The organism is uncultured Maribacter sp. (assembly GCF_963975365.1).
Lineage (GTDB): Bacteria > Bacteroidota > Bacteroidia > Flavobacteriales > Flavobacteriaceae > Maribacter.
Map to the genome: position 1 here is coordinate 115,343 of NZ_CAXBGF010000004.1, position 57,671 is coordinate 173,013.

At 35.6% G+C, this 57,671-nt stretch carries 54 protein-coding genes (1 of these 54 cut by a window edge); 30 read left to right on the top strand and 24 right to left on the bottom strand.

The features are described 5' to 3' along the window. From atpH to AACZ49_RS06705, 10 genes are all read left to right on the top strand, one after another. Positions 1 to 235 carry the final stretch of an ATP synthase F1 subunit delta gene (atpH, locus tag AACZ49_RS06660; RefSeq protein ID WP_339652831.1) on the top strand. The gene continues 305 nt to the left of window position 1, outside the view, so 235 of the gene's 540 nt are visible here — the last part of the coding sequence; its start codon lies beyond the left edge, outside the window; the stop codon is at positions 233 to 235. Between the two features lie 61 nt (positions 236 to 296). Beyond that, positions 297 to 1,877, top strand: a complete 1,581-nt coding sequence (gene atpA, locus AACZ49_RS06665; protein ID WP_339652833.1) for a F0F1 ATP synthase subunit alpha — start codon at positions 297 to 299, stop codon at positions 1,875 to 1,877. Positions 1,878 to 1,958: 81 nt separating this feature from the next. After that, the gene (gene atpG, locus AACZ49_RS06670; RefSeq protein WP_339652835.1) at positions 1,959 to 2,819 is read left to right on the top strand and encodes an ATP synthase F1 subunit gamma; all 861 of its coding nucleotides are present in this window, start codon (positions 1,959 to 1,961) and stop codon (positions 2,817 to 2,819) included. A gap of 121 nt (positions 2,820 to 2,940) precedes the next feature. Next, positions 2,941 to 4,161, top strand: coding sequence for a TCR/Tet family MFS transporter (locus AACZ49_RS06675; RefSeq protein ID WP_339652837.1), 1,221 nt, complete (start codon positions 2,941 to 2,943; stop codon positions 4,159 to 4,161). 146 nt (positions 4,162 to 4,307) lie between these two features. Further along, on the top strand, positions 4,308 to 5,768 hold the full coding sequence (locus AACZ49_RS06680; protein WP_339652839.1) for an oligosaccharide flippase family protein: 1,461 nt from the start codon (positions 4,308 to 4,310) through the stop codon (positions 5,766 to 5,768). Further along, positions 5,765 to 6,199: a dUTP diphosphatase gene (dut, locus tag AACZ49_RS06685; RefSeq protein WP_339652840.1), complete on the top strand. Its 435-nt coding sequence runs from the start codon at positions 5,765 to 5,767 to the stop codon at positions 6,197 to 6,199. The genes AACZ49_RS06680 and dut overlap by 4 nt, the downstream gene beginning before the upstream one ends. Before the next feature lie 35 nt (positions 6,200 to 6,234). Continuing rightward, positions 6,235 to 7,176, top strand: coding sequence for a hypothetical protein (locus AACZ49_RS06690; protein ID WP_339652841.1), 942 nt, complete (start codon positions 6,235 to 6,237; stop codon positions 7,174 to 7,176). Then, positions 7,177 to 7,962, top strand: a complete 786-nt coding sequence (locus tag AACZ49_RS06695; protein ID WP_339652843.1) for a DUF4292 domain-containing protein — start codon at positions 7,177 to 7,179, stop codon at positions 7,960 to 7,962. A gap of 4 nt (positions 7,963 to 7,966) precedes the next feature. After that, a complete protein-coding gene (locus AACZ49_RS06700) occupies positions 7,967 to 9,190 on the top strand; it encodes a peptidoglycan DD-metalloendopeptidase family protein (RefSeq protein WP_339652845.1) in 1,224 nt (407 codons plus the stop codon). Between the two features lie 12 nt (positions 9,191 to 9,202). Continuing rightward, complete coding sequence (locus tag AACZ49_RS06705; protein WP_339652847.1) at positions 9,203 to 10,048, top strand: aldo/keto reductase; 846 nt, start codon at positions 9,203 to 9,205, stop codon at positions 10,046 to 10,048. On the opposite strand, the gene AACZ49_RS06710 is transcribed toward AACZ49_RS06705, so the two are convergent. Both AACZ49_RS06710 and AACZ49_RS06715 read right to left on the bottom strand, forming a co-directional pair. Further along, the gene (locus AACZ49_RS06710) at positions 10,038 to 10,553 is read right to left on the bottom strand and encodes an acyl-CoA thioesterase (RefSeq protein ID WP_339652849.1); all 516 of its coding nucleotides are present in this window, start codon (positions 10,551 to 10,553) and stop codon (positions 10,038 to 10,040) included. The two genes, AACZ49_RS06705 and AACZ49_RS06710, sit on opposite strands and share 11 nt — an antisense overlap. Before the next feature lie 58 nt (positions 10,554 to 10,611). Then, positions 10,612 to 11,574, bottom strand: coding sequence for an SPOR domain-containing protein (locus AACZ49_RS06715; protein ID WP_339652850.1), 963 nt, complete (start codon positions 11,572 to 11,574; stop codon positions 10,612 to 10,614). 92 nt (positions 11,575 to 11,666) lie between these two features. Between AACZ49_RS06715 and dprA the strand changes: the two genes are divergently transcribed. Next, a complete protein-coding gene (gene dprA, locus AACZ49_RS06720; RefSeq protein WP_339652852.1) occupies positions 11,667 to 12,785 on the top strand; it encodes a DNA-processing protein DprA in 1,119 nt (372 codons plus the stop codon). 191 nt (positions 12,786 to 12,976) lie between these two features. On the opposite strand, the gene trpS is transcribed toward dprA, so the two are convergent. Next, positions 12,977 to 13,945 (bottom strand): tryptophan--tRNA ligase, encoded by a 969-nt coding sequence (gene trpS, locus AACZ49_RS06725; protein ID WP_339652853.1) that lies wholly within the window; start codon positions 13,943 to 13,945, stop codon positions 12,977 to 12,979. Between the two features lie 70 nt (positions 13,946 to 14,015). Here trpS and AACZ49_RS06730 point away from each other — a divergent pair, with 70 nt between their 5' ends. Then, positions 14,016 to 14,756 (top strand): lysophospholipid acyltransferase family protein, encoded by a 741-nt coding sequence (locus AACZ49_RS06730; RefSeq protein ID WP_339652854.1) that lies wholly within the window; start codon positions 14,016 to 14,018, stop codon positions 14,754 to 14,756. Between the two features lie 262 nt (positions 14,757 to 15,018). Here AACZ49_RS06730 and AACZ49_RS06735 read toward each other — a convergent pair whose 3' ends face one another. From AACZ49_RS06735 to recA, 4 genes are all read right to left on the bottom strand, one after another. Continuing rightward, the gene (locus AACZ49_RS06735; protein WP_339652856.1) at positions 15,019 to 16,524 is read right to left on the bottom strand and encodes an outer membrane beta-barrel protein; all 1,506 of its coding nucleotides are present in this window, start codon (positions 16,522 to 16,524) and stop codon (positions 15,019 to 15,021) included. 31 nt (positions 16,525 to 16,555) lie between these two features. Further along, positions 16,556 to 17,122: a sigma-70 family RNA polymerase sigma factor gene (locus tag AACZ49_RS06740; protein WP_339652858.1), complete on the bottom strand. Its 567-nt coding sequence runs from the start codon at positions 17,120 to 17,122 to the stop codon at positions 16,556 to 16,558. Positions 17,123 to 17,137: 15 nt separating this feature from the next. After that, positions 17,138 to 17,560, bottom strand: a complete 423-nt coding sequence (locus AACZ49_RS06745; protein ID WP_339652860.1) for a hypothetical protein — start codon at positions 17,558 to 17,560, stop codon at positions 17,138 to 17,140. Between the two features lie 77 nt (positions 17,561 to 17,637). Next, positions 17,638 to 18,648, bottom strand: coding sequence for a recombinase RecA (recA, locus tag AACZ49_RS06750; RefSeq protein WP_339626312.1), 1,011 nt, complete (start codon positions 18,646 to 18,648; stop codon positions 17,638 to 17,640). 354 nt (positions 18,649 to 19,002) lie between these two features. Between recA and AACZ49_RS06755 the strand changes: the two genes are divergently transcribed. The 9 genes from AACZ49_RS06755 (at position 19,003) to AACZ49_RS06795 (ending at position 28,513) form a co-directional block, all read left to right on the top strand. Next, complete coding sequence (locus tag AACZ49_RS06755; protein ID WP_339652862.1) at positions 19,003 to 20,034, top strand: rhodanese-related sulfurtransferase; 1,032 nt, start codon at positions 19,003 to 19,005, stop codon at positions 20,032 to 20,034. Between the two features lie 241 nt (positions 20,035 to 20,275). After that, positions 20,276 to 21,463 carry a regulatory iron-sulfur-containing complex subunit RicT gene (ricT, locus tag AACZ49_RS06760; RefSeq protein WP_339652864.1) on the top strand — a complete coding sequence of 396 codons (1,188 nt, stop codon included), beginning with the start codon at positions 20,276 to 20,278 and terminating at the stop codon, positions 21,461 to 21,463. Beyond that, positions 21,456 to 21,941, top strand: coding sequence for a gliding motility lipoprotein GldH (locus AACZ49_RS06765; RefSeq protein WP_339652865.1), 486 nt, complete (start codon positions 21,456 to 21,458; stop codon positions 21,939 to 21,941). The genes ricT and AACZ49_RS06765 overlap by 8 nt, the downstream gene beginning before the upstream one ends. A 3-nt stretch (positions 21,942 to 21,944) precedes the next feature. Continuing rightward, positions 21,945 to 24,290: a transglycosylase domain-containing protein gene (locus AACZ49_RS06770; RefSeq protein ID WP_339652867.1), complete on the top strand. Its 2,346-nt coding sequence runs from the start codon at positions 21,945 to 21,947 to the stop codon at positions 24,288 to 24,290. A gap of 103 nt (positions 24,291 to 24,393) precedes the next feature. Continuing rightward, complete coding sequence (locus AACZ49_RS06775; RefSeq protein WP_339652868.1) at positions 24,394 to 25,092, top strand: CoA transferase subunit A; 699 nt, start codon at positions 24,394 to 24,396, stop codon at positions 25,090 to 25,092. Positions 25,093 to 25,096: 4 nt separating this feature from the next. After that, on the top strand, positions 25,097 to 25,753 hold the full coding sequence (locus AACZ49_RS06780; protein WP_339652869.1) for a CoA transferase subunit B: 657 nt from the start codon (positions 25,097 to 25,099) through the stop codon (positions 25,751 to 25,753). 557 nt (positions 25,754 to 26,310) lie between these two features. Further along, on the top strand, positions 26,311 to 26,676 hold the full coding sequence (locus AACZ49_RS06785) for a hypothetical protein (RefSeq protein ID WP_339652871.1): 366 nt from the start codon (positions 26,311 to 26,313) through the stop codon (positions 26,674 to 26,676). A 147-nt stretch (positions 26,677 to 26,823) separates the two neighbouring features. Next, positions 26,824 to 27,348, top strand: a complete 525-nt coding sequence (locus AACZ49_RS06790) for a GNAT family N-acetyltransferase (protein ID WP_339652872.1) — start codon at positions 26,824 to 26,826, stop codon at positions 27,346 to 27,348. 16 nt (positions 27,349 to 27,364) lie between these two features. Continuing rightward, entirely contained in the window at positions 27,365 to 28,513 is a 1,149-nt protein-coding gene (locus tag AACZ49_RS06795; RefSeq protein ID WP_339652873.1) for a serine hydrolase, read from the top strand. A gap of 9 nt (positions 28,514 to 28,522) precedes the next feature. On the opposite strand, the gene AACZ49_RS06800 is transcribed toward AACZ49_RS06795, so the two are convergent. From AACZ49_RS06800 to AACZ49_RS06860, 13 genes are all read right to left on the bottom strand, one after another. Continuing rightward, positions 28,523 to 29,683, bottom strand: a complete 1,161-nt coding sequence (locus AACZ49_RS06800) for a methionine aminotransferase (RefSeq protein ID WP_339652874.1) — start codon at positions 29,681 to 29,683, stop codon at positions 28,523 to 28,525. Positions 29,684 to 29,777: 94 nt separating this feature from the next. Then, positions 29,778 to 30,710, bottom strand: a complete 933-nt coding sequence (locus tag AACZ49_RS06805; RefSeq protein WP_339652876.1) for a DUF3078 domain-containing protein — start codon at positions 30,708 to 30,710, stop codon at positions 29,778 to 29,780. Positions 30,711 to 30,780: 70 nt separating this feature from the next. Beyond that, positions 30,781 to 31,287: a DUF2480 family protein gene (locus AACZ49_RS06810; protein ID WP_339652877.1), complete on the bottom strand. Its 507-nt coding sequence runs from the start codon at positions 31,285 to 31,287 to the stop codon at positions 30,781 to 30,783. A gap of 40 nt (positions 31,288 to 31,327) precedes the next feature. After that, complete coding sequence (locus AACZ49_RS06815; protein WP_339652879.1) at positions 31,328 to 31,660, bottom strand: SUF system Fe-S cluster assembly protein; 333 nt, start codon at positions 31,658 to 31,660, stop codon at positions 31,328 to 31,330. 8 nt (positions 31,661 to 31,668) lie between these two features. After that, a complete protein-coding gene (locus tag AACZ49_RS06820; RefSeq protein WP_339652881.1) occupies positions 31,669 to 32,094 on the bottom strand; it encodes a SufE family protein in 426 nt (141 codons plus the stop codon). A 73-nt stretch (positions 32,095 to 32,167) separates the two neighbouring features. Further along, positions 32,168 to 33,382 carry a cysteine desulfurase gene (locus AACZ49_RS06825; protein ID WP_339652882.1) on the bottom strand — a complete coding sequence of 405 codons (1,215 nt, stop codon included), beginning with the start codon at positions 33,380 to 33,382 and terminating at the stop codon, positions 32,168 to 32,170. 143 nt (positions 33,383 to 33,525) lie between these two features. Further along, entirely contained in the window at positions 33,526 to 34,842 is a 1,317-nt protein-coding gene (gene sufD, locus AACZ49_RS06830; protein ID WP_339652883.1) for a Fe-S cluster assembly protein SufD, read from the bottom strand. A gap of 70 nt (positions 34,843 to 34,912) precedes the next feature. Continuing rightward, positions 34,913 to 35,665, bottom strand: coding sequence for a Fe-S cluster assembly ATPase SufC (gene sufC, locus AACZ49_RS06835; protein ID WP_339652885.1), 753 nt, complete (start codon positions 35,663 to 35,665; stop codon positions 34,913 to 34,915). Between the two features lie 6 nt (positions 35,666 to 35,671). After that, positions 35,672 to 36,544 carry an N-acyl homoserine lactonase family protein gene (locus tag AACZ49_RS06840; protein ID WP_339652886.1) on the bottom strand — a complete coding sequence of 291 codons (873 nt, stop codon included), beginning with the start codon at positions 36,542 to 36,544 and terminating at the stop codon, positions 35,672 to 35,674. Between the two features lie 25 nt (positions 36,545 to 36,569). Continuing rightward, complete coding sequence (sufB, locus tag AACZ49_RS06845; protein WP_339652888.1) at positions 36,570 to 38,015, bottom strand: Fe-S cluster assembly protein SufB; 1,446 nt, start codon at positions 38,013 to 38,015, stop codon at positions 36,570 to 36,572. Between the two features lie 46 nt (positions 38,016 to 38,061). Then, the gene (locus AACZ49_RS06850; RefSeq protein ID WP_068480363.1) at positions 38,062 to 38,391 is read right to left on the bottom strand and encodes an iron-sulfur cluster assembly accessory protein; all 330 of its coding nucleotides are present in this window, start codon (positions 38,389 to 38,391) and stop codon (positions 38,062 to 38,064) included. A gap of 126 nt (positions 38,392 to 38,517) precedes the next feature. Continuing rightward, entirely contained in the window at positions 38,518 to 39,861 is a 1,344-nt protein-coding gene (locus AACZ49_RS06855; RefSeq protein ID WP_339652890.1) for a hypothetical protein, read from the bottom strand. 2 nt (positions 39,862 to 39,863) lie between these two features. Next, positions 39,864 to 41,120, bottom strand: a complete 1,257-nt coding sequence (locus AACZ49_RS06860) for a choice-of-anchor B family protein (RefSeq protein WP_339652892.1) — start codon at positions 41,118 to 41,120, stop codon at positions 39,864 to 39,866. Between the two features lie 140 nt (positions 41,121 to 41,260). Here AACZ49_RS06860 and AACZ49_RS06865 point away from each other — a divergent pair, with 140 nt between their 5' ends. Both AACZ49_RS06865 and thiL read left to right on the top strand, forming a co-directional pair. Then, positions 41,261 to 42,718 carry a Gfo/Idh/MocA family oxidoreductase gene (locus tag AACZ49_RS06865; protein ID WP_339652895.1) on the top strand — a complete coding sequence of 486 codons (1,458 nt, stop codon included), beginning with the start codon at positions 41,261 to 41,263 and terminating at the stop codon, positions 42,716 to 42,718. A 91-nt stretch (positions 42,719 to 42,809) separates the two neighbouring features. After that, positions 42,810 to 43,856, top strand: coding sequence for a thiamine-phosphate kinase (gene thiL, locus AACZ49_RS06870; RefSeq protein ID WP_339652896.1), 1,047 nt, complete (start codon positions 42,810 to 42,812; stop codon positions 43,854 to 43,856). A gap of 8 nt (positions 43,857 to 43,864) precedes the next feature. Here the strand turns inward: thiL and AACZ49_RS06875 are convergent, their stop codons facing one another. Next, on the bottom strand, positions 43,865 to 44,083 hold the full coding sequence (locus tag AACZ49_RS06875) for a hypothetical protein (protein WP_339652898.1): 219 nt from the start codon (positions 44,081 to 44,083) through the stop codon (positions 43,865 to 43,867). A 252-nt stretch (positions 44,084 to 44,335) separates the two neighbouring features. On the opposite strand from AACZ49_RS06875, the gene AACZ49_RS06880 reads away from it, so the two are divergent. Continuing rightward, entirely contained in the window at positions 44,336 to 45,613 is a 1,278-nt protein-coding gene (locus tag AACZ49_RS06880; protein ID WP_339652900.1) for a branched-chain amino acid transport system II carrier protein, read from the top strand. 1 nt (position 45,614) lies between these two features. Here the strand turns inward: AACZ49_RS06880 and AACZ49_RS06885 are convergent, their stop codons facing one another. The 3 genes from AACZ49_RS06885 to AACZ49_RS06895 are packed head-to-tail and all read right to left on the bottom strand — an operon-like array spanning position 45,615 to position 47,870. Next, positions 45,615 to 45,794: a hypothetical protein gene (locus tag AACZ49_RS06885; RefSeq protein ID WP_339652902.1), complete on the bottom strand. Its 180-nt coding sequence runs from the start codon at positions 45,792 to 45,794 to the stop codon at positions 45,615 to 45,617. Between the two features lie 3 nt (positions 45,795 to 45,797). After that, a complete protein-coding gene (locus AACZ49_RS06890) occupies positions 45,798 to 46,568 on the bottom strand; it encodes an exodeoxyribonuclease III (RefSeq protein WP_339652904.1) in 771 nt (256 codons plus the stop codon). A 9-nt stretch (positions 46,569 to 46,577) separates the two neighbouring features. Then, on the bottom strand, positions 46,578 to 47,870 hold the full coding sequence (locus tag AACZ49_RS06895) for an aminopeptidase P family protein (RefSeq protein ID WP_339652907.1): 1,293 nt from the start codon (positions 47,868 to 47,870) through the stop codon (positions 46,578 to 46,580). Between the two features lie 148 nt (positions 47,871 to 48,018). On the opposite strand from AACZ49_RS06895, the gene AACZ49_RS06900 reads away from it, so the two are divergent. The 6 genes from AACZ49_RS06900 to AACZ49_RS06925 all read left to right on the top strand — a co-directional run bounded on the left by AACZ49_RS06900 (position 48,019) and on the right by AACZ49_RS06925 (position 57,667). After that, complete coding sequence (locus AACZ49_RS06900; protein WP_339652909.1) at positions 48,019 to 51,180, top strand: glycosyl hydrolase; 3,162 nt, start codon at positions 48,019 to 48,021, stop codon at positions 51,178 to 51,180. Between the two features lie 16 nt (positions 51,181 to 51,196). Further along, positions 51,197 to 52,648, top strand: coding sequence for a M20/M25/M40 family metallo-hydrolase (locus AACZ49_RS06905; protein WP_339652910.1), 1,452 nt, complete (start codon positions 51,197 to 51,199; stop codon positions 52,646 to 52,648). Further along, positions 52,636 to 54,405 carry a M28 family peptidase gene (locus AACZ49_RS06910; RefSeq protein WP_339652911.1) on the top strand — a complete coding sequence of 590 codons (1,770 nt, stop codon included), beginning with the start codon at positions 52,636 to 52,638 and terminating at the stop codon, positions 54,403 to 54,405. Before AACZ49_RS06905 ends, AACZ49_RS06910 begins: the two co-directional genes overlap by 13 nt. 71 nt (positions 54,406 to 54,476) lie before the next feature. Next, complete coding sequence (locus AACZ49_RS06915; RefSeq protein ID WP_339652912.1) at positions 54,477 to 57,323, top strand: glycosyl hydrolase; 2,847 nt, start codon at positions 54,477 to 54,479, stop codon at positions 57,321 to 57,323. A gap of 5 nt (positions 57,324 to 57,328) precedes the next feature. Next, on the top strand, positions 57,329 to 57,469 hold the full coding sequence (locus AACZ49_RS06920; protein WP_339652913.1) for a hypothetical protein: 141 nt from the start codon (positions 57,329 to 57,331) through the stop codon (positions 57,467 to 57,469). Positions 57,470 to 57,475: 6 nt separating this feature from the next. Next, positions 57,476 to 57,667, top strand: coding sequence for a cupin domain-containing protein (locus AACZ49_RS06925; protein ID WP_339653091.1), 192 nt, complete (start codon positions 57,476 to 57,478; stop codon positions 57,665 to 57,667). Positions 57,668 to 57,671: the final 4 nt, after the last annotated feature.

Here is a 57,671-nt window from a genome sequence, read left to right on the forward strand (position 1 = left end):
ATTGAAAGGAAAAGACGTAGCTTACGTAACTACTGCGGTACCTTTAAATGCTGAAATGGAGAAAATGGTGTTAAAGCAAGTAGCGAACATCACTGGAAACGAGGTAACCATTGAGAATAAAATTGACGCAAGTATCATAGGCGGATTCATCCTAAGAGTTGGAGATTTGCAATATGATGCGAGCATAGCTAATAAGCTAAGTAATATTAAAAGAGAATTTTCGAATAGTCTATAATAACTATATAAGGCTAAGGATGTTTTTCATCCACCGCCTAATATCTTATATCTAATTAAAAATGGCAGGAGTAAAAGCCGCTGAAGTATCAGCAATTTTAAAGAAACAATTATCAGGATTTGATGCTACCGCTACTTTAGACGAAGTAGGTACTGTTTTACAGGTAGGTGATGGTATCGCAAGAATCTACGGACTAGCAAATGCTCAATATGGAGAATTAGTTGAGTTCGAAGGTGGACTTGAAGGTATCGTTTTGAACCTGGAAGAAGATAACGTTGGTGTAGTTCTTTTAGGGCCTTCAAAATCTGTTGGTGAAGGAGATACCGTTAAACGTACGCAACGTATCGCATCTGTTAAGGTTGGTGAAGGAATTGTTGGTCGTGTCGTTGATACCTTAGGTAACCCAATCGATGGTAAAGGACCAATTGCTGGCGATACTTACGAGATGCCATTAGAGCGTAAAGCTCCAGGTGTTATCTATAGAGAACCTGTAACCGAGCCGATGCAATCTGGTATTAAAGCTATTGATGCGATGATCCCAGTTGGTAGAGGGCAAAGAGAGCTTGTTATTGGTGACCGTCAAACTGGTAAGACTACAGTTTGTATCGATACCATTTTGAACCAAAAAGAATTTTACGATGCAGGTGAGCCTGTGTATTGTATATATGTAGCAATCGGCCAGAAAGCCTCAACGGTAGCCGGTATTGCGCAAGTATTGGAAGATAAAGGAGCTATGGCGTATACTACTATTGTAGCGGCAAACGCTTCTGATCCTGCACCAATGCAAGTTTATGCACCGTTTACTGGAGCATCTATTGGAGAGTATTTCCGTGATACTGGTCGTCCAGCTTTAATTATATATGATGATTTATCGAAACAAGCCGTAGCATATCGTGAGGTGTCTCTTTTGTTAAGAAGACCACCAGGACGTGAAGCATACCCAGGTGACGTTTTCTACCTTCACTCTAGATTGTTAGAGCGTGCGGCAAAAGTAATTAATAATGATGCTATTGCAAGAGAAATGAACGATTTGCCAGAGGTGTTAAAACCAATGGTAAAAGGTGGTGGTTCTTTAACGGCATTGCCAATTATTGAAACTCAAGCAGGTGACGTTTCTGCTTATATCCCAACCAACGTAATTTCTATTACTGATGGTCAAATATTCTTAGAGCAAGATTTGTTCAACCAAGGTGTTAGACCAGCTATTAACGTAGGTATTTCTGTATCTCGTGTTGGTGGTAACGCACAGATTAAATCAATGAAGAAAGTGGCAGGTACGTTGAAATTAGATCAAGCCCAGTTCCGTGAGCTAGAGGCGTTCGCGAAATTTGGTTCAGATTTAGATGCTGCTACTTTAAATGTAATTGAAAAAGGACGTAGAAACGTTGAAATATTAAAGCAAGCCCAAAACGATCCTTTTACTGTTGAAGATCAGGTTGCAATTATCTATGCAGGTTCTAAAAACTTGTTAAGAGATGTACCGGTAGAGAAAGTAAAAGAATTTGAACGTGATTACCTAGAGTTTCTAAATGCAAAGCATAGAGACGTTTTAGATACCTTAAAGGCTGGTAAACTTACAGACGAGGTAACAGATACCTTGACTGCTGTTTGTAAAGATCTTTCTGCTAAATATAAGAACTAAAAAAGTACTGAGTACTGAGTAGTGAGTACAAAGTATTAAGATTGCTTAATACTTTGTACTGTTTACTAAATACTGAATAAAATGGCAAACTTAAAGGAAATACGGAATAGGATTTCATCGGTTTCATCAACGATGCAGATAACCAGTGCCATGAAAATGGTTTCAGCTGCTAAATTGAAGAAAGCACAAGACGCCATTACGGCCATGAGACCTTATGCGGATAAACTGACCGAATTACTACAAAATTTAAGCGCTAGTTTAGAAGGTGATTCAGGTAGTGTATATGCCGATAATCGAATTGTAAAAAAGGTTTTGATCGTTTCCATAACTTCAAATAGAGGACTCTGTGGTGCATTCAATACTAATATTTTAAAGCAATCGGTTCATCTTGCTGAAAATGTGCATGCTGGTAAAGAAGTAGATTTTGTAGCTTTTGGTAAAAAGGCAAATGACTTTTTAGGAAAACGCTTTAATGTTATTGCTAATCATAGTGGTGTTTATGATGACTTAACGTTTGATAATGTTGCTGAGATTGCAGAAAGTTTAATGGAGCTTTTTACAAATGGAGCTTATGATCGTATTGAAATTGTGTATAACAAATTTAAAAATGCGGCTACTCAAATTGTAATGACAGAGCAATTCTTACCTATTGTCCCTTTAGAGGTTGAGGGTAGTGTAAGTGCTGACTATACTTTTGAGCCTTCAAAAATTGAAATTATTGAACAATTGATTCCAAAGTCTTTAAAGACTCAATTGTATAAAGGTATTAGAGATTCTTTTGCAAGTGAGCACGGTGCGCGTATGACTGCTATGCATAAGGCAACTGATAACGCTACTGAAATGCGTGATCAATTGAAATTAACATATAATAAAGCAAGACAAGCTGCGATTACCAATGAGATATTAGAGATTGTTGGTGGTGCAGAAGCATTAAATAATTAAGATTCATTGCGGGTTTAGCGAAGTGTTCTTTTGATTATAATGTATATGAATATCTGAAACCCCACAATAATGTGGGGTTTTGTTTTTTTAATACCTTTTTTATCCAACTTTTGTTTCGACCATGAAATCTAATAAAACAGCCTTACTTTTTATTTTTATTACTATTCTAGTTGATGTCATAGGCATTGGTATCATACTTCCTATTATTCCAGATTTGATTATGGAATTGACAGGAGAAGGTAATCACATGGCAATCATTTATGGCATGTGGCTTACCACAGCTTTTGCTGGGATGCAATTTTTATTTTCACCGGTTCTTGGAGAAATTTCTGATAAATTTGGTAGACGTCCTATATTACTTCTCGCGCTTTTTGGTTTGAGTGTTGACTATATGATTCATGCGTGGGCGCCAACAATAGCTTGGCTGTTTTTAGGAAGATTTTTAGCAGGCATTACAGGTGCTAGTTTTACAGTTGCATCTGCCTATATAGCAGATGTCAGTACCAAGGTTAATAAAGCCAAGAACTTCGGATTAATAGGAGCAGCTTTTGGAGTTGGATTTATTATTGGTCCTGGTATTGGTGGTTTTTTCGGTGAAATTGATATCAGATTACCTTTTTATATCGCTGCCGGATTAACATTTGCCAATTTTTTATTTGGTTATTTCTTTGTTCCTGAATCTTTGGCTCCTGAAAATAGAAGGCAAATCAATTATATGAAAATGATTCCTGGCGTTTCTTTAGTAGCGCTACGTAATTATAAAGGACTGTTATTGTTAATTTCTGCTTTTTTCTTAGCAAATTTAGCGGGCCAAGCTTTGCCATCGACTTGGTCATATTATGGTATCGAGCGATATAATTGGAATCCAAGACAGATAGGTATTTCTTTGATGATAATTGGGCTTTTGGTCGCCATTGTACAGGGTTTTCTTGTTGGTGTATTGGTGAGAAAGTTTGGAAAGCGAAAAGTTATTATTTACGGATTTTTACTTTGGACGGTCGGGATGTTTTTATTCTCTTTCGCCAAAGAACCATGGATGCTATATGCCTTCTTGATGCCATACGCATTTGGCGGTATCGCGGGCCCAACGGTACAAGGTGTAATTTCGAATCAAGTTTCAGAAAAGGAACAAGGAATCTTACAAGGATCTATTACAGGCTTGGTTAGTATTACGGCGATTTTGGGCCAACTTATTTTCTCACCGGTATTTTATTATTTTATACGTCCTGAGGGCACCATATATTTTCCGGGCGCTCCATATGCCTTGGCGGCATTATTTTTATTAGCGGCCTTTATTTTAGCATTTACCGCTATAAGACGAATGAATGTTGAGCCAGAATAAAGGTATTACACCAAGATTTATGTTTGCTTAAGAATTAAGTAGTAAATTATAGGAGAATACTAATTTTCAATAATAAGTATACTTACACAAACTAACTTTGTAAACAGGGTTTTAATAGGTACATTTATTGCTTCAATTTAAGGTGTTTGAATCCACTTAAAAAACTTTTTAAACAAACTGCTATTTATGGCTTGGCAACAGTCTTGCCAAGGATGATTTCATTTCTGTTGGTACCTATTTACACCGATGTAATGGCGCCAGGAAAGTACGGTGAAGTAACCCTTATTTTTTCATGGTTCGCGATTTTTAATGTGTTTCTTGCCTATGGTATGGAAACTGCATTTTTCCGCTTTTATAAAGAAGCAGATAACCGTAAAAAAGTGGTGAGCACCTCATTACTTTCTATAATGGGTTCAACATTTCTATTGATACTGATAGGAATTCTTTTTAAAGAAAAACTTTCAAATGCCTTAAACATAGATTTGCCTTTCATGAATTATGTGTTGGGTATTTTGGCATTAGATGCACTAGCAATTATCCCTTTTGCGTGGTTGAGAGCTAACGAGAAACCAATGCGTTATGCTATTGTTAAAATACTTAATGTTTCACTTAATTTAGGGTTTACCCTCTTTTTCTTAATTCTACTACCTAAAATAGCTGATGGAACTGCATCTGGATTTTTGAATTCGATTTACAAACCTGATTATGAAATACCTTATATTTTAATAGCTAACTTAATAGCTAGTGGTATTACGCTACTTCTTATGATTAGGGTATATATACGTCGACCATATGTTTTTGATGCTATTTTATGGAGAAGAATGGTAAGATACGCTATGCCGGTTATGGTTGCTGGTATTGCCTTTACTATTAATGAGGTATTTGACCGTTATTTACTTTCAGAATTATTACCTATAGATATTGCAAAAAGCGAAATGGGTAAGTATTCTGCCTGTTATAAGTTAGCCTTGTTCATGACCTTATTTGCTACAGCTTTCCGAATGGGAATTGAGCCATTTTTCTTTAGTCATTCTGACACTAAAAATCCACAAAAAGCGTATGCTCAAATTACGAATTACTTTGTGGTTTTGGGTAGTTTAATTTTGGTTACTGTAGTTGTTTTCTCCGACGTGCTTAAACAATTTTTAGTATTAAACGATGCATATTGGGAGGCGATGCCAATTGTACCTTTAATTGTATTGGCAAGTTTTTTCTTAGGAATCTACCATAATCTGTCAGTTTGGTACAAAGTAACCGATAAGACGATTTATGGTGCTTATATTTCAATGATAGGGGCTGTTATTACCATAATTATCAATTTTGTTTTTATACCTTACTTTGGATATATGGCATCTGCTGTAGCCACGGTTTCTGCATACGGAACCATGATGTTTTTATCATTTTATTTTGGCCGCATGTATTATCCTATTCCATATAACTTCAGAAAAATTAGCTTTTATTTAGTAGTGTCTATCTTGTTTTCCATCCTTTCATTTTACATTTTTGATAGAAATCTTTTCGTAGGCATACCATTGTTATTGTTGTTCTTTGGCTTGGTTTACAAACTGGAATTTGAAAACTTAAAAAAAATATATTTAAACAGATGAACATTAAAATAATTAATAAGTCCAATCATGATTTGCCTAACTATGAAACCAGTGCCTCTGCAGGTATGGACTTAAGGGCAAATCTTTCAGAACCCATAATACTTGAGCCTTTAGGTAGAGCAATTATACCTACTGGTCTTTTCATAGAACTTCCTGTAGGCATCGAAGCTCAAGTAAGACCAAGAAGTGGGCTTGCTGCTAAAAAAGGGATTACGGTACTTAATGCGCCTGGCACAATTGATGCTGATTATAGAGGTGAAGTAGGGGTCATTTTGGTCAACTTATCTAACGAACCTTTTACTATTGAAAACGGAGAACGTATTGCGCAAATGGTGATTGCCAAGCATGAACGGGCAGAATGGAACCTTGTAAATTCATTGTCTGAAACAGCAAGAGGAGACGGTGGTTTCGGAAGCACTGGTGTCAAATAGTTTATTTTACCCATAATTATACGTTTAAGGGCTATATGAAGAAGTTGTTCTTTTTAGTGATTGGAATTAGTGGATTATTTTCACTGACGACTATCTATGCCCAAGAAGAACAAGACATAGAGGTTGAACAAAGTGCTGAAGTGTTTTTAGAAGAATATTCCGATGCTTTTCAAGAGAATTTTTTCGAAGGATTAAAGCAAATGGGAATTCGAAATTATGATCGAGCTATAACTTACTTTTTAGAATGTAAACGTCTTCAACCTGAAAATACGGTGGTCTCTTTTGAGTTGGCAAAATTTCACCTTTATGACAAACAATTTGAAGTTGCTCAAGAATATGCAATTGAGGCTGTGCAAGGTGAACCAGAAAATTACTGGTATGCAGAAACATTAATAAACATAATTGAATCAAGGAAATCTGTCATAGAAGACATAAAAGATGAATTGCCATTTAATAATTCTGAGTTGAAAAGTAATATAGCGGAGATTTATTTTTTGAAAGGGGATTATGTAACTGCCCAATCTATTTTAAAGCAATTAAAAGTAACTAAGTCTACCGAACGGCTAGAGCAACGAATAAAAGATTCGCTCCAAATACAAAAGGAAAAGATATCATCAATAGCGGTAATCAGCAAGAAAGTACCTAATGAAGCTTTGAATGGAATAGAAGAATACATGTCGAGAATAAATGAGTTGCTAATAGCTAATTTTGATGCGGATAAATTATTAGCTACCTCAGAAGAGGCTATGGAAAATTTTCCTTCACAGCCATTTTTTTATTATGCGAACGGCACTGCCTTAAGCCGTTTACAAAAACACAACGATGCCATAGAAATTTTAGAAACGTCTTTAGATTATTTAATTGACGATATAGCGTTAGAAAATAAAATTTATAAAGAATTGGCAAACGCGTATACCGCAATAAATAATACGTCAAAGGCAAATATGTACCTTAGTAAAATAAAACCAGGTTTTTAAATGATGAAGTTTTTGAAAGGGATTACTATAAAACAGGCATTGTTGATAGTATCAATAATGCTACTGGCTTCGTGTAAAAGTACAAAGGTCGTTACAGGTGGAACCGTTGATGAAAAATTATCCGCGAAATCTGTGATAAAAGCCCATTATCAAAATCAGGCTAATTTCAAAACACTGAATGGTAAAGTAAGGATCAGTTATTCTGATGGAGAATCTTCACAAAATGTTTCGGTCAGTATACGAATGGAAAAAGATAAGGCCATTTGGATGAGTGCTCCATTAGGTATCGTTAAGGCTTATATTACACCCGATCGTGTTTCGTTTTATAACAAACTACAAAACGAATATTTTGATGGAGATTTTTCTTATTTAAGTGAATTATTAGGTACCAAGGTTGATTTCTCAATTCTTCAAAACTTGCTAACTGGACAAGCTATTGTTGATTTAAGACAAGATAAATACGGTATTTATGTTTTAAAAGACTCGTATCAATTAACTCCTAAATTACCAGGAACGTTATATAAATCCTTATTTAGGATTGAGCCAAAAAATTTTAAAATGGCTCTTCAACAACTTTCTCAACCGCTTAAAAACAGGTTATTAGAGATATCGTATGAGAATTATCAAATCTTGGATAAGGAGATACTTCCAAATGAAATAAAAATTAGGGCGATTACCAATGAAGATGAGAATAACATAGCCTTAGAATTTAGGAATATTGAATTAAATGGCGCGGTTAATTTTCCGTATTCCATACCAAAAGGTTTTAAAGAAATAGAACTTTAGTCACATGCGGTTTAAACTACAACATAGCATTCTATTTTTGTTGTTGGTCACTACTATGATATGTTTTGGCCAAACTAGCGAGCAAAAAGCTTTAGAAGAAAAGCGTGAACAACTACAATCTGAGATTAGAGATATCAACCGCCTACTTTTTGCAGAAAAGAAGGAAAAAGGAAATGTTTTAGATCAGATGGAAGCATTGGATAAGAAAATTACAGTGCGTCAACAATTAATACGTGTTACCAACCAACAATCTAATTTGTTGAACAGACAAATCAACACAAATATTAGAAATATTGGAAAGCTAAGACAAGAATTGCAGGAGATAAAGGATGAATATGCCAAGATGATCCAGAAATCGTATCAAAATAAGTCTAAGCAGAATAGATTAATGTTTTTGTTGTCGTCAGAGAGCTTCTTTCAGGCATTTAAGAGGCTTCAGTATATGAAGCAGTATACTGATTATAGAAAAGAGCAAGGTGTGCAGATATTGGCTAAAACAGAAGAACTATCTCGTTTAAACACGGATCTTAACGAAGAGCGAAAAGTAAAGGAAGTGTTGCTGGCCCAAAACAAAAAGGCAAAAGACCAATTGTTCAGCGAAATTCAAACTCAAAAAGCGTTGTTAGGGACTATTCGTAAAAATGAAACTAAATACGCTAGCGCTATTGATGCCAAAAGAAAAGAGGCTCGCAAAATAGATCAGCAAATAGAACGACTTATTAGAAGTGCAATCGCTGCATCTAATAAAAAATCGGGAAGCACTACCAAAAATACAAGCAAGTTTGTTCTAACACCTGAAGCGACCATCATTGCAAATAATTTTTCTGCGAACAAAGGCAAATTAATTTGGCCTGTTGAAAAGGGTATAAAGAGTCAAGGGTTCGGTGTGTATAGTGACCCAGTTTACCCAGGTATAAAACACCAAAGTAACGGCGTAATAATAGCAACAGACGAAGGGTCTAAAGCACGTGCTATTTTTGAAGGTGAGGTCATAGCTATTTTGGCTGTACCAGGAGGAAATAAAGGGGTTCAAATTAAGCATGGTAATTTTATTAGCACCTACTATAACTTATCTGATTTATATGTTAAAAAGGGTGATAAAGTACTTAGTAAAGAGGAGCTCGGCACTGTTTATACCAATCGGAATAATGGTCAAACACGTTTAAAATTTTACCTATATCAAAATACCTCTCGTTTAAATCCTGAAGAGTGGGTGTATAGGCTTTAATTAAAATTAGATATGCAAAACAAACCTATTATTACAGATATTCAAGGGAGTTTTACATTAGGTAATGGCGTACAAATGCCATATTTGGGTTTGGGTACTTACCAGGCTAATAACGAACAAGAAGTTGTTGATGCTGTAAAAGGCGCTTTACAATTAGGGTATAGGCATATTGATACAGCTTCTGCCTATAAAAATGAAGAAGGTGTTGGGCAAGGCATAAAAGAAAGTGGCATTAAGCGAGAAGATATTTTTGTAGTTACCAAGGTTTGGAATGCAGATCAAGGATATGAGTCAACGTTAAAGGCATTAGAGGATAGCCTAAACCGATTGGGTTTAGAGTATTTGGATTTATACTTGATTCACTGGCCGGTTAAGGATAAATATAAAGAAACTTGGAAGGCGCTAGAGTACTTATATGCACAAAAGAAGATCAGGGCAATAGGAGTCAGTAATTTTTTAAAGCACCATTTAGAAGATTTAATGGAGGATTGCAAAATAGTGCCTATGGTGAATCAAATGGAGTTCCATCCCCATTTAGTGCAACAAGATTTAATCGATTTCTGTAATGAAAATGACATTCAGTATGAGTCTTGGTCCCCTTTTATACAAGGTAAAGTCTTTGATATGGATATTTGTAATGATTTGGCCAATAAATATGGAAAATCGATAGCACAGATTATTTTACGTTGGAATTTGCAAAAAGGTGTGGTTGCCATTCCAAAGTCAGTACATATCGACCGTATGGCATCTAATGCAGATATTTTCGATTTTGAACTATCTATAGAAGATATAATCTTCTTAGATGGTTTGGAAAATGGACAACGAAGCGGTCCTGATCCAGATAATTTTAACTTTTAGTAAATAAGGCTTTCAATTCAGTTGCATTGTCTGGCTTCATTTTACCGGCCAAAACTAAACTCAATTGCTTTCTTCTAAGTGCGCCATCAAAACGCGTTATTTCTAATTCTGTTTCGGGAACCAACGCTGGAACTTCAGTTGGCTTACCCGTTTCATCGACGGCAACGAATGTATAAATGGCTTCGTTAGCCTTGGTACGCTTGCCATTATAACGATCTTCTATCCAAACATCGATATATACCTCCATAGAGGTGTTATAAGCTCTAGAAACGGCTGCTTCAACAGTTACAACGCTTCCTAATGGGATAGCTAAATTAAAGGCAACATGGTTAACAGACGCCGTAACTGTAATTCTACGGCTGTGTCTACCGGCAGCAATGCTAGCAGCGCGATCCATACGCGCCAATAATTCACCTCCAAATAAATTTTGAAGTGCGTTGGTCTCACTTGGAAGTACCATATCGGTCATTGTAGTTCGAGATGCTGCAGGTGTTTTAGCTTCCATTATTGAAATTTTCCGCAAAGATACGGGCAACAATGGTAGTTATAAAATGTGTAAAGGTTTATTTTTTAGATAATAACCAAGCGTCTGGTGACTGAGATTGTTTAATTTCCTTTAACGCTTTTAATGCATCTGTCGAATTGGTGTAGCTTTCGTAAGTAACCATGTGTAATCCATAAGCATTTGTTCCGTAATATCCTGCATTAAAACCACTCGCTTTTAGTTGCGCTATTTTTCTATCAGCATTTGCTTTTATTCTAAACGCGCCAGCAACGATGTAATGCATCTCACTTTCTATAATACTTGCTGACTTTGTGGTAGATGCTTCTACAGTTACCGTTGGTAACTCCAAAGGAGAAAGGTCGAAAAAAGTAGCTTCTTGAATCTGTTTATTCACATATTCTTTAGCATCATTTTCGGCAACTTGATTATTAGTTTGTTGTCGTTGGTATACACGATACCCTGTTATGCCCGTTGAAAATGCCAACAATAAAATAGCAGCGTATTTCAAATAGGGTCTAAAGCCATTATTTTCTCTTCGTTCCGGACTAATAACAAATGGTATTTTTTCTTCGATTGCAACTATTTCTTCTTTTAGAACCTCTCTTGTAATAGGAATGGAATTAAAGTTAGAAAGACCGAAAGATGATGTCAGGTAGTTTGGTTCGGAAGCGGGTTGAAATAATATTTTCTCTTCTTTGTTTTTAGACAGTGAACCAATATTCTTTAGGTTTAATGAGGTTTCTTGAACTAAAATATTTTGCCAAACTTTAACTTGTTCTTCAATGGATGATAGCGCAGATTCAAAAGTGATTTTCTCTGATTCTGACACATAAGATACAAGCAAACCATCATTTGAGATGAGCTGTTTGTTAAACGCGATAGACTTATTTGGTGCGCTAAAAGTATTCGTGATTTGATTAATTCTAGCCGAATTTTTTTGGGTGAGGAAAGCTCCAAAACCAGGAACAACAACACAGTTGTACCGGTATAATAAATCGCTTATGTAGTGTTCTAAAACCATTGTTGCACAAATATGAAAAAAATATGGTGGTATAAAAACCTCTTCAGGAACTTTTTATTAACATATTTTTTCGCCTAATTTGTGAACAATAAATGAAAACTATACAACACACTGCTGATGAACTCATTGCAATACTTCGGTTGCAACATGTTCCAAATATCGGAGATATACTCGCAAAGAAATTAATTTCTCATTGCGGGAGTCCATCTTCAATTTTTGAGGATAACCAGCGAAACCTTCTAAAAATTGATGGTATCGGTACCCATACCATAAAGCACTTATTTGATAAGGAGCATCTAGTAGCCGCTGAAGCGGAATACCATTATATTATTAAAAACGATATAAGTTGCACCTATTTTTTAGATGCCGATTATCCTAATTATTTAAAGCATTGTATTGATGGGCCTATACTTATTTTTCAAAAGGGGAATATTGATTTAAATAATCGAAAGATTATAAGCGTAGTTGGTACTCGTAATGTTACTAGTTACGGCATAGCTTTTTGTGAAAAGTTTATTTCAGATGTAGCACCGTTGAATCCTATTATTGTAAGTGGTTTTGCCTATGGGATTGATATTTGTATTCAGCGGGAAGCTGTAAAAAATGGACTTCAAACCATAGGATGCTTGGCGCATGGGTTAAATCAGATTTATCCTAAAGTTCATGCTAAATATCAGGCTGAGGTTTTGAAAAATGGCGGATTTTACACCGAGTTCTGGAGTACTAGTAACCCGGAACGGGAGAATTTCTTAAAGCGAAATCGAATTATAGCAGGAGTTAGTGAAGCTACTGTGGTGGTTGAATCTGCAGAGAAAGGTGGAAGCTTGGTAACAGCCGATATTGCCAATAGCTATAATCGAGATGTTTTTGCAGTACCTGGCAGAACAACCGACAAATATAGTTTGGGCTGTAACAATTTAATAAAACAACAAAAGGCGTATGTGATGACTTCTGCCGCCGATTTAATTTATTTGTTAGACTGGGAAGTAGAACAAAAGCCTAACAAAATCATTCAAAAGCAATTGTTCATAGAGTTGGATGATGTTGAACAAGGCATTTATACCTATTTACAGAACAACGGCAAGCAGTTGTTGGATAGCATCGCATTAGATTGTAACCTTCCTATTTTTAGAGCATCTTCTACATTGCTAAATATGGAAATGAAGGGTGCAATACGGCCATTGCCTGGGAAATTGTTCGAGGCGATATAAGATTTTTACAGACCACTCTGTTTGTTTATAACGCTTTGGCTATAGCGATTTGAACTTTTTTATTTAAATAACGATTTATTTTCACGCCAAATCGAAGGAAATGGGATGAAGTTTAGGTAATAAATACACAAAACCGACCTAGTGGTCGGATTTGTGTATTTAAGCATATTTTAAAAAGGAAACTTATTTTCTTAGTATCCCAATTTTTCACGAACACGTTCTAGCACACCATCTGCCACCTTTTTGGCTTTTTCGGCACCTAAAGCCAAAGCATCATCAATCTCATTTAAATTGTTCATATAGTAATTGAACTTTTCACGCGGCCCATCAAACTTATTTATGATGACTTCATAAAGTGCTTGTTTGGCATGACCATACCCATAATTACCAGCCAAATAATTTGCGCTCATTTCCTCTATTTGTGGTTGCGATGCTAATATTTTATAAAGCGCAAATACATTATCGTTAGAAGGGTCTTTAGGTTCTTCCATAGGTGTACTATCGGTTTGTATACCCATAATCTGCTTACGTAATTGCTTATCCGTTTGAAAAAGATTAATTAGATTCCCTTTGCTTTTGCTCATTTTTGCGCCATCGGTACCTGGTATGTACATTGTTTCTTCTTGAACCTTACCATCAGGCAAGATAAATGTTTCGCCTAATTGAGCATGGAAACGTGATGCTACATCACGAGTCATTTCAATATGTTGCATTTGGTCTTTACCAACAGGGACAATATTTGCGTCATACAATAATATATCTGCAGCCATTAACATAGGATATGTGAATAAGCCTGCATTTACATCTTCTAATCTATCTGATTTGTCCTTAAATGAGTGCGCTAGTGTTAACCGTTGGTATGGAAAAAAACAGCTCAAATACCAAGAAAGTTCAGTTACTTGTGGAACATCACTTTGTCTATAGAAAACAGTTTTTTCAATGTCAAGGCCAAATGCCAACCATGTTGCTGCTGTAGCATAAGTGTTTTGTCTTAGTTCTGCCCCGTTTTTTATTTGGGTAAGGGAGTGCATATCCGCAATGAATAAAAAAGATTCATTTTTCGGATTTTGCGCCATTTCTATCGCAGGCATAATCGCTCCTAGAATATTACCTAAATGAGGGGTTCCAGTACTTTGTATGCCAGTTAAAATTCTTGCCATTTGCTTTATTTCTAAGAAAGCAAAGGTAAAACAAATACAAAAAACTAACCTAAATAACTACTTTTGATTTATGCTTAAAGTCGTTAGACAAACCGGTCAAACACTATACCGTATTTGGTTTCATATTTTAGTGGCCGTACCTATTCTAATTTTTTTCCCATTTCTAGTCCTTTTTGCGTCAAGAGAAAAGTGGTATCCACAATTTTTTTGGATGGCGAGAAACCTTTGGGCAAAACCCATTCTATATGGTATGTTCTGTTGGCCAAGTGTTACCTACGAACAGCAATTAGTTAAGGGCAGCAGTTATATGCTTGTAGCGAACCATACAAGTATGATAGACATTATGCTAATGCTTGTGGTTAGTAGAAATCCGTTTGTATTTGTGGGAAAAAAGGAGTTGAAAAACATTCCTTTATTCGGATTTTTCTATAAACGTGTTTGTATTATGGTGGATCGCGAGGATACGCGTAGTAGAACTGGGGTATATATAAGAGCTCAAAAACGTTTGCAACAGGGGTCAAGTATTTGTATTTTCCCAGAAGGAGGTGTACCAGAAGAGCAGGTTGTATTAGATAATTTTAAAGATGGTGCTTTTAAAATGGCTATTGCCCACAAAATTGCAGTAGTGCCAATGACATTTTATGATAACAAGAAAAGATTTTCATTTACCTTTTTTAGTGGAGGTCCAGGTAATTGCAGGGCTAAGGTGCATCGATTTGTAAAAACGGACTTATTAAAATCTGAAGATACATCAAGCTTGCGAAATAGTATTAGGGAGACTATCTTGAATGATCTAATTAATAATGGTTAGAATCTATGTCCTAAGTTGATACCACATTTACCGATAATTGTAAAATCTCTGTCATTTTTAAAAAGGTCTACACCAATACCAGACTCATTATAAAATAAATATTGATAATTTAATTCAACGGCACCTAATATTAAGAAGAGTTCGTTTATTTTCAGTTCATTTCTATTTTCTGAAGGGCTAATTGATGTCTCATTGTCTTGGGAAAAATTTTAAATACTAAATAAGCAAAAAGAGATTAGAAGAATATTTTTCATCAAAATTTTTAAAATTTAAAGCTAAGTCCACTATAAACCCCAATAGAATATGGTAAAAATGTACCGTCAACTTCTGTAAACGTATTCAATTGATATTTGAAAATCGGTTCTAAATTGAAATAAAGCTTTTTCGAAAATTTATAATTAAATCCAAGGCCCATATTTGCACTAAAGTTAAGGTCATTAATGTTGTTTGCTTCACCGATTTCTGTAGTTAGCTCTCCAGCTGTTAAAGAAACTGCATTGTCTATCAAGAATAATGAACTTACACCACCAATAATATTTATTCCGAATTTTTTATCTATTAAAGCATAGTTCACTTCAATCGGTAATTCAATATACCCAAATTGTTGGGACATATAGCCATCTCTAGTGGCGCTTTTAGCAGTAACATCTAGCGCAGAGTTAGCGGTGCTAAAATTTTCTGAAGCTACTTTTTTACTTGAAACGGTAAGTGTTTCTGATGTAGGGGCGTAATCAATCGATTCCAATTGACCGTAAGTAGATATGGCATTAATTGATGACGAAAAAGCAACATCTTCTGTATCATAGCCATAGTTAACTTTATTGATACCTGAACGAATGGTTAGCTTTTTAGTTACGGAATAAGCTACCGATACTCCATAGCTGAAATTGATATTTCCTGACTTGGAGTTAGGGGTGAAGATTGAATTTACAGGAGATCCTTTACCATGGCCATTAAAATATACAGGAGCAATATTCGGCCCTGCTGACCATCTATTACCTGTCACATTTTGTTTTTCTTCTTCTTGATCAGTGATTTCTTCGAAAATGGATTTTTTATCTATCTCGGCTATTTCTTTATTTTCATCGGTTGTTGTATTGATAACGACTTCAGAATTTATATCGGCATTTTTATTGAGTATATTAATTTCTAATGAAGACTTTGCGGTTTCGTTATTTGAGTTCTCTAAACCTTCTTCAGTATATGAAGCGTTATAAACATCCTCACTTTTTATTTTTTTTACCGAAGTGTTACCAACAATTAAAATGGTTGAATTGATGTTAATTTTAGGCTTATTTCCCACCATGGCATCATTCTTTTTAGACCGATTGGTATTAATATTTTTATCAGCAAGTACAATGGTTTCATTAGCGTTTTTAGGCTTCGATGAACCTTTCTTGTCCTTGTCGTAAAGGTTTTTAGATTCTATTATAGCTTTTTCAACTATTGGATTTTCAATGGGATATAGTGACTCCATGGGAGTTTCTTTTTCAGAATCAGATTGAACTGTCGTCTTCTTATAAGTCTCTTTTTGAGTGTTTACCAATGTCTTGTTTGATGGTTGGTTCTCCGTAAATGGATTAAATAAAAGAAGGCCGAAGACTAATACAGCAGCAATGCTGCCTAGTTTCCACCAAATAGGAATAATTCGTTTTTTTCTCTTTTTTTCCAATGTCGCATCAATAGCCCTCCAAACTTTATTGTCTGGTGTGGGTTTGAAGTCCGAGAGTTTGTCTTGGAAAAGTTCGTCTAATTTTTTTTTCTGCATCTTTTAAGATTTCAGTTTATAACCAAATCGATTATAAAAAATGTGTTGTTATAAGTACAAGTATTCCAATAATAGATTGGGTTACTTTAGTTTCTATTTTTTCTTTTAATAATGTACGAGCCCGTGCAAGGTTAGATTTTGAGGTGCCAATAGAGGTGCCTAACAATTCGCTAATTTCTTTATGGGTGTAACCATCTAAAACATATAAATTGAAGGTCGCACGATATTTGTTCGGCAATTCTTGTATGTAGCCTAGCAATGATTGTAGGCTAATATCATTAAAGGCATTATCTACGGTAACTTCTTCCTCAGTATTATCAGAAACTACATTTAAAAACTCTTCCTTTCTATATTTCTGTAATACCGTATTTACCGTTATTCTTTTCATCCAACCTTCAAAAGAACCTTTGCCTTGGTATTGACCAATTTTTTCAAAAATGGTCATAAAACTATCATGAAGGTTATCTTCTGCGTTCGATTTAGAATTAGAATATTTCAGACATATGCCAAATAGGGTTGTGGCATAGGCTCTATACAAAAGCTCCTGTGCCTTTCGATCCCCCTTTTTACAATTATGAATGAGTTCTTCTAGACTCACAAATGGTCGGTTGTTTTATGATTTGTTTACTGGCACGACTACTTCTAAATATTCAGCCTCTCCTTCACTATTATCGCCTGTATAAAACTTAAAAGTGTAAGGGTCAGTGTAAATTACTTTAAAGTTAAATGATGCTGTTTGTTCTATTGATTGTACGGTACAATCTATATCGGTTCTTACTGATCCAATGGCAACAACATTTCTAACCGTTAAGGAATCTTTGACCACGTCAAAACCTTCATAATTAGTACAACTATCGGGTTTAATATAGTTTACTAATATCTCATAGGTCTTATTATAATCAAAAGATTCTGGTAATTCTGCTCCAACAATTTCCAATGTAGTGAAATGAAAATTAGCATCATCATCTTCTATCGAACAACCATTGCTTATAAAGGCTATGAAAACAGCCAGTAGCACTAATCTTTTCCTAATCATACAAATAATTTGTTTATAGGATGAAAATTGGATGCAATGGTTGCGTAGAAGTTAACTATGATTAACTAAATAAAATTTTATTTAGCGTTTAGCGCATTAATAGCCTCTCGTATCTTACCATCCAATTCTTCAAAAAGTTCTGGATTGTCTAATAAAAGACTCTTAACAGCGTCACGACCTTGACCAAGTTTTGTGTCACCATAACTAAACCATGAACCGCTCTTCTTTATAATTTCATATTCAACACCAAGATCGATAACCTCACCAACTTTTGAAATTCCTTCACCGTACATAATGTCAAATTCTGTGGTACGGAATGGTGGAGCGACCTTGTTCTTAACAACCTTTACACGAGTCTTGTTTCCTTGAACGTTTCCGTCTGTATCTTTTATTTGTGTAGATCTTCTAATGTCTAAACGAACCGATGCGTAAAATTTAAGTGCATTACCACCAGTTGTCGTTTCAGGATTGCCGAACATAACACCAATTTTCTCACGTAATTGGTTAATGAAGATAACGGTACAATTTGTTTTACTAATTGACCCGGTAAGTTTTCTTAGAGCTTGAGACATTAGACGTGCATGAAGCCCCATTTTAGAATCTCCCATTTCTCCTTCAATTTCACTTTTAGGAGTTAATGCTGCAACAGAATCAATTACTACAATGTCAATAGCTCCTGAGCGAATTAAATTATCTGCTATCTCTAATCCTTGCTCACCATTATCCGGTTGAGAAATAATTAAGTTATCTATGTCAACACCCAATTTTTGAGCATAAAAACGGTCAAAGGCATGTTCTGCATCAATAAAAGCTGCTATGCCACCATTTTTCTGTGCTTCAGCAATGGCATGGAGTGTCAAAGTTGTTTTACCAGAAGATTCGGGTCCGTATATTTCTATTACACGACCTCTTGGGTAACCACCTACTCCTAATGCAATATCCAGTCCTAATGAGCCAGAAGGAATCACTTCAACATCGGCAACTACCTTATCGCCCATTTTCATGACAGCACCCTTGCCATAGGTCTTATCCATTTTGTCAAGGGTCAATTTTAATGCTTTTAATTTTGCTTCTTTTTCCGAACTCATTTTTGATTTTTTTGGAAAGCTAAATTACCAATTCTTTTTTGATTTGAATAATATTGAATGGTATTACGCAACCATTTTAAGTAATTATAATCTAATAAAAAATAGAATTTACTTAATTGGTTATACTTCGTTGTTTTTAGTGACAATGAACATTGGTGGCTATTTCCCTTTTTGTGTTCCGAAAGAATGCTATGAAAAAGAAAAGAATGGAATAGTCGATAAAGAGTCTTGAGAAATCAAGGCTCTTTTTTGTTTTAAAATGGTTAAGCTTAGTAGAGTAGACTCATTTTTTTCTATTTTATCATTACTTTTGTTTTTTAATTTTTTTCTATAACTTAAAACTATTGGTATAGCATGCAACTGTACAATACATTAAGTGCAATAGAAAGAGCAGCTTTAATTGAAGAAGCGGGTAAGGAACGTCTTACTATATCTTTCTATACTTATGCACACATCGGTAATACCGACTTATTCAGGAATCATTTATTTATACAGTGGAATGAGATGGATGTTCTTGGCCGAATATATGTCGCTAAAGAAGGCATTAATGCCCAATTATCTGTACCTGCTGAAAATTTCAATATTTTTAAAGAGCATTTAGATAGCATTTCATTTTTAGAAAATGTTCGTCTTAACATTGCGATTGAACAAGACAATTTATCATTCTTGAAGCTTAAAGTAAAGGTTCGAAATAAAATTGTAGCCGATGGGCTAAATGACAACAGTTTTGATGTTACCAATAAAGGTATTCATGTAGATGCAGAAAGGTTCAATGAACTTATAGAAGACCCAGATACTGTTTTGGTCGATATGAGAAATCATTACGAAAGTGAAATCGGCCATTTTAAAAATGCAGTAACGCCTGATGTAGATACATTTCGTGATTCGTTAGATATCATTGAACGAGATTTGGCTGATCACAAGAAAGATAAAAAACTTGTTATGTATTGTACAGGTGGTATCCGATGCGAAAAAGCTAGTGCTTATTACAAGCATAAAGGTTTCGAACAGGTGTATCAGCTAGAAGGTGGCATTATTGAATATGCAAGACAGGTAGAAAATAAAAATCTAGAAAATAAATTTAGTGGTAAAAATTTTGTATTTGACCATAGAAGGGGAGAACGAATCAGTGATGATGTTATATCGAATTGTCACCAATGCGGAGAGGCTTGTGATGAACATGTAAATTGTGCCAATGAAGCATGTCATCTATTATTTATTCAGTGTAAAAATTGCGCTGAAAAAATGAACGATTGCTGTTCTGATGCTTGTAAAGAGGTTCATGAATTACCTTTTGAATTGCAAAAGGCACTAAGAAAAGGCAAAGTTGTCAGTAATAAAATTTTTAAGAAAGGCCGTTCAGAGGTTTTGAAGTTTAAGAAATAAAGTGATTTTTTAAGGTTAGTACTTACGGAAGCCTAAAATTCAGCTTTAAATAGGTTTAGATTCTCCTCTATTTTGATTCTACACGATGTGGCTTATCGACCACTGGTTATCGAATGCAGAATATCGATACTGCCAACTTGACTTTTATTTCACATTAAAAAAACAGTATCTTTACCTATAAGTTTTTTATGAACCTTTTTTGGTGAATCTTCAAAAATTCGACCAAATCAATATATATAATATGGGTTGTAGTAGTTGTTCTACCGGTAAGGATGGACAACCAAAGGGATGCAAGAACAACGGTACTTGCGGTACAGATGGTTGCAATAAATTAACAGTTTTTGATTGGCTTTCCAACATGTCGCTCCCTAATGGGGAACGACCATTTGATTTTGTTGAAGTGCGATTTAAAAACAGTAGAAAAGAATTTTTCCAAAACACAGAAAATCTTTCACTTTCCATTGGCGATATTGTCGCCACTCAAGCTGTGTCTGGTCATGATATCGGTATGGTCACCTTAACAGGTGAGTTGGTTCGCGTACAAATGAAGCGAAAGAAGGAAGCGATTAATGCTCCAGATTCGGCAAAAGTCTATCGAAAAGCCAGTCAAAAAGATATCGATATTTGGCAGAAATGTAGAGATAGGGAAGAGGAAATTAAAAAGCGCGCTCGTGAAATCGCTATTATCTTAAAACTTCAAATGAAAATTTCTGATGTTGAATTTCAAGGTGATGGTTCTAAAGCAACTTTCTATTATACTGCAGATGAACGTGTAGATTTTCGTCAGCTAATAAAAGATATGGCCAAGGCGTTTGGTATTCGTATCGAAATGCGTCAAATTGGGTATCGTCAAGAAGCACAACGATTGGGCGGTATTGGATCTTGTGGTAGAGAGTTATGTTGTTCAACTTGGCTTACAGATTTTAGATCAGTAAATACTTCTGCTGCACGTTACCAACAGCTGTCTTTGAATCCACAAAAATTAGCAGGGCAGTGTGGAAAATTAAAGTGCTGTTTAAATTATGAGCTTGATGTTTATTTAGATGCCTTAAAAGATTTTCCTGCACAAGACACTAAATTATTTACAGATAAGGGCTTAGCTTTTTGTCAAAAAACCGATATTTTTAAAGAAATGCTCTGGTTCTCTTACAAGGATAATCCAGGCAACTGGCATGTTCTTTCAAAAGATCAGGTAAATGATATTTTGAATAAAAATAAGAAGAAAGAGAAAGTCGCAAGCTTAGAAATGTATGCGATTGAAATTGAAGCTGAGGAAAAAGTAGTTTTTGAGAATGTAGTTGGTCAAGATAGCCTTACTCGTTTCGATAGACCTAAAGGTGGTGGAAACAAGAGCAAGAATAAAAATAGGAATCGAAACCAAAATAAGAACAAGAACAGAAATCGAAAAAGAAATCAAAACAATGCGTAGCTTTTCATTTTGCTTTTTAGCAGTTATGCTTTTTACTTCCTGTAATACCAATATTATTAAATCAGAATATCATTCTGTAAAAAATGGCGTTTGGAATAAGGATAACGTGCTTGAGTTTACCTTATCCAAAATGGACACTTTACAAGGTCATGATATATTCATCAATGTTAGAAACGATAACACTTTTCCCTATAGTAATTTATTCATTATCGCATCTTTAACTACACCTGAGGGCGAAGTAACAAAAGATACATTAGAATATGCAATGTCCTTACCAGATGGTACTTGGCTTGGAAAAGGTAGTGGTAGTATTAAAGAGAATAAATTATGGTATAAGGAAAACATCGTTTTCTCGTCTTCTGGCGTATATACTATAGAGGTTTCACAAGCGATGCGCAAAAACGGAAATGTTTCTGGAATTATTGATCTAGAAGGTATTACCGATGTAGGTATTGAAGTAATTAAAAGTAACCCGTAAATTATGGCAAAAGCGGTAAGGAAGAGTACAACAAACAGTTTCTCCAAATTCATAAAGTGGTTTTGGATTTTATTCTTATCAGGCATAGCTTTTGTGGCCTTGTTATTTTTATCTGCCTCTTGGGGACTGTTCGGGGAACTTCCTCCTTATGAATACTTAGAAAACCCACAGACCAATTTAGCGTCTCAGATTATTTCTTCTGACGGTAATTTGTTAGGTAAGTTTTATTTGGATGATAACCGTACCGATGTAAAATTTGAAGATTTACCAGAAAATTTAGTGAATACACTAATAGCAAGTGAAGACATTCGTTTTATGGATCATTCAGGTATCGATGCTAGAGGAACGCTAAGAGCATTTGCTTATTTAGGGAGCAAGGGTGGTGCAAGTACCATTTCTCAACAATTGGCAAGACAATTATTCGTAGGTGTTCGTTCCCGAAGCAAATTGGATGCTATAAAACAAAAATTAAAGGAATGGGTACTGGCTATACGTTTAGAGCGTAGTTATACCAAAGAAGAAATCATAAGTATGTATTTGAATATTTATGATTTTGGAAATAATGCTGATGGTATCCGATCTGCGGCACGTATTTATTTTGGCAAAGAACCAAAAGATTTAAAGGTTGAAGAATCAGCTATGCTAGTTGGGATGCTACAGAACTCTTCATTGTTCAATCCATTAAGACGAGAAGAACTTACGCTTAACAAAAGAAATGTTGTTCTTGGCCAAATGGCTAAATACGATTATATCACCGAAGCAGAAAAAGATTCACTACAGGCCTTGAAAATGGATATTAATTATAATCCGGAAAGCCATAGAGAAGGTCTAGCTACCTACTTTAGAATGTACTTGCATCGCTTTATGAAAGATTGGATTGATAAAAATCCTAAGCCGGCCATGGAGGGTGAACGCGATCGTTATAACTTGTATTTAGACGGGCTTAAAATTTACACGACCGTTGATTCGAAAATGCAGGCGAATGCAGAGGAGTCTGTTAATGAACACATGACGAAATTACAAGCGGAATTTTTTAATCAAAATACTCTAGATAGAAATCCAACTGCACCATTTTCGGACATTACCCCAGAGGAGACTAATAGTATTATGGAACGCGCTATGAAAACATCAGAAAGATGGCGTATCATGAAGGATCAGGGTAAATCTGAAAAAGAAATTCGTGAATCATTTACCAAAAAGACCGAAATGACGGTTTTTGACTGGAAAAGACCAACTAAAGAGAAAGATACAATTCTTACCCCAATGGACTCCATCCGGTATTATAAAGCTTTTTTAAGAACAGCTATGATGTCTATGGAACCACAAACAGGTCATGTTAAGGCTTGGGTTGGGGGTATCAATTACAAGCACTTTCAATACGATAATGTAATACAAGGAGCTAGACAAGCAGGTTCTACTTTTAAGCCTTTTGTTTATGCCGCAGCTATTGACCAATTGCGTTTATCCCCTTGTGAAACAAGACCAGACACACAGTATTGTATAGAAGCAGGGAAGCATGGTAACGTAGAGTCATGGTGTCCAAGAAATTCTGATTTAAAATATTCAGGAACCAGTTATACCTTAAAAAGAGCTTTGGCAAATTCAGTGAATACAGTTACCGCTCAATTAATAGATGAGGTTGGTCCAAAGTCTGTGGTTAGTATGGTCCGTAATTTAGGACTTACCGGAGATATTCTTGAGGTGCCTTCAATTGCTTTGGGTACGTTAGATGTGAATGTGTATGAAATGGTAGGTGCATATGGTGCTTTTGCCAATCAGGGGGTTTATGTAAAACCGGTGATGGTGACTCGTATTGAGAATAAAGATGGAACTGTGCTTTATGAATATGTGCCTGAGACTAAAGATGTACTGAGTAAAGATGTTTCTTATGCAATTGTTGATTTATTGAAAGGTGTTACTCAAGGTGGTTCAGGTACGCGTTTACGTACAACAGATGCTAATAAATATAGAAAGGAATATGATGAAATCATTACTGGGTACCCTTATGAGTTAACGAATCCTATTGCGGGCAAGACAGGTACTACCCAAAATAATAGTGACGGTTGGTTTATGGGCATGGTTCCAAACTTAGTAACCGGTGTTTGGGTTGGTGGTGAAGAAAGAGCAGTTCATTTTAAGAGTATCACCTACGGTCAAGGAGCTTCTATGGCATTACCTATTTGGGGTCTTTATATGAAAAAAAATTATGCTGATCCTGAACTTGGTATTTCAAAGGAAGATTTTGAAAAACCTGAAAATATGTCAATCGAAATAGATTGCGATAAATTTGCATCAGATATCAAAGAAGATAAGGATATTGAAGATGATTTAGATGATTTGGATTTTTAATCTAAATTCTTAATTAAATAAAAAAGGTCTTGGTTTTGCCAAGACCTTTTTTATTTAATCCATTAAAATTTGGTATTTTAGTGACAAGATAATATTATAAGAAATGATACGTAAAACAGTAGCAAACGTAACTGATGCTTTGGTTGGAGTACAGGATGGAATGACCTTTATGCTTGGAGGTTTTGGCCTATGTGGTATACCGGAAAATGCAATAAGCGAATTGGTGAAACTTGGAGTAAAAGATATAACATGTATTTCTAATAATGCTGGGGTAGATGATTTTGGCTTGGGGTTATTGTTGCAGAAACATCAAATTAAAAAAATGGTGTCTTCATATGTTGGCGAGAATGACGAATTTGAACGACAAATGCTTAGTGGAGAATTAGAGGTAGAATTAACACCACAAGGTACGCTTGCTGAAAAATGTAGGGCAGCACAAGCAGGTTTTCCTGCTTTTTTTACACCTGCAGGTTATGGAACAGAAGTTGCTGAGGGTAAGGAAGTACGTGAATTTAATGGTAAAATGTACATATTAGAGGAAGCATTTAAAGCAGATTTTGCTTTTGTAAAAGCTTGGAAAGGTGATGCTACGGGTAATCTAATATTTAAGGGTACGGCAAGAAACTTTAATCCTTGTATGTGCGGCGCTGCCACAATAACCGTAGCTGAAGTTGAGGAGTTGGTTCCCGTAGGTGAATTGGACCCTAATCAAATACATATTCCAGGAATTTTCGTTCAACGAATATTTGAAGGAAAAAATTACGAGAAAAGAATAGAACAAAGAACGGTACGTCAAAAATAAGAACATGTTAGACAAAAACGGAATTGCAAAAAGAATTGCACAAGAGGTGGAAGACGGCTATTACGTAAACCTTGGTATAGGGATTCCAACTTTGGTGGCTAATTATGTACGTGATGATATTAGTGTTGAATTTCAAAGTGAAAATGGTATTCTTGGTATGGGTCCTTTTCCCATTGATGGGCAAGAAGATGCAGATTTAATCAATGCAGGTAAGCAAACTATTACTACTTTGCCGGGAGCTTCATTTTTTGACTCGGCAACTAGCTTTGCTATGATTAGGGGAAAACATGTGAATCTTACTATATTGGGTGCCATGGAGGTTTCTGAAAACGGTGATATCGCTAATTGGAAAATACCCGGTAAAATGGTTAAAGGAATGGGTGGTGCGATGGACTTGGTCGCTTCTGCAGAAAATATAATTGTTGCTATGATGCATACCAATAAGGCAGGAGAATCTAAACTATTAACAAGATGTAGTTTACCGTTAACTGGCGTTGGCTGTGTCAAGAAAATTGTCACCAATTTGGCGGTGCTAGAAGTTACAAATAAGGGCTTTTTACTTTTAGAAAGGGCGCCAGGGGTAACAGTAGAAGAAGTAATAGAAGCTACCGAAGGTGCCTTAATTGTGAATGATAATATACCGGAAATGAAAATTGATTAACGAAGTGTTGTTTGTTGAAAATGGATCATTTCATTTATTCACAACATCTAATATGGCATACACAACATAAATTTTTTAAAATAAGCAAAATTCGTGTATATTTAGAAGGTAAACCCCATTTAACCTATATAATACTTAACCGAAATGAATTCTCAATTAAACCGCATCGCAGTTGAAGAAAAAGTTCAAGTTTATCGCAATGATTTTTTTAGCGGATTTTTAAGACTTACGAAAAAGTTATTTATGATATAAATTACTTTTTAGACAATTATAAAGGAGCGACTTTTCTAAGTCGCTCCTTTTTTTTATGCCAAATTGTACTGTTAAGGTTGTTTGAAGTAAAACGTTAGGTCCATTTTTTAATTTTTAGAATGGTATAACGAAATAATTATCATGGTATTTAAAAGCAATATAAATACATTAACTAAGACAACTTAACAAGTTCACAACAGGTATTGTCATTTTTACCACAATTATTATTTTGTAAGATAAAGACTACATATATTTGAAGTGTAATATAAAGTGAATCCCAAGTCGCTTTTGAAATTTAACCTAAAATGAAATGCTTATTAAATTGTCTGCTACTGCTGGTACTTGTTAGCTCATGCTCAAAAATTGAAAAAAATAATGACCCAATAATTGGTATTTGGCAGCATACGATAAAAACGGCTACGAATACGAATAAATTGGTTATTGATAATGAAGAATGGATTTTTAATGATGTTTATTTAGGCCGTTTTCATGGCTACAAAAATGGACAGGTAGTTTACTTAACAGATTTTAAATGGAGTGTAAATAATCACATTTATAATGTTAGCTATCCAGGTACTGATTTTCCTGATGATTTTATTGAAATGAAAGAAGCCGATGGCCGTACTATTTTAGTAAGCACCAAAGGGGTAATATTCGCGGAAAAGCAGTAAAAACTGGCACAATTGAAAAACAGCTAGAGTCAATTTAATTGTAATTAATAGCAATGCTGAAAATGGTCAAAATATCAAATCAACCATTTTATATTATTTCCCCCAATTAGGAGCAAATATATTTGCTCCTTTTTTTATTTTAGTAGTATGGAACTTACGTATACCAAATGTTCTCTTACTGATCTTCAACAACTGCGAAAAATTTCTGAACAAACTTTCGTTACTGCCTTTGAGAAGCATAATGATCCCTATGATTTCAAGAATTATATTGAAAAAGCTTTTGCATTACAGAAAATAAAGGAAGAATTATTAAATCCAAATAGCGAATTTTTTTTCGCTTTTTCCAATAATGAAATAGTGGGTTATTTTAAACTCAATGTTGGGGTTGCACAATCAGATATTAAACAAGATGATAGTATAGAATTAGAACGCATTTATGTATTCGTTCAATACCAAGGTTTGGGGTTGGGCGAAGAATTTATTAATCATATTAAGAACGTTGCTTTAAAAAGAAATAAAAAAATGCTATGGCTAGGGGTATGGGAAGAGAACAAACGTGCTATTCAATTTTATGAAAGGCAAGGCTTTCAAAAATTTGGAACTCATCCTTACTATATAGGAACAGACGAGCAAACCGATTGGTTAATGCATTTCGATTTAAGTACCTTGTAACTCCAAACTAACATCCATGAAACAACTTTACTTTATCTACTTTACAATTATAGGAGTTTTAAATCTTAATGCACAAGAATATTACTTTCCAAAGGCCAATACATCGTGGGAACAAAAATCTCCAAAAATATTTAATATTAAGGACGCGCTATTAAAGGAGGTCATTGACTTTGCTAAAGCAAACGAATACTCAGGTTCACGTGATTTAAGAATTGCAATTTTAAAAGGTTTTGAAAAGGAACCATTTCATCAAATTTTAGGACCGACCAAGAAACGTGGTGGTCCAGCGGGTATGATTCTTAAAAATGGATATATAGTTGCACAATGGGGAGATATTAAAAGAGTGGATATGACCTTTAGTGTGACTAAAAGTTTTTTAAGCACAATGGCTGGTCTTGCAGAAGACGAAGGTTTGCTTTCTAGCACTAATGATAAGGTTGGTGATTATGTATGGGATGATACCTTTAAAGGTTCACATAATTCTAAAATTACATGGGAACATTTGTTACAGCAAAATTCTGCATGGTCAGGTGAATTATGGGGTGGCAAAGATTGGGCGGATAGACCACCTAGTGAAGGTGATATAGATGATTGGAAATTTGCGGTATCAAAAGAACCAGGTACGGTTATGGAATATAATGACGTTCGAGTAAATGTGTTGGCCTATGCTCTTACTCAGCTTTGGCGTAAACCTATGCCAATAGTTCTTAAGGATAGAATAATGGATAAGATTGGTGCTTCTTCAACGTGGCGCTGGTATGGGTATGACCATGCCTGGACAGAAATTGACGGACTACAAATGAAATCTGTTACAGGAGGTGGGCATTCTGGTGCAGGTATATTCATTAATGCAGAAGATATGGCTCGGTTCGGATTGTTGTTTCTAAATGATGGTAAGTGGAAGAATGACCAATTGATATCATCATCGTGGATTAAAAAGGCTACCACATCTTCTACTCCGAACCCTAATTACGGCTATATGTGGTGGTTGAATAAAAAAGGAGACAGACATTGGGAAGGTCTTTCTGAAAATATTTACTATGCAGCTGGTTTTGGCGGTAATTTTATTGTTATTGATAAAGAACATGATTTGGTAGTCGTAACCCGTTGGTTAGAACCTAGTAAAATAAAGGAATTTATGACAATAGTTAACGCCTCTTTTTAAGAGGAACAGTTACTTTAGCTTAGATAGAATTTCAACTGCTTTCTCTAAGGTTTCCTTATTTTTTGCGAAACAGAACCTGAGCATATGGTCATTTCTATTGTTAACGTTGAAAGAAGATATAGGTATGGAGGCAACCTTATTTTCTGTAATTAAACGTTTTCCTATAATTTCATCTTCCTCCATTGTAATTTGGGAAAAATCTAATAATTGAAAGTAAGTACCTTGAGTTGGTTTATATTTAAATTTGGATAATCTTATTCCATTTAAGAAAAAATCTCTTTTTTCTTGGTAAAAATTGTTCAAATCTAAATAGTGTGACGAATTTTTTAAATATATAGATAATGCACGTTGTACTGGATGGTCTACACAGAATACAGCAAACTGATGCACTTTTCTAAATTCAGCCATTAAGACAGATGGGGCTACGCAATACCCCATTTTCCAACCGGTTACATGAAAAGTTTTTCCAAAGGAAGCACATACAAAACTTCGTTGCGCTAAATCTGGAAATCGTGAAGCACTTTCATGAATTTGTCCATCAAAAATTATATGCTCATAAACTTCATCGCTTAATAGAATGATATTGGTAGGTTTTAAAATATCCTCTAATTGTTGCATATCCCATTTTGAGAAGATGGTACCAGTAGGGTTATGTGGCGTATTGATGATAACCATTTTAGTTCTATCAGTAATTTTCTCCTTAAATTCTACCCAATCAATAGTATAATCAGGGGTGTTCAATTGAACATAAACAGCTTTCCCACCATTTAAAGCAATAGCAGGCTCATAACAGTCATATGCGGGCTTAACAACAATGACCTCATCATCTTTATTTATAAATGTAGTAATGGCCGTAAAAATCGCTTGCGTAGCTCCTACCGTAATTGTTATCTCACCTTCTGGATCGTAAAAATGATTATGAAGTGATTCTATTTTTTCAGAGATAATTTCCCTAAGACCATAAAACCCAGCCATAGGTGCATATTGATTATGACCTTCATTCATTGCTTGGCTAACTAGGTTAAGTAATTTTGAGTCAGCTTCAAAGTTTGGGAAACCTTGTGAAAGATCTATTGCTTTATGTTTTCGGGCTAAATCACCTACCGTAGTAAAAATTGTAGTTTTTACATTAGGCAATTTCGATTTTGAGATTAACGGTTTAGTGGTCATAGTAGTAAATATATGAATTTAGAAGAATGTCAAAAAAAAGCCCGACCAATTGGTCGGGCTTTTTTAACTTTAAGACTTAAATCTATTTCAAGATTTAGAATGCATAGTTTAGACCGAACATTAGGTAGGTCTGTAAATTATTATCTACATTATCGAAAGTAAGTGTAGGGTCTGGAGCTGGTCCTGTTACTGCTGCATAGTTCAACGCTTCTTGTTTACTGTTACGTAAACCGAATTCAAATCCAAGACCTATACCATTCCATAACGTATAACCAAAACTATTGATCCAAGTAAAGTTTGATAAATCTCCACTTTTATAACTTTGGAATGTAGAAAAATTGGTTTTAAAATTTACCGCTCCAATTTTTCTAGTATAATCAGCAACAATTTTAGCTCCTAAAGAAGATTCAAAAATATTATCCTCGCTACTAAATACAAAGTTGTAGTTAAGTGGATGAATAACCACGACAAGATCGGTAATCGGCATCCATGTTGCGCCAAACCCTAAATCTAAATATCCTGGATCATTGAAATTATCAAGAATAGTCGTACGGTATTCACCTAAAGCTGATATTGCGAACTTTTCATTTAATTTACGACCATATAATGATGATATAGTAAAAACATCTGCTGCTTGCCTAAAGCTATCATCATCAGCAGGATCATCTTTATCATCAAACTTTACCCATCCTAAGTTGATATTTCCAGAGTTTCTCCAGAAAAATTTATCTTGATTTAAATTCGCAAATGCATTAACGGTTACACCAATATTGCCTGTCGAATTATTTGGTGAAGCTTGCGCATACCAATTATTAAAGCTGCTGATATTAGCGCCAATTGTACCAAAAGCGCCCTTTTTCCAACCTGGTAACTTATCGATTTGGCCTTGTAAAGCGTCAGCTCTACCTTGAATAGCAGCTATCGAATCTTTCGTTGCACCTAATTGCCCTTTTAACTCTTCCTCTGTTTGGGAAAAGCCTATAGTTGCAACAAGTGCAACCGCTATGGTTAAAATAATTTTCTTCATAATAAAATGTTTATCGTTTATAGTTGGGCAAATGTAAGTATAGCTAACAAATTCTCTGAGTAGGAAATTGTTATTTTCTTCTGTATAAAGGTACTGAAGAACAAGCTTCCCCATACATAATAGACTTAGCAACAGGCCTTAACCGCTCTGCAATACATAGGTATGCATTCGGAGGAACAGGTTTTTTACTACATCCTTTTATGATAATCGATTTATCTTGATATTCAGAAATATCTAATTTTTCAATGATCGATTGATAAATACTTGTTTCTAAATCGACCAAAGTACCTCGTATCGCCTTTTTGGCAAAACCACTAAGTTTAATGCTTAGTAATAAATATGCCCAACCTGGGACAATCGCATCTGTAGAACATTGCATAGCTACAAAAGCATTCTTATATTGAGACCAATCATGTGCTTCTACAGATGCTCTAAAATCTTTTTCCTTAAGAATAAACCCTTCAAAAAGCCAATCTTTTATATCCAAAACCAACCTATCCCCTTTTGGATAATAATCCTCAAGGTTAAAGGTGATGAGTTTACTTTGAGCAACCCTATTAATAATTTCGTCTTGCATAAGAATAGATTTAAAATCTTGCCAGAAATCGATTCTTTAATTAAAGAAGTCCCAATTCTAGTTTTGCTTCCTCGCTCATTAAGTCTTGAGTCCAAGGTGGATCAAAAGTAATTTCAACCTCCGCATCTTTAATTGCATCAAGAGACTTTACCTTTTCCTCTACCTCTGCCGGTAAAGATTCTGCAACGGGGCAATTCGGAGAAGTAAGTGTCATTAGTATTTTCACTTCATTATCCTCATTGACCAAAACATCGTAAATCAACCCTAGTTCATAGATATCGACAGGTATTTCTGGATCATAGATTGTTTTTAAAATGCGAACTATTTTTTCCCCTAATTCTGCGCTGTCTTCAGCTATATTTTCTTCACTCATAGTCTTTTCTATTCTTCAATTTGTGTTTGATACGCTACTGCGTATAATTTCAATTGCTTGATCATACTAACCAAACCATTCGCCCTTGTCGGCGAAAGATGCTCTTTTAAACCAATTTCATCTATAAACTGAGTATCGGCATCTAATATATCTTGTGGTTTTTGATTGCTAAAGGCGCGAATTAAAATGGCAATAATTCCTTTCGTGATAATTGCATCACTATCAGCTGTAAAAACAAGTTTATTATCCTCCAATTCGGCATGTACCCAAACTTTACTTTGACACCCTTTAATGATATTATCATTGGTTTTATATTCTTCTTTGATCAACGGTAGGGACTTACCTAGTTCTATCATATATTCATACCGCTGCATCCAATCATCGAACATAGAAAACTCTTCGATAATTTCCTCTTGTATCTCTTTAATTTCCATTACTTTATTTTACACAAAAATACAATAACAATTGATGGATTTCAAAAGTTAACAAAAACGACAAATGGTTGTTTTACAATAACATACTTTTAGCTTTCAACACCCCAGCGATAAGTACATCTACTTCTTCAAGCGTATTGTAAAAAGCGAAGCTTGCCCGCACAGTACCTGGTATCTTATAAAAATCCATAATAGGTTGTGCACAATGGTGACCTGTACGCACAGCAATTCCTAGCTTATCTAAAATACTACCCATATCATAAGGGTGAATACCTTCAATATTAAAAGATATAACAGAAGTCTTGTTTTTGGCTGTACCGTAAATTTTGAGTCCGTCAATCTTTAATAATTCTTGTGTAGCATATTCCAACAACTCATGCTCATATTTTGCAATTTCATCAAAACCAACAGCATTCATATAATCTAAAGCAGCACCAAAAGCAATACCACCACAAATATTAGGTGTACCGGCTTCAAATTTATGTGGAAGACCTGCATAGGTAGTTTTTTCGAAAGTAACCTCAGCTATCATTTCTCCACCACCTTGATAAGGTGGTAATTTATTCAACCATACTTCCTTTCCATATAGCATACCAACACCTGTTGGCCCACAAATTTTATGTGCAGAACAAGTATAGAAATCTACATCTAGCGCTTGAACATCTGCTACTAAATGTGGAGCTGCCTGTGCTCCATCAATCAAAACGGCCGCACCTACCTTATGTGCTTTCTCAATTATTTCTTCAATAGGATTGATTGTCCCTAAAGCATTTGAAATATGATTACAAAAAACCAACTTGGTCTTTTCGCTAAGTAATTCATCATAAACATCCATTCGCAATTCACCTTCCTGGTTCATTGGAATTACCTTTAAAATAGCACCTGTTCGTTCACAAAGCATTTGCCAAGGCACAATGTTGGAATGATGCTCCATAGCAGATACTAAAACCTCGTCTTCATTTTTAATTAAGGCTGAGAAACCATTAGCGACCAAATTTATACTATGCGTTGTACCAGCCGTAAAAATAATTTCATAGGGCTTAGCCGCATTAAAATGTTTTTGAATTTTTAACCTCGCTTGCTCATATTTATCGGTAGCTTCTTGAGAAAGTGTATGAACACCACGATGAATATTGGCGTTATAATTCTGATAATAATCCACAATAGCATCTATGACCTGTTGTGGAGTCTGTGAAGTAGCAGCATTATCTAAATAAACCAATGGTTTACCGTTTACCTCACGTTTTAGAATAGGAAAATCTTCCCTTATTTTTTTAATATCTAACATAGTCAATCTTCTTATTTACAAAGATACCCGATAATGAAAACATATATATAACTGTATTTAGATTAAGTTATAAATTGTCATAAAATAAAAAAGGACAGTTAAAAACCTAACTGTCCTTTTTTAAATTTAATAGTTAAAATATTTTAAAGATCAAAACCAAGGTTTACCCCTAGCTTTTTTGCAATCAATTTATTAATTCTAGCTTTTAGTTCAGGAATACGTACAGAAGAAAGCACGTTATTTGCAAAAGCGTACATTAATAAAGCCCTTGCTTCCTTTTCAGGAATACCTCTTGACCGCAGATAGAACATTGCATCTTCGTCTAATTGACCAATGGTACAACCATGTGAACATTTCACATCATCTGCAAAAATCTCTAACTGAGGTTTTGTATTGATGCTCGCCTTATCGCTAATTAAAATATTATTGTTTTGCTGAAAGGCGTTTGTTTTTTGGGCAATCTTATCAACGATAATTTTACCATTAAAAACGCCTGTAGAGCTATCGCCGTAGATACCTTTATAATCTTGGTGACTTTCGCAGTTCGGTTGTATATGATGCACTAAAGTATGATGATCCACATGTTGTTTCTCACCTAGTATCGTTACACCTTTCATGGTGGAGTCGATATACTCCCCATTTTGATAAAAATTAAGGTTATTACGAGTCAATTTCCCACCAAAAGAGAAAGTATGAACCTTAACAAGACTTTTATCCTTTTGGTCAATATAGGTGTTATCGATTAAAGATGCAGTTGCCGCATCATTCTGTATTTTATAAAAATCTACTATAGCACTTTTTGCTGCGTATATTTCAGTAACAGCATTTGTAAGCACTTCATTTTTCGTTAAACTCTGGTGACGTTCTATAATCTGAACTTCAGCATTTTCCTCTACTACCACCAAGTTTCTTGGTTGTAACATTAATGAAGCTTCATTACCTGTAGAGAAATGCAAAATCTCTATCGGCTTTTTAGGCATCTTATTTTTTGGGATATAGATATATGCCCCTTCGCGACTAAATGCCGTATTTAGAGAAGTCAGCGACTCGTCTTTTGATGCTATTTTATTAAAATAAACATCTATGACCTGCTTATACATTGGCTTTGTTAATGCCGAACTCATTAAACAGATATCTACCCCATCATGTGTAGTTTCCGAAAGATATGAGCTGTATATCCCATCTATAAAAACAATTTTATAAGAATCGATCTCATGAAGAAAATAACGCTTAACATCTTTGTATTCTATTGTATTTTCCTGTTTTGGAAAAATACTGAAATCAATTTTCTGCAAGCTATTTAGCGAAGTATATTTCCAAGCTTCTTCCTTTTTAGAAGGAAACCCTTTTTCTTCAAAATTTTTAATGGCGGCCGTACGAACATCATGTACCGGATGTTCGACATCAACGTTGTTCTCAAACGCCATAAAGGAAGAAATTAATTTATCTTTTAAATCCATACTTTTTCAGTTGGCAGTGTTCCGTTACAGTTGGCAGAATATTCTGCTCACTGATCTAGTATACTGCAAATTATACCGTTGCTTCTTGTTTTAACCAATCGTAACCTTTCTCTTCAAGCTCAAGTGCTAATTCTTTACCACCAGACTTAACGATTTTACCATTGTGCAATACATGTACGAAATCGGGAACTATATATTCCAACAAACGTTGGTAGTGTGTTATTAAGATTACAGCGTTGTCTTTACTCTTCAATTTATTTACACCATTAGCTACGATACGTAAGGCATCGATATCCAATCCAGAATCGGTTTCATCCAAAATAGCCACCTTTGGCTCTAACATGGCCATTTGAAAAATCTCGTTACGTTTTTTCTCACCACCTGAAAAACCTTCGTTCAATGATCTGGATAAAAACTTACGGTCAATTTCTAAAAGTTCAGATTTCTCGCGAATTAATTTCAACATATCCTTAGCAGGCATATCTTCTAAACCTTTTGCCTTACGAGACTCATTAATAGCCGTTTTCATAAAGTTGGTTACCGAAACCCCAGGTATTTCTACAGGATATTGAAAAGAAAGAAAAACACCTTTATGAGCTCTTTCTTCAGGAGAAACATCTTCTAAGTCTTCACCGTTCAATTCTACTGAACCTTCAGTAACTTCAAATTCCTCTTTTCCTGCAATTACAGATGCCAATGTACTTTTTCCTGAACCGTTCGGTCCCATGATTGCATGTACTTCACCCGCTTTTACCTCTAGGTTTATTCCTTTTAATATTTCCTTATCCTCAACACTAGCGTGTAAGTTTTTAATTTTCAACATAATATGTTACTTTAAATATTCTGGCGCCTTAGGCATTTTATTAAAATCTTCTTTTGAATGCTGCATGTAAACCTTTGCATTGCTTTCTTTAGCTAGTGCTTCAAATTCGTTCATGCTATTTAATGTCTGTTCAACATTAAAATTAAAAATAGGAACACCTCTATGTTCTCTGTTTTCATATAAGTGATACAAATCTCCTGTTAATAATACTGGTCCATTTTCAGCTAAATCTAAAAACAGTACTTGATGACCTGGTGTATGACCAGGCATAGATTTGATAACCACAGTGCCATCACCAAACACATCGTACTCACCATTAAGCTTTTGAGGGTTCTTCAATTCTTTAATGGCATTATAATTATCAGTATTATTTTTCTGTGATTCTTCACTGGTAATAAAATCGTACTCTGTACTTTGAACCAACCACGTAGCATTTTTAAATACATTAGCATGACCACTGTGATCAAAATGAGTGTGAGATAATGCAATATATTTAATATCGGATGGAATCATACCAATGCTTTTCAGCTGATTTATAACAGAATCTTTTCTAGAAACTGTAAATGCTCCACTAGGCTCAGTAAAAGGTTCACCCATAGCAATTAAACCTTCTGGTAAACCGGCATCCCACATTAAATTTCCTTTCGGATGGCTAATCACATAAAAAGGATCTGCAAATTCTTTAGTCTGACCTTGGTAGGTAGTATCTTGAGAAAACAATTCCAAATTATTCACAAGTACAGTTCCACCATTAAAGGTGTATAATTTCACCTCTGGCTTAACTACTACTTCAGCAGTATGAGCCTCTTTAGTTTTGCTTTTATTTTCCTTGCAACTAAAGGCAGTAACGAGAACTACTATGATTAAAAACTTCTTCATTATTTTTAAAAAGGCATTGTTAAAATTATCCTACAGAACCCTCTAAACTGATTTCCAATAATTTTTGAGCTTCTACAGCAAATTCCATTGGTAATTTATTCAGAACCTCTTTACTAAATCCGTTCACGATTAGAGCAATAGCTTTTTCAGTAGGTATACCTCTTTGGTTACAATAAAATATTTGATCTTCACCAATTTTACTGGTTGTAGCCTCATGCTCTATCATCGCAGACTTGTTCTTCGCTTCGATATAAGGAAACGTGTGAGCTCCACATTCGTTACCCATCAAAAGTGAATCACACTGTGAGAAGTTACGTGCATTATCAGCTCTACTATTTACTTGAACCAAACCACGGTAACTATTCTGTGATTTTCCTGCAGAAATACCTTTTGAAATAATGGTACTTCTTGTATTCTTGCCAATATGGATCATTTTAGTACCCGTGTCAGCTTGTTGGTAATTATTGGTCACGGCAATTGAATAAAATTCACCAATTGAATTATCCCCTTTTAAAATACAAGATGGATATTTCCAAGTAACGGCAGATCCCGTTTCAACCTGTGTCCATGATACCTTCGCATTTTTCTCGCAAATCGCTCTTTTAGTAACGAAGTTGTAAACACCTCCTTTACCATCTTTACCACCAGGAAACCAATTCTGTACGGTTGAATACTTAATTTCTGCTCCGTCCAAGGCAATCAATTCAACCACAGCAGCATGTAATTGATTTTCATCTCTTGAAGGTGCGGTACACCCTTCTAAATAACTAACATAACTATCTTCATCAGCAATTAGCAAGGTGCGCTCGAACTGACCTGTACCAGCCTGATTGATTCTAAAGTAGGTTGAAAGCTCCATTGGGCAACGAACGCCTTTGGGAATGTAACAGAAACTACCATCAGAAAATACAGCGGAATTTAATGCTGCATAAAAATTATCTCGTTGTGGAACTACAGAACCAATGTATTTCTTTACCAATTCAGGATGTTCTTTTATAGCCTCTGAAATTGAACAGAAAATAATTCCTTTTTCTGCTAACGTCTTTTTAAATGTAGTTGCAACAGAAACAGAGTCCATAACTATATCTACCGCTACATTCTGAAGTTTCTTTTGCTCATCTAAAGAAATACCCAATTTCTTATACATCTCCAACAATTCTGGATCAACATCATCCATTGTTTTGTTTGGGTCTGCCTTTTTAGGCGCCGAATAATAAGAAATAGCTTGAAAATCTGGTTTTGTATAATGTACATTGGCCCACTCTGGCTCAACCATTTCTTTCCAATATTTAAAAGCCTCAAGACGCCAAAGTGTCATCCATTCTGGCTCTTCCTTTTTCTTGGAAATAGCAATAACGATTTCTTCGCTTAAACCAATTGGAAACGTTTCGGATTCAATATCTGTATAGAAACCATACTCATACTCTTTGGTTTCCAATTCTTTTTTTAATTCTTCTTCTGTATATGCCATATAGTTTAATTGGTCAATTGATTTTACTCAACTAACAATTATCGATTTATAATGAAAAACTCTCGCCACAACCACAAGTTCGTTGTGCATTAGGATTATTAAAAACAAAACCCTTACCGTTAAGGCCACCTGAGTATTCTAAGACCGTACCTACTAAATATAAAAAGCTCTTTTTGTCGACAATTATTCGAACGTTGTTATCCTCAAAAACCTTATCGGCATCATCCTTCTTGTTGTCAAAGTTCAACTCATAGGATAATCCGCTACATCCGCCGCTTTTCACACCCACACGAACATAATCCGTTGTCGCATCAAAACCTTCTTCCGTCATAAGGTTGATGACTTTCTGTTTAGCTGTTTCTGATACTTGAATCATATATTAACTAGATTTAATCTAAATAGTTTACAAATATAGGTTATAAGTAGGTTTTTTCCATAGAACCTAACATTATTATAACGTATATAACTATTAAAGAATCTTATGATAAATGAGTGGAGTTTACTATTTGATTTTAAGAAGAATTAAGTCTGAGTTTCCTTTAGAAGATATTGAACCGAAATCTGTACTTGAAGATTCACCCACAATAAAAATGCTACCGTCAGAGTTTTCAAGAAGATCAAAGCCAAAATCGAGCCCAGAACCTCCAAAAGATTTTTCCCAAACTAGTTCTCCAAAAGCATTGGTTTTAACCAACCAAATATCATTTTCGCCCTTATTTAAAGAACTGTCCTTATCATCACTTTTGGAATTACCCGTTATTAAGAAGCCCCCATCTTTACTTTGAACAACAGCCTGTGCCAAATCGAACTGGCTACCGCCATAGGTTTGTTCCCAAATCAAATTACCTTCTTCATCAAGCTTAATCATCCACATATCAGATTCTCCGTGGTTTACTAAAATATCGCCATTGGCACTAAAAGTATTGCCTACTACTACAAAACCATTATCTGCCGTTTTAGCAATATCATATGAAACCTCAATACCATCACCTCCAAATGACTGTTCCCAAATTAGATTACCAAAAGAATCTACTTTAACCACCCAAAAATCGTAGCTACCATTGGTATTACTTATATCAAAATCATCACTTTCCGTAAAACCAGCCATTACAAAACCGCCATCGACCGATTGCACAACACTATGTGCCCGATCATTATTGGTGCCTCCAAAATAACCTCGCCATTGAACGGTACCCTTTTCATCTATTTTAGTTCCCCAAAATTCGCCTACTCCATGACTTGTTAATGAATTACCTTTTTCCGTATTTCCATCTGCCCTAGCCGATGTGATATCTAAAAATCCGGTAAAAAAATATCCTCCTTGAGAGGCTTCAAGTATATCGTACGAATGATCATGACCTGAAAAACCGTAACTACTTTCCCATTCCAAATTCCCTAGACCATCTAACTTTAAAATCCAATTATCATGAAAACCTTCGTTATTTGAAGCGTCGCCATCACTGCTCATCGAATAGCCTGTTAAAATAAATCCTCCATCACTTGTTTGAGATAGACTTTGCCCAATATCATCTTTACTTCCGCCGTAGGTTTTATTCCATTGCAAATTCGAATTTTCATCAAATTTCAATAACCAATAATCATTTTCTTCTTCAGCTTTTATTGAGATATCACCATTCGTACTTCCTGTATATCCTAAAATTGCAAACCCCCCGTCAGTGGTTTTTACAATTGCCTGTGCGCTTTCATTACCACTACCTCCAAAATTCTTTATAAAATCAAGTTCTCCCTTAAATTCAGTATTTAAAGAATTAAATGCAATTTCAGCTTCTTCTTTTGCACAAGAAAAGATGATACTAGCAAGTAATAGTAAAAGTACCTTTCTCATAATCAATTTGATTTTTGAATTATAAAAAACCCACTATTAATATCACTAATGATAATATAACCGCTTTCAAAATAAGGGTAAACACTCCAAACACCGGCAAATTGTGTATTATTGTTGGATGGATAGGTATCAAAAAATGCCTTCTCCACTATTGTTTTACTTTCAATTTCGGTAATATCCAGAACACGGACACCCGCTGTATAATTTGCTAAGAAAAATTCATCTCCTAAAACATAGCCATTGTGGTCAATTGCATTTGTTGAACCTAAGTACGTATAGTGTAAAACCGGATTCTCTAAATCAACCATATCAAAAATTAGGGTACGTGTTTTAAAACCTTGCCGTACCTCATCTAACTCGTCTCCCAATATAAAATAGCGATGATCCTCTGTAAACCAACCCTGATGCGTGTATCCGATATTTGGATAAGGCAATGTAGCCAAAGTTACAGGAGTATTCTTATCTGTAATATCTACAACCACTACTTGATCCTCATTTGCACCTACAAATATTTCTGAGCCAACATAGGTGTTATCAGGACCATTATAGGTAATTACCTGTGCGTCGTGTGTATAACCATATAAACCCCAACCACCAGCTAAAGTAGGGACTATAGGATTTTCAAGATTTAAAAAATGCACACCACCATTAAACTGGTCATCTCTATTTGTACCTACAGGATACGCAAAACCAGATGTTTCATTAATTACAATATTATGTGCATTTCCCAAGTCTGTATAACGCCCGTCAGCTGAGAATTCTTGAGGAAAATTGCTTGGGTTCCGTAATCTTTTCAAATCAAAAACTTGAACGCCATGACCACCGGCTTCAGATACGATATATGCAAAGTCTCCATAAATTTTCACATCTCTCCAAGAGCTCGAACTTGTAGCAGTAGGTAGCTTACCTAGAAAAATAGGCTCTACAGCATCCGATATATCTATAAAAGCGGTTCCATTATCCAAACCCATTAAGGCATATTCTTTGCCACTTTCAGCATCTGTCCAACCCCAAATATCGTTACCTTCCTCTGCCGACATTTCGCTTAGGGAAATATGGGCAACTAAATCATATCCATTACAAGGGTAAATTCCCGCCATTCCATTTTCACATGGTACAATGGCAGTCGTGTTATTTTCTGAAGTTGGCGTTTCTTCTACTTGTTCTTCCATTTGGCCGTCAACCTCAATATCCATATTATCATCTGAAGAGCATCCGAAAATCACAATATATGTTAAAAACCAAAGTCCTTTTTTCATGTAATTAATTTAATTTCAATACTTAAAGATACAAATTGCATTGTTTCAATAATTATAAAACTGCAATGACCTTCAAGTAATTGGCTTAATTGAATTATCTTGAAGTCCAAATCATCAAACAACTAAAACAACTTCATTTTATGTCAAACAAAAAGACGAATTTAAAAAAGAACTCGCGTCGAAAATTTATGAAAAATACCGGTATGGCGGCGGCCGGATTTATGATTGTACCAAGACATGTCTTGGGCGGTCCTGGTTTTATAGCCCCAAGCGATAAACTAAACATTGCAGGTATTGGTGTTGGAGGAAAAGGTCAAAGTGACATTGCCTCCTTTGCTGAGAGTCCGAATGTCAATATTGTATCACTTTGTGATGTTGACGACAGACAAGCAATTGCCTCTAGAGAAGCGTTCCCGAAAGCTAGTTATTTCAGTGATTTTAGAGAGATGCTTGAAAAAGAAGGAGACAGTATAGATGCGGTATCTGTTTCTACTCCCGACCACAACCATGCTGTTGCAGCTTACCAGGCAATGGCAATGGGGAAACATGTTTATGTACAGAAACCATTGACCCATGATATTTGGGAAGCAAGAATGCTTACCGAAGCTGCTAAAAAATTCCAAGTAGTAACACAAATGGGCAACCAAGGTGGTTCTGGTGATGGTGTACGCACCATGAAAGAAATCTATGATACCGGTATTATAGGAGAAGTACATACCGTAAAATGTTGGACCAACAGAGCTATCTGGCCCCAGGCATTACAAACACCTACCAAAAAAGACCGTATACCAAAAGGACTAAATTGGGATCTTTGGCTAGGCACTGCTGCAATGCGGGATTATAACAATGCATACCTACCTTTTGACTGGAGAGGTTGGTCAGATTTTGGTACCGGAGCACTAGGCGATATGGCTTGCCATATTATGGATCCTGTTTATAGAATATTACCAATATTGTACCCAGACACGGTAGAATGTAGTGTTTCAGATTCTTTTAAAGGAAATTTTGAATACAAAGATTATCCAAAAAGTTTCCCGAACTCTAGCAAAATACATTTAAGCTACCCAAGAACCGATGGAAAAGGCAACATAAAAGTTACTTGGATGGATGGTGGTTTACTACCTGAAAGACCAGAAGAGTTAGGCGATGAAGAAGCTTTAGGAAACTGGGATGGCGGTGTTTTATTTATTGGCACCAAAGGTAAATTAATGGCAGATTGTTATGGAGCTAACCCGAGACTTCTTCCATTAAGTTTAAACGAACAGTTCGAAGTAGAACAAACTATTGCGCGTGTTCCTGAGGGTCATTATTTACAATGGGTAAATGCGTGTATGGCAGGTTATGGTAATGCTGAAACCAGTTCATCATTCGACTATGCAGGACCGTTTACAGAGAGTATTCTTATTGGAAATTTGGCTTTAAAATCATACTTCGAAGTAGATCCTACAGTTGAAAACCAAGGATTCTGGGGTGGTGGTAAACAATACCACGGTAGAAAACGTTTACAGTGGGATGCCGCAAATATGAAAATTACCAATTTTGAACCCGCAAATAAATATGTGAAGCGTACCTATAGAGACGGTTATTCAATAGGATAGATTTAAACTAAATTTAAGTAGTAAAACCGGAGCTGAAAAGCTTCGGTTTTTTTTATGTTCTTGGTCTAGTATTACTTCTTATTTTTGCAGCATGCTAGAAGACAAGAATCAAGAAAAGACATCTTTAGAGAAATTAGGCGAATTTGGCCTTATAGAACATCTTACCAAAGATTTTAAGAATGAGCAAAAATCAACTACAAAAGGTATTGGTGATGATGCCACAGTTTTAGATTTTAGAAATAAAAAGACAGTCATAAGCACTGACTTGTTAATTGAAGGAGTACATTTCGACCTCAGCTATATGCCCTTAAAACATTTAGGCTACAAAGCAGTAATGGTAAATCTATCAGATATTTATGCCATGAACGCTACCGCCACTCAAATAACCATTTCTATTGCGGTCTCCAATAGATTTCCCTTAGAAGCATTAGAAGAATTGTATGCTGGTATAGCAACTGCATGCAAAACGTATAATGTTGATTTAGTGGGTGGTGACACCACCTCTTCTAAAACAGGATTAATGATTAGTGTAACTGCAATAGGTGAAGCAAATGAAGAAGATATTGCTTATAGATCTGGTGCCAAACCTAACGACCTCTTGGTGGTTTCGGGTGATTTAGGCGCTGCTTATATGGGCCTTCAAGTCTTGGAGCGTGAAAAAGAAGTTTTTAAGGTAAACCCAAATAATCAGCCAGATTTAGAACCTTACTCCTATATTATAGAACGTCAATTAAAACCTGAAGCCAGAAAAGATATTATTGAATTATTGAAAAAATTAGATGTAAGGCCTACATCTATGATCGATATTAGTGACGGACTTTCTTCTGAAATTTTACATTTAAGCAAAAGTAGTGGTCTAGGCATTGATGTATACGAAGATAAAATTCCTTTAGACCCAACAGTAATTGCTGCCTGTGAAGAGTTTAAAGTAGATAGCACCCTTGTCGCCTTAAGTGGCGGCGAGGATTATGAGTTATTGTTCACCATAGACCAAAAAGAATTCCCGAAAATAAAGGGCAATCCTAACTTAACCGTCGTGGGGCATACCACGGGTAAAGAAGAAGGTGCTTTCTTAATTTCTAGGAATAATACGAAGATTCCATTAACCGCTCAGGGTTGGAATTCTTTTACCGAATAAAAAAATCACTAAGCTACCTGTTGTGTAGCAGTGTGTCTTCTTTGGTAAATATGCTCTAAAGTTCTGTTGATATCCTGTAATTCAGGTGTTAATGCGGAAAGGTTTCCTCTAACATCTGTTGTTACTTCTTTTTGACAGTGAATACACTTGTATTCTTTAATATGCGAGGTCACTTTTTTTGAAATGGAATAGTGATGGCCGAAAATGTTGCAGAATATTTTTTTCATGCTGTAGGTTTTTTAGCAAAAATTTCGATTTGGGAAATCGATAAAATGCGATTAATATTTTAGGTTGAAATAACTAGAGAAATCGCATACGCTAAATTTCCTTTTATTAAAGTACTGTATATTAACTGACTGCGCCAGTATTTGTTGTGAGTGTTACCTAACATGTTGTCAATCTACTTTTTTTTGGTGTCTTACTAAATCAAAAACCACGGCATGTCTGTTATTTCATAATCTTTCACTTAATTTGCAACCATGTTTAAGAAGAAGGAAATTCTCGTTACCGCCTTTGCCCTATTCTCCCTTTTCTTTGGAGCGGGCAATCTAATTCTACCTCCATTATTAGGCTTTAATTCTGGGAATCAATGGCTAGTAGTAACCATAGGATTTTGCCTTTCTGCAATGGCAATTCCGATTCTTGGCATTTTGGCACATGCCAAACTACAAGGTACATTGATGGATTTTGGAAAAAAGGTGTCACCCTCCTTTAGCTTGATTTATGCTTTTTTCATTTATGCCATTGCCATTGCCTTACCAAGCCCAAGAACCGCTTCGGTTACCCACGAAATGGCGGTTCAACCCTATTGGGATATCTCTCCTTGGTTTACCAGTAGTATATATTTCGGTATAGTATTTGTCTTCGCCATGAATCGGTCAAAAATATTGGGCATTCTAGGTAAACTTTTAACCCCAGCCATAATACTGATTTTAGTTTTTGTTATCGGGATAACTATGTTCTCTTTCCCATTTGAATTTGGACCTTCAACTATTGCTAGTCCTTTCACTAATGGTATTTTGGAAGGCTACCAAACATTTGATGCCATTGGCGCAGTGGTTGTTGGTGGTGTTATTATTATATCTATCAATTTAAGACATACCGATGCATCATATGAGGACAAAAAAGCCTTAATACGTAGTGCAGGATGGTTAGCTGGCTTGGCCCTATTTTTAATTTATATGGGTTTAATTCTTTCAGGAGCACTCTCACATACTTATTTTGATGCAGACACAACAAGAACAGCTTTGTTATCTGGTTTGGCCATAAATAGCTTGGGTAATGTAGGAAATTTATTTTTAAGCATATTAGTAGGTGTCGCTTGTTTTACAACTGCAGTGGGTATAGTTACGGGAACAGCCGATTTTGTAAGGTCGAGATTTAATGACTCTCAATTAGCATATACGATTACAGCTATCGTAGGGAGTGTATTAGGTGTGTTAATGGGCCAATTTAATGTAGGATATATTATCGCTGTGGCTTTACCATCGTTAATGTTCATCTACCCTATTACTATCATTTTAATATTACTAAATGTAGTGCCAGAAAAGTATGCGTCACCTTTAGTTTTTAAAACTGTTACCATAGCGACTATCTTATTTAGTGTTCCAGATTTCTTGGGAAGTATTAGGGCTATCGCTCCTTCAGCAGATACATTTTCATGGATACCGCTTCAGCAATATAGTTTAGGATGGGTATTGCCGGCTTTGTTGCTGTTTATAGTAACCAATATTGTTACAAAAGCTAAATCAGCGTAAATTACAACTCCCGGCTTTTTTTCTTTTTCGAATAGTAGTAAAAAGCATAAGCTATTAAAACGAGTACAACAAAAGGAAGGTAGGTTCCAATAGCCACACCAATTTCATAAGAATTGTCAGGTGCTTCCTGCATCTTTTTTTCAATTTCAGAAGCTTCTTGAATTAATAAGAATAACCCCATATTCTAAAATTCTATTTCTAAACTTATAGGGCAATGATCACTCCCCATAACTTGATCATGAATTTGAGCAGATTTCACTTTATCCCAAATAGATTCACTGACCAAAAAATAATCTAGACGCCAACCTACATTTCTACTTCTTGCCCCACCTCTCATACTCCAAAAAGTATACTTATCAAATGTAGTTGGATGTAATTTTCTAAAACTATCCACCAAATTCAATTCGTTTAACATATGATCGAACCCATCAATTTCTACCTGTGTAAAGCCAGATGTTTTATTATAATTGCTTTTGGGATTGGCAAGATCATTTTCAGTATGTGCAACATTAAAGTCGCCTGTAATAATCAACGGTTTCGTTTTTGACAATTCTTTTAGATAATTCGTAAAAGCCTTGTCCCATCCTGCTCTATAATCCAATCGCTTAAGTCCATTCCCACTATTAGGAATATATACATTAACTAAATGAAAGTGCTCAAATTCAGAATGGGTGATACGGCCTTCTAAATCATGCTCAGCAATACCCATGTCCCTTTTAAATTGAACAGGCTTTAGCTTTGTCAAAATTCCTGTACCGGAATATCCCTTTTTATCAGCACTATTAGTGTATAGCTCATAACCACTTACATTTTTTAATGCTTCACTCACTTGATCGTCTTGCGCCTTGGTTTCTTGAACGCAAAAAATATCAGCGTCAAAATCTTTAACAATATCTTCAAATCCTTTTTTTACAGAAGCCCTTATGCCATTAACGTTCCATGATACTAATTTCATTCTCTGGTATTATTTGTTCATCAATTCTTCAATCTCATCTGCCTTAATAGGTATGTTCGCCATAAGATTAAAAGGTTCTCCCTTTTCTTGAATTACTACATCATCTTCTAATCGGATTCCCATATTTTCTGCCGGAATATATATTCCCGGTTCAACCGTAAATACCATATTTGCTTCCATTGGTGTTTTCAATGCGCCATAATCATGGGTATTTAAACCGATATGATGACTTGTGCCATGCATGAAATATTTTTTATACGCAGGCCAATCTGGGTTTTCATTTTGCACATCTGCTTTATCCAATAAGCCCAATCCTAATAATTCAGATGTCATTAGTTTACCACATTCTTTATGGTATTCTGCCCAAAGCGTACCAGGGACCAACATTTTAGTGGCATCATCTTTTACGCGTAAAACAGCATTATACACCTCTTTTTGTCGTTTGGTGAATTTCCCGTTCACAGGTATGGTTCTCGTTAAATCACTTGAGTAATTCGCATATTCTGCAGCAACATCCATCAAGATTAAATCTCCATTATTACAAGGTCTGTTATTCTCTAAATAGTGCAATACATTTGCATTGTTACCAGAAGCAATTATTGGTGGGTACGCAAATCCTTTAGAACAATTACTCACAAATTCATGAATTAATTCTGCCTCTATCTCATATTCCATGACCCCAGGTTTTACAAAACCAAGTAATCTTCGAAAGCCTTTCTCTGTAATATTACATGCCGTTTGCATCAATTCTAATTCTTCGGGCTCCTTTATGCCACGTATTTCCTGTAGAATAGGATTACTTTTTGCAACACGATGCGCTGGAAATTGTTGCTTATATTTTTTAATAAAACGATCTTCTCTGGTTTCCGTTTCTACAGCCTGCCTATAATGCTCATTGGTATTGAAGTAAATCGTTTCTGCTTCGGTCATCAAATCAAAGAATACTTTATCAAAGTCCTTTAACCATTGAATATTTTGAATACCAGAAATCTCGGTCGCTTTTTCTTTCGTCAATTTTTCACCTTCCCAAACAGCGATATGGTCGTTCGTCTCTCTTACGAATAAGATTTCACGGTTATTTTTATTTATAGAATCTGGGTACAGCACTAAAATAGTCTCTTCTTGATCAGCCCCTGACAAGTAAAAAATATCTCTATGTTGCTCAAAAGGCAATACACTATCGGCACTTATAGGGTAAATATCATTCGAATTAAAAACGGCAATGCTTTTAGAATGCATGCGGTCCATAAATTTCTTTCGGTTCTTTATAAATAACGAATTGGGTATTTGATCGTATTTCATGAATCTACATTTTAATATAAAATTACGGATTAAGTATTGTTTGACTAGAAAATAGAGTATTTAATTATGAAATTCCTATCGAACAATATTATAACATTTAGATGCTAATTAGTTAACTTGTGTGTCTCAACCTAAAAACTGATAACTAATGAAAAATAGGCTTCTTCTTACACCACTATTTTTTTTAGTATTCTTATCTACACTAGCCCAAACTCAAAGTTCTATTTTTGAAAATCTAGAATTTCGATTTATCGGTCCTGAAGGCAATCGTACCATTGCAATTGCAGGAATACCAGAAGACCCAATGACGACCTATATTGGAGCAGCATCTGGCGGGTTATGGAAAACGACCGATGCAGGTAGTACTTGGAACCCAATTTTTGATGATCAAGAGGTATCTTCTATAGGATCCTTGGCGATAACACCGACCAATCCAGATATTGTGTGGATCGGTACTGGTGAAACTTTTGTTATTAGACCTGCTCATTCCATGGGTGATGGTATCTATAAATCTATAGACGGCGGAAAGACCTGGAAAAATATGGGTCTGGAAAAAACGGGTCGCATTGGTCGCGTAATCGTGCATCCTACTAATCCTGACATCATATACGCTGCAGCATTAGGCCATACGTATGGAAAACAACAAGAACGTGGCGTTTATAAAACGGTAGATGGTGGTGAAACTTGGAAACGCATATTTTTCATAGATGAAAACACCGGTGCAGCCGAGCTAGCTATAGACCCACAAAATCCTGATCGCCTATTAGTGGGTATGTGGTCTATACAAATAAATACTTGGGGATTAAATAGTGGAGGTCCTGGAGGCGGCGTATATAGAACAACAGATGGTGGCGAAAATTGGGAACCACTTCATAAAAAGGGACTTCCTGGAGGTAAAGAAAATCCCGTAGGTAAAACGGCGGTTGCCATTTCCCATTCAAATTCAAATATCGTTTATGCTCTTTTTGAAATTGAAAGTCCGGCATTATACCGTTCCGAAGATTTTGGAGAAACTTGGACTTTACAAACCCGAAATCACGATATAGCAGAAAGAGCCCCTTATTATACTCGAATGGCGGTATCTACTACAGACCCAAACGAGTTATATTTTGCTAGTGTAAAGTTTAGTATTTCAAAAGACGGTGGCAAGACAACTAAAGGAGGGTATAGTGCAGGAGGTGATAATCATGATATTTGGATAGACCCCACGAATGCCGACCGAATAATGGTCGCTCATGATGGTGGTGCAAGTATTAGTATGAATCATGGTGAGACTTTTCAACGCATCGTGCTGCCTATTGCACAAATGTATCATGTTTCCGTAGATGATCAGATTCCTTACAACGTTTATGGTAATCGACAAGATGGCTATTCTTATAAAGGACCAAGCAATAGTAGGCAAGGTTATATTCCTTTAGGCTTATGGCAAGGTGTAGGAGGGTGCGAAAGCGGCTTCGCCCAACCAGATCCTTTTGATAATGATATAGTATGGTCTGGTTGTTATGACGGAGGTTTACAACGATACAATGCAAAAACAGGTCATGTTCGTGATGTTCGTGTTTGGCCAGAGGCAGGTTATGGTTGGGAGCCGGGTAAATTAAAATATCGATGGCATTGGAATTTTCCATTGGCCTTTTCACCACATACCAAACATCGAGTTTATGTAGGTAGCCAATACGTTCATAAAAGTGATGATGGAGGTCAAAGCTGGCAAGTTATAAGTCCTGATTTAACGTTGAATGATAAAACACACCAGCAAAATTCTGGAGGTATAGCCGTTGATAACCTGATGACCTTTGATGGTTCGGTATTATTCAGCATTAAAGAATCTGAGTTAGAACCAGGCTTAATATGGACCGGCAGTAATGACGGACAGGTTCATTTAACTAAAAACGGAGGTTCAAATTGGATCAATGTAACAGCAAATATTCCGAATTTACCTAAATGGGGTACCATTGCCAATATTGAAATATCACGTTTTAAAAAAGGATCTGCATATATCACGGTAGACTTACATCAAATGGGGGATTTTGCTCCTTATGTATATAAAACGGAAGATTATGGTTTAACGTGGAAATTGATAAGTTCTTCTGTCCCAAAATCAGTGCACAGTTTTGCACATGTAATAAAAGAAGACCCCAAAAGAGAAGGCATGTTATACCTCGGCGTTGACAATGGTCTTTATATAAGCTACGATGATGGTGATAACTGGATGCGTTTTCGTAATAACTTGCCACCGGTACCTGTCTATTGGCTTGAGATACAAGAACGGTTTGATGATTTAGTTTTGGGTACCTATGGCCGTGGTTATTACATCTTAGACAATGTTGCCCCATTACGTGAATTCGACATAGATGCAAAAAATAAATCAGCACATTTATTTAGTCTACGACCAGCATATCGGTTTATAGACCAACAAAGTATAAAAACGGATGGGCCAAGTTTAAACTCCGGAACCAACCCAGCTTACGGGGCAGATATCCATTATTATATAAAGGATAGTACCAGTCAAAAAGTAGAAATTCAAGTATTAACCGATAACAATGAAGTTATCAGAACCTTAAAAGGCGAACAGAATGCAGGTATACATCGGGTAATATGGGATTTGAGATATGAGCCAACCTATTCTGCAAAGTTACAGACCACACCTTCAGGAAGACCATGGGTACAACTAAATGGTGAAGGATGGCGCCCTTTAGTTACTTGGGATTTAGATTTGTGGCGCGGTCAATTCGGCCCAAGAGTAGTACCTAAAAATTATAAGATAAAATTGATTGTAGGTGAGGAAGAATTTATTCGTGAATTAGAGGTTGTAAAAGATCCGAATTCAGAAGCAAGTATAGAAGAATTAACAGAACAAGTAGCGTTCTCATTAGAACTGCGAGATGCCATGAACCTCGCTGTTACCATGATAAACGAAATTGAAACGATTAGGGCTGAGTTAAACGAAATAATTCCCAAACTAGAACGTACTTCCGATTTTAAAAAATCTGAAGAATTAAGAAAAGTGGCAGAAACTATTGTTGCCTCACTTTATGACATTCAATTAACAGGGGCGCGAGAAGATGCTTTTAGATCACCCATGAAACTATACGGAAGACTAAGTGCCCTGGCCAGTGATATTGGCGGATATGGGGCCGACTTCAAACCTACAGATCAACAGAGAGAAGTATATGCTATTTTCAACAAACGTTTAAAAGATGTGGATATAAAATTCAAAAAATTTATAAATGTTGACATCAAAAAATTGAATGTACAATTGAAAAAAAGTGAATTGCTAATTAAAAATAACAAAAAAATAAAATCCTAACTTAATAAATCAAAACATGAAGAAACCCATTTTTATTACCTTATTAGCTCTCATAATAATTTCATGCAGTGAAACCAAAAAAGAAGAGTCACAAGCTGATTTATTTGCTCGAATAGATACCGAAATCAAGGAAAATTCAAAAGGGTATAGCACTTTAAAAGAGGCCACCGAAACCATTGGGCATAGATTAACAGGATCATCTAATGGTGCAAAAGCAGAAGAATACACCTTCAATAAGTTTAAAGAATACGGATTTGAAGATGTTGCTTTCCAGACTTTCGAAGTGGAGGCATGGGCAAGAGGAAATGTTTCTTTGAAAATAAATGAAAAGGACATTAAGGTTGTGACTTTGGGTCACTCACCAATTGAAGCTATGGTAACAGGAGAAATTGTTGATATGGGTAATGGTTTAGAAGCGGACTATGCTGCCGACCCAGATGCGGTTAAAGGAAATATTGCCTTAGCATATATCAATATTTTACCCGAAAGCGAAGAAGGCTTAACCAATCTTCACCGTAGTGAAAAAGCAGCATTAGCAATAAAATATGGCGCCATTGGTATCATAATCATTAATCAAGTAAATAACGGAGTTCTTTTGACTGGAACAGCATCTGTAACCGGAGAGTTAATTCCAATTCCTGCGGTTTGTATTGGTAAAGAAGACGGAATGGCATTAAAAGATTCATTAAAAACTAAAAAAGCCACTGCAGAAATAGCAATGACGAATACAAGCAATGTTATTAAAGCAAGAAATGTCGTAGCTACATTGCCTGGAACTACAATATCGGAAGAACAAATTGTTATTGGCGGCCATTTAGATTCTTGGGATTTAGCCACAGGTGCCATCGATAACGGTATTGGATCTTTTGCAGTTATTGATATCGCAAGAGCTTTTAAGGCAAATACCCTACAACCTAAGCGGACAGTAAAATTCGTAATGTTCATGGGTGAGGAACAAGGGCTTCTTGGCAGCAAGTTTTTAGTAGAGCAAGCCATTGAAAACAATACGATAGAGCATATTAAATATATGATGAACCTAGATATGTCGGGTAATCCAATTGGGATGAACGCTGGCGGAAAATTAGATGATGAGAATTTTTTTAAAGATTTAGGCGCCGCTATTCAGCAACAAGACACCATCTATCAAAACACATTTTCTAACAAGTCTGGTCTGCATAGCGACCACCAACCTTTTATGTTAGAAGGTGTTCCGATTTTATCTGTAAATAGTAATTTGGACCGTTCTATTTATGGTTGCTATCATTCTGATTGTGATGATTTCAATTTAGTAAATGAAGATCACATGACCAATACAGCTCGTTTTGGTACCATGATGCTGTATTCTTTAGCAAATGCTGATAAATTGCCAGCAACTAAAATGGACAGCGAGACGACCAAAGAATTCATGATCAAAAATAATTTAAAAGAGAAATTGATTATAGGTAACGACTGGAAATGGGAGGAATAAATTTCATAGAACATTTTAAAAGAAAATTATTTAAGCAGGGTATTATTCCCTTAATACTCTGCTTTTCTTTTTTAACAGGATGCTCTCAACATTCGAAAGAAACCACAATTGATTATTTTGAATTGGTTCGCCCTGAATTTACTGGGCAATTAGCCTATGAAACCACAGATTTTGTAGAAGATTATTGGCGTGTAGTCGGCAATACCGGATTTAACAAAACTATCTATCTAATTGCAGATACTTTAAAAGCTGCAGGGTATATACTGGAAGACGAAGCAACATCAACTGATCGTTTTACCTATCGCATTGAAAAAAGAGCCATGGACCATAACACTTGGGAACCCGTTTCAGCCTCGTTACAAATCTTTGGTGAGGATAAACCTGTTTTGAAGTCGGAAACAAATAGAAATATGACCTATTTGAATTCTGCATCAACATCTAAAAATGGTATAAAAGCTGAAGTAGTTTGGATAAAATCTATTGATGAATTAGAAACACTTTCTGTAAGTGGAAAAGTGATTTTCACAAAAATAGGCGCAAGACGCTTATATAAGTCAGCCAATGAAAAAGGTGCCTTAGGTATTATCTCATATGATAATCCTAATTATTTACAACCAGAAAAAAACAAAACCTCTATACAGTTTAGAAGTTTGCCCGCTGAAGATGCTTCAACTTTTTGGGGTATTGCACTTTCCTTCGAGGCAAAAGAAAGAATAATTAAGCATTTAAAAAAAGGAAAGACTGAAGTATTGGTAAACATCCAAACCAAACGATACCCATCTGAAGAACTAACCATTGTGGCAACAATTAAAGGAGCGAAAAATCCAGATGAGCGATTGGTATTTAGCGCACATATTCAAGAACCTGGGGCTAATGATAATGCTACTGGTGTAGGTGCTCAGTTAGAAATGGCAAAAGTAGCTGCAAATTTATTCAAGGAGCATAAAATTGAACTTAACCGTAGTATGACCTTTTTATGGGGAGATGAAATAATTTCTACACGCAGATATATAGAAGAAGCCCCACAAAGAACGAAGGATATAAAATGGGGTATAAGTTTAGATATGGTGGGTGAAAATACAGATGTAACAGGGGGCACTTTTTTAATAGAAAAAATGCCCGACCCTAGTGCTATTTATACAAGAGGCAACGACAAGCACACTGAATGGGGTGGCGAGGTTTTATCCATAGAAGACATGAAGCCGCATTACCTCAACGATTTTATAATTAGCAACTTTAAAAAGCAAGGAACATTTGCTGATTGGAAAGTAGAAACCAATCCTTTCGAAGGCGGTAGTGATCATACTCCGTTTTTACAAGCCAATATTCCCGGGCTTTTGCTTTGGCACTTTAAAGATCAATTTTACCATACCGATAATGACCGAATAGATAAAGTATCTCAAGAAACATTGAAAAATGTAGGTACTGCCGCTTTAGTCAGCGGATTAGAATTGGTGAATGCAAATTCAAATTTTGCCATTGAACTAATTTCAATACTAAAACAACAAGCTATTTCTCGGCTAGAATCTGAATTTAATTTGAGTCTAAAAGCTATAGAAAATGGTGAAAAAGTACCAAGCCAACTACTTATTTTAAAAGCTTGGAAGGATTGGTATATTACCGCTATTTCTTCGACTAGCGATGTTTTAGAAAACTCTAACAATACTACAATTGAGCAAATTAAAAATGCACAATTAAAAATTGAATCAAAATTTAAAGCAATGGAAAAGTCATTGGCCAAATTATCTGCCGATTAGGTTTTATACTTCTATTGTAAAAGAAAAAAACAAATCCTTACCTTACTCTCAACAACAGAATTAACTAGAAAATGAAACAATTCTACCTTGTACTACTCGCTAGTATTTCAATCACAACGGCACAGGTACAACCTACAGCATCAGAAAAAGTTGACGCATCATTAATGGCAAGAAAAGCCTTGGATGCCACTTCATTAATCAAAAATTTGCCCTTAAAAAATATTGGTCCATCTGTAATGAGTGGTCGTGTGGTAGACTTGGCCGTTAATGAAGATAATCCAACTGAATATTATGTCGCCTATGCCTCTGGTGGATTATGGTATACCAATAATAATGGCACAACTTTTACCCCTATAATGGATGACACCCAAACACAAAACATCGGTGATATTGCGGTACATTGGCCAAGTGGGACTTTATGGGTTGGCACAGGAGAGAACAATGCTTCTCGTTCTTCCTATGCCGGGATAGGAATTTTAAAATCATCCGATAAGGGTAAGACTTGGCAAAATACAGGCCTACTAGATTCGCATCATATTGGTCGTATTGTAGTAAATCCTGATAATGCCAATGAAGTTACTGTTGCAGTTGCAGGTCACTTATACTCCCCAAACAAAGAAAGAGGTATTTACAAAACCAATGATGGTGGAAAAACATGGACAAACACCTTGTTCATTGATGAAAACACCGGTATTATAGATGTTGCCGTTTCACCGAAAAACTTTAATATTCAATTTGCTGCGGCGTGGCAAAAAGATAGAAAGGCCTGGGATTTTATTGGCAATGGTGAAGGTTCTGGCATTTATAAAAGTACCGATGCAGGTGTTACTTGGGAAAAGATTTCAACTCCATCAAGTGGGTTTCCTACAGGTGAAGGGGTCGGTAGAATAGGATTAGCGGTGTTTGACGACAACACGGTTTATGCCGTTCATGACAATCAATTTAGGAGAAAAAAATCCGAAGAAAAGAAAGAAAAGCAAGAAGGTTTAACAAAAGAGGATTTCAAATCTTTATCAAAAGAGCAGTTTCTTGACCTAAATGATAAGGAACTAAACGATTTTCTAAAGACCAATAATTTTCAAGAAAAATATCGTGCCGCGAATGTTAAACAAATGGTGCTTAGCAATGCGGTTAAACCAGTTGATCTTGCTCTTTATTTAGAAGATGCGAATGCGATGCTATTTAACACACCAGTTATTGGAGCCGAGGTATACCGCAGCAATGACGGCGGTAAAACTTGGAAAAAACAAAATGAAGACTATATAGATGACCTATTTTATAGTTATGGCTATTATTTTGCACAAATAAGTGTAGACCCTAAAAATGTAGATGCAATTTATTTATCTGGTGTCCCTATAATTTCTTCAAAAGATGGAGGAAAAACTTATACATCGATTAATGGCGACAATGTGCATTCTGATCATCACGCTTTATGGGTCGACCCTAATTTACCAGGACATTTAATCAATGGAAATGATGGTGGTGTAAATACTAGCTATGATGATGGGAAGAATTGGATAAAGAATAATTCACCAATTGTTGGCCAATTTTATGCAATTGCAGTTGATAATCAAAAACCTTACAAAGTTTATGGCGGTTTGCAAGACAATGGTGTTTGGATGGGGCCATATAATGCAGAAGAAAATACAGAATGGCATCAAACAGGGCAATACCCTTGGAAATCGATTTTAGGTGGCGACGGTATGCAAGTACAAATTGATTCTAGAAATCATAATACTGTTTACACCGGCTTTCAATTTGGTAATTATTTTAGATTGGATTTAGAAAATGACAAACGAGTTTACATTCAACCTAAGCATGAATTAGGAGAAGCTCCATACCGTTTTAATTGGCAATCCCCTATTCTATTATCTCCCCATAATCAGGATATATTATATATGGGAAGTAACAAATTACATCGTTCATTAAACCAAGGTGATACCTGGGAAACCATTTCTCCTGATTTAACCCAAGGAGGTAGAAAAGGAAATGTTGCTTTTGGCACCTTGGCTACAATTTCTGAATCTCCATTTAAATTCGGATTGCTGTATACCGGAAGTGATGACGGACTCATTCAACGAACTGATAATGGTGGTGGAAGTTGGGAAGTTATTTCTGAAAACCTACCACAAAATTTATGGGTAAGTAGAGTTATCGCATCAAAATTTAATGAAAATAGAGTTTATGCTACCTTAAATGGCTACCGCTCAGACGATTTTACTCCTTATGTATATGTAAGTGAAAACAAAGGAGCTTCGTGGAAGAGTATTTCTGCCAACATACCGGCATCTCCTGTTAATGTAATTATTGAAGACACAGAAAATGAAAATATTATATATATAGGTACTGATAACGGATTATATGTATCATTAAATAATGGAAACTCTTGGGAATCGTTTACCAATGGAATACCTTATGTTGCCATTCATGATTTAGTAATTCAGAAAGAAGCAAAGCATTTATTAATTGGCACACATGGTAGAAGTATTTATAGGGCCGATATTGCTCAATTACAAAATTTGACTCCTGAAGTATTGATAAAGGAATTGTATGTTTATCCCTTAGAAAATATTAAACATTCAGCACGTTGGGGAAATTCATGGAGTTCTTGGTCAAAACCTAGTACACCAGGCATAGATATAACTTTTTATTCGAATAGAGATGAGGCTTACCAAGCCAAAATAAAATCATCTGATGATATTTTAGTAAGTGAGACCACAATTGTTTCTGATAAAGGAATAAATATTCTATCATATGATTTGGCATTCTCCAAAATTGGAAAATTAAACTACCTTAAAAAGCATAAAACAGAATTAAAGATAGCAGATGATGGAAAGACCTATTTGCCCAAAGGCTCTTATTCTGTTGAATTAAAGGGAAATGGAAAAACGGAACTTGTCACTTTTGAAATTGAATAACCACTATGAAAATAGTTGATTGGAATAGATTACCAGAATTAGGTGTAAGCCATAATCCTGAGATCAAAAAAAGGACATTAATTGGTGAAGATGAAATTCCTCAATTAATGATGTACGGCACCGCCGTCTTTAAACCTGGTCTATAAGTCGAAATACACAAACATGATACCATGTATGAAGTTTTTCATATTCAGACCAGTAAGGCCGTTTTTATCATTTCAGGAAAAGAATATGAAGTAGGGCCAGGACATTGCATCACTATAGAACCGGGCGAATTACATGCACAACGAAACCCATTCGATACAGATGTCACTTGGACATATTTTGGTATTGCTACAGATTAAAATC

Bases quoted from the DNA above. Each gene is read 5' to 3' on its own strand.
- sufD (WP_339652883.1), bottom strand. From the start codon at position 34,842: ATGGATTTAAAAGATAAATTAATTTCTTCCTTTATGGCGTTTGAGAAC.
- AACZ49_RS06855 (WP_339652890.1), bottom strand. From the start codon at position 39,861: ATGAGAAAGGTACTTTTACTATTACTTGCTAGTATCATCTTTTCTTGT.
- AACZ49_RS06825 (WP_339652882.1), bottom strand. From the start codon at position 33,382: ATGTTAGATATTAAAAAAATAAGGGAAGATTTTCCTATTCTAAAACGT.
- AACZ49_RS06710 (WP_339652849.1), bottom strand. From the start codon at position 10,553: ATGGAAGCTAAAACACCTGCAGCATCTCGAACTACAATGACCGATATG.
- AACZ49_RS06785 (WP_339652871.1), top strand. From the start codon at position 26,311: ATGAAATGCTTATTAAATTGTCTGCTACTGCTGGTACTTGTTAGCTCA.
- AACZ49_RS06770 (WP_339652867.1), top strand. From the start codon at position 21,945: ATGGCAAAAGCGGTAAGGAAGAGTACAACAAACAGTTTCTCCAAATTC.
- AACZ49_RS06810 (WP_339652877.1), bottom strand. From the start codon at position 31,287: ATGCAAGACGAAATTATTAATAGGGTTGCTCAAAGTAAACTCATCACC.
- AACZ49_RS06865 (WP_339652895.1), top strand. From the start codon at position 41,261: ATGTCAAACAAAAAGACGAATTTAAAAAAGAACTCGCGTCGAAAATTT.
- dprA (WP_339652852.1), top strand. From the start codon at position 11,667: ATGAAAACTATACAACACACTGCTGATGAACTCATTGCAATACTTCGG.
- AACZ49_RS06915 (WP_339652912.1), top strand. From the start codon at position 54,477: ATGAAACAATTCTACCTTGTACTACTCGCTAGTATTTCAATCACAACG.
- AACZ49_RS06715 (WP_339652850.1), bottom strand. From the start codon at position 11,574: ATGGTTTTAGAACACTACATAAGCGATTTATTATACCGGTACAACTGT.
- AACZ49_RS06730 (WP_339652854.1), top strand. From the start codon at position 14,016: ATGCTTAAAGTCGTTAGACAAACCGGTCAAACACTATACCGTATTTGG.
- AACZ49_RS06695 (WP_339652843.1), top strand. From the start codon at position 7,177: ATGATGAAGTTTTTGAAAGGGATTACTATAAAACAGGCATTGTTGATA.
- AACZ49_RS06920 (WP_339652913.1), top strand. From the start codon at position 57,329: ATGAAAATAGTTGATTGGAATAGATTACCAGAATTAGGTGTAAGCCAT.
- dut (WP_339652840.1), top strand. From the start codon at position 5,765: ATGAACATTAAAATAATTAATAAGTCCAATCATGATTTGCCTAACTAT.
- AACZ49_RS06780 (WP_339652869.1), top strand. From the start codon at position 25,097: ATGTTAGACAAAAACGGAATTGCAAAAAGAATTGCACAAGAGGTGGAA.
- AACZ49_RS06910 (WP_339652911.1), top strand. From the start codon at position 52,636: ATGGGAGGAATAAATTTCATAGAACATTTTAAAAGAAAATTATTTAAG.
- AACZ49_RS06860 (WP_339652892.1), bottom strand. From the start codon at position 41,120: ATGAAAAAAGGACTTTGGTTTTTAACATATATTGTGATTTTCGGATGC.
- atpA (WP_339652833.1), top strand. From the start codon at position 297: ATGGCAGGAGTAAAAGCCGCTGAAGTATCAGCAATTTTAAAGAAACAA.
- AACZ49_RS06800 (WP_339652874.1), bottom strand. From the start codon at position 29,683: ATGACCACTAAACCGTTAATCTCAAAATCGAAATTGCCTAATGTAAAA.
- AACZ49_RS06790 (WP_339652872.1), top strand. From the start codon at position 26,824: ATGGAACTTACGTATACCAAATGTTCTCTTACTGATCTTCAACAACTG.
- AACZ49_RS06705 (WP_339652847.1), top strand. From the start codon at position 9,203: ATGCAAAACAAACCTATTATTACAGATATTCAAGGGAGTTTTACATTA.
- trpS (WP_339652853.1), bottom strand. From the start codon at position 13,945: ATGGCAAGAATTTTAACTGGCATACAAAGTACTGGAACCCCTCATTTA.
- AACZ49_RS06885 (WP_339652902.1), bottom strand. From the start codon at position 45,794: ATGGGGTTATTCTTATTAATTCAAGAAGCTTCTGAAATTGAAAAAAAG.
- sufB (WP_339652888.1), bottom strand. From the start codon at position 38,015: ATGGCATATACAGAAGAAGAATTAAAAAAAGAATTGGAAACCAAAGAG.
- AACZ49_RS06765 (WP_339652865.1), top strand. From the start codon at position 21,456: ATGCGTAGCTTTTCATTTTGCTTTTTAGCAGTTATGCTTTTTACTTCC.
- AACZ49_RS06735 (WP_339652856.1), bottom strand. From the start codon at position 16,524: ATGCAGAAAAAAAAATTAGACGAACTTTTCCAAGACAAACTCTCGGAC.
- AACZ49_RS06805 (WP_339652876.1), bottom strand. From the start codon at position 30,710: ATGAAGAAAATTATTTTAACCATAGCGGTTGCACTTGTTGCAACTATA.
- AACZ49_RS06795 (WP_339652873.1), top strand. From the start codon at position 27,365: ATGAAACAACTTTACTTTATCTACTTTACAATTATAGGAGTTTTAAAT.
- AACZ49_RS06675 (WP_339652837.1), top strand. From the start codon at position 2,941: ATGAAATCTAATAAAACAGCCTTACTTTTTATTTTTATTACTATTCTA.
- AACZ49_RS06880 (WP_339652900.1), top strand. From the start codon at position 44,336: ATGTTTAAGAAGAAGGAAATTCTCGTTACCGCCTTTGCCCTATTCTCC.
- AACZ49_RS06820 (WP_339652881.1), bottom strand. From the start codon at position 32,094: ATGGAAATTAAAGAGATACAAGAGGAAATTATCGAAGAGTTTTCTATG.
- AACZ49_RS06895 (WP_339652907.1), bottom strand. From the start codon at position 47,870: ATGAAATACGATCAAATACCCAATTCGTTATTTATAAAGAACCGAAAG.
- AACZ49_RS06690 (WP_339652841.1), top strand. From the start codon at position 6,235: ATGAAGAAGTTGTTCTTTTTAGTGATTGGAATTAGTGGATTATTTTCA.
- AACZ49_RS06875 (WP_339652898.1), bottom strand. From the start codon at position 44,083: ATGAAAAAAATATTCTGCAACATTTTCGGCCATCACTATTCCATTTCA.
- sufC (WP_339652885.1), bottom strand. From the start codon at position 35,665: ATGTTGAAAATTAAAAACTTACACGCTAGTGTTGAGGATAAGGAAATA.
- AACZ49_RS06775 (WP_339652868.1), top strand. From the start codon at position 24,394: ATGATACGTAAAACAGTAGCAAACGTAACTGATGCTTTGGTTGGAGTA.
- AACZ49_RS06850 (WP_068480363.1), bottom strand. From the start codon at position 38,391: ATGATTCAAGTATCAGAAACAGCTAAACAGAAAGTCATCAACCTTATG.
- AACZ49_RS06815 (WP_339652879.1), bottom strand. From the start codon at position 31,660: ATGAGTGAAGAAAATATAGCTGAAGACAGCGCAGAATTAGGGGAAAAA.
- AACZ49_RS06745 (WP_339652860.1), bottom strand. From the start codon at position 17,560: ATGATTAGGAAAAGATTAGTGCTACTGGCTGTTTTCATAGCCTTTATA.
- AACZ49_RS06890 (WP_339652904.1), bottom strand. From the start codon at position 46,568: ATGAAATTAGTATCATGGAACGTTAATGGCATAAGGGCTTCTGTAAAA.
- AACZ49_RS06900 (WP_339652909.1), top strand. From the start codon at position 48,019: ATGAAAAATAGGCTTCTTCTTACACCACTATTTTTTTTAGTATTCTTA.
- AACZ49_RS06905 (WP_339652910.1), top strand. From the start codon at position 51,197: ATGAAGAAACCCATTTTTATTACCTTATTAGCTCTCATAATAATTTCA.
- AACZ49_RS06755 (WP_339652862.1), top strand. From the start codon at position 19,003: ATGCAACTGTACAATACATTAAGTGCAATAGAAAGAGCAGCTTTAATT.
- AACZ49_RS06840 (WP_339652886.1), bottom strand. From the start codon at position 36,544: ATGAAGAAGTTTTTAATCATAGTAGTTCTCGTTACTGCCTTTAGTTGC.
- atpG (WP_339652835.1), top strand. From the start codon at position 1,959: ATGGCAAACTTAAAGGAAATACGGAATAGGATTTCATCGGTTTCATCA.
- recA (WP_339626312.1), bottom strand. From the start codon at position 18,648: ATGAGTTCGGAAAAAGAAGCAAAATTAAAAGCATTAAAATTGACCCTT.
- AACZ49_RS06700 (WP_339652845.1), top strand. From the start codon at position 7,967: ATGCGGTTTAAACTACAACATAGCATTCTATTTTTGTTGTTGGTCACT.
- thiL (WP_339652896.1), top strand. From the start codon at position 42,810: ATGCTAGAAGACAAGAATCAAGAAAAGACATCTTTAGAGAAATTAGGC.
- ricT (WP_339652864.1), top strand. From the start codon at position 20,276: ATGGGTTGTAGTAGTTGTTCTACCGGTAAGGATGGACAACCAAAGGGA.